General features: G+C 64.7%; 51 protein-coding genes and 1 riboswitch (1 of these 52 running past the window's edge). Of the genes, 33 read left to right on the forward strand and 18 right to left on the reverse strand.

Translation table 11 applies throughout. From position 1 onward, the window contains the following. The first annotated feature begins 139 nt into the window (after positions 1-139). A complete protein-coding gene (locus CLU86_RS17825; RefSeq protein ID WP_099657269.1) occupies positions 140-661 on the forward strand; it encodes a C40 family peptidase in 522 nt (173 codons plus the stop codon). A gap of 131 nt (positions 662-792) precedes the next feature. On the opposite strand, the gene CLU86_RS17830 is transcribed toward CLU86_RS17825, so the two are convergent. Together CLU86_RS17830 and CLU86_RS17835 are read right to left on the reverse strand one after the other, a co-directional pair. After that, positions 793-1,914: a porin gene (locus tag CLU86_RS17830; RefSeq protein ID WP_099742556.1), complete on the reverse strand. Its 1,122-nt coding sequence runs from the start codon at positions 1,912-1,914 to the stop codon at positions 793-795. Between the two features lie 122 nt (positions 1,915-2,036). Next, on the reverse strand, positions 2,037-3,704 hold the full coding sequence (locus tag CLU86_RS17835) for a subtype B tannase (protein WP_099742557.1): 1,668 nt from the start codon (positions 3,702-3,704) through the stop codon (positions 2,037-2,039). 190 nt (positions 3,705-3,894) lie between these two features. On the opposite strand from CLU86_RS17835, the gene CLU86_RS17840 reads away from it, so the two are divergent. Both CLU86_RS17840 and CLU86_RS17845 read left to right on the forward strand, forming a co-directional pair. After that, positions 3,895-5,001: a 3-deoxy-7-phosphoheptulonate synthase gene (locus tag CLU86_RS17840; protein WP_099742558.1), complete on the forward strand. Its 1,107-nt coding sequence runs from the start codon at positions 3,895-3,897 to the stop codon at positions 4,999-5,001. Positions 5,002-5,170: 169 nt separating this feature from the next. Beyond that, entirely contained in the window at positions 5,171-9,682 is a 4,512-nt protein-coding gene (locus CLU86_RS17845; protein WP_099742559.1) for an EAL domain-containing protein, read from the forward strand. A 187-nt stretch (positions 9,683-9,869) separates the two neighbouring features. Here the strand turns inward: CLU86_RS17845 and CLU86_RS22680 are convergent, their stop codons facing one another. Then, the gene (locus CLU86_RS22680) at positions 9,870-10,187 is read right to left on the reverse strand and encodes a hypothetical protein (RefSeq protein WP_143226731.1); all 318 of its coding nucleotides are present in this window, start codon (positions 10,185-10,187) and stop codon (positions 9,870-9,872) included. A gap of 1,008 nt (positions 10,188-11,195) precedes the next feature. Further along, positions 11,196-11,768: a Spy/CpxP family protein refolding chaperone gene (locus CLU86_RS17850; protein ID WP_099657274.1), complete on the reverse strand. Its 573-nt coding sequence runs from the start codon at positions 11,766-11,768 to the stop codon at positions 11,196-11,198. Positions 11,769-12,422: 654 nt separating this feature from the next. On the opposite strand from CLU86_RS17850, the gene CLU86_RS17855 reads away from it, so the two are divergent. Next, positions 12,423-13,499, forward strand: coding sequence for a recombination-associated protein RdgC (locus tag CLU86_RS17855; protein WP_099742560.1), 1,077 nt, complete (start codon positions 12,423-12,425; stop codon positions 13,497-13,499). Positions 13,500-13,572: 73 nt separating this feature from the next. Here the strand turns inward: CLU86_RS17855 and CLU86_RS17860 are convergent, their stop codons facing one another. The 3 genes from CLU86_RS17860 to CLU86_RS17870 all read right to left on the reverse strand — a co-directional run bounded on the left by CLU86_RS17860 (position 13,573) and on the right by CLU86_RS17870 (position 15,509). Beyond that, the gene (locus CLU86_RS17860; protein ID WP_099742561.1) at positions 13,573-14,691 is read right to left on the reverse strand and encodes a glycerophosphodiester phosphodiesterase; all 1,119 of its coding nucleotides are present in this window, start codon (positions 14,689-14,691) and stop codon (positions 13,573-13,575) included. Between the two features lie 144 nt (positions 14,692-14,835). Next, positions 14,836-15,309, reverse strand: a complete 474-nt coding sequence (gene cueR, locus CLU86_RS17865) for a Cu(I)-responsive transcriptional regulator (protein WP_099742562.1) — start codon at positions 15,307-15,309, stop codon at positions 14,836-14,838. Beyond that, on the reverse strand, positions 15,306-15,509 hold the full coding sequence (locus CLU86_RS17870) for a heavy-metal-associated domain-containing protein (protein ID WP_099742563.1): 204 nt from the start codon (positions 15,507-15,509) through the stop codon (positions 15,306-15,308). The genes cueR and CLU86_RS17870 overlap by 4 nt, the downstream gene beginning before the upstream one ends. A gap of 198 nt (positions 15,510-15,707) precedes the next feature. On the opposite strand from CLU86_RS17870, the gene CLU86_RS17875 reads away from it, so the two are divergent. The 3 genes from CLU86_RS17875 to CLU86_RS17885 all read left to right on the forward strand — a co-directional run bounded on the left by CLU86_RS17875 (position 15,708) and on the right by CLU86_RS17885 (position 20,590). Then, positions 15,708-18,041 carry a cation-translocating P-type ATPase gene (locus CLU86_RS17875; protein WP_099742564.1) on the forward strand — a complete coding sequence of 778 codons (2,334 nt, stop codon included), beginning with the start codon at positions 15,708-15,710 and terminating at the stop codon, positions 18,039-18,041. Between the two features lie 119 nt (positions 18,042-18,160). Further along, positions 18,161-19,810 (forward strand): methyl-accepting chemotaxis protein, encoded by a 1,650-nt coding sequence (locus CLU86_RS17880; RefSeq protein ID WP_099742565.1) that lies wholly within the window; start codon positions 18,161-18,163, stop codon positions 19,808-19,810. Between the two features lie 201 nt (positions 19,811-20,011). After that, complete coding sequence (locus CLU86_RS17885) at positions 20,012-20,590, forward strand: hemerythrin domain-containing protein (RefSeq protein ID WP_099742566.1); 579 nt, start codon at positions 20,012-20,014, stop codon at positions 20,588-20,590. 48 nt (positions 20,591-20,638) lie between these two features. Here the strand turns inward: CLU86_RS17885 and CLU86_RS17890 are convergent, their stop codons facing one another. From CLU86_RS17890 to CLU86_RS17910, 5 genes are all read right to left on the reverse strand, one after another. Continuing rightward, positions 20,639-21,745 carry an alkene reductase gene (locus tag CLU86_RS17890; protein WP_099742567.1) on the reverse strand — a complete coding sequence of 369 codons (1,107 nt, stop codon included), beginning with the start codon at positions 21,743-21,745 and terminating at the stop codon, positions 20,639-20,641. A gap of 265 nt (positions 21,746-22,010) precedes the next feature. Further along, positions 22,011-22,616 carry a glutathione transferase GstA gene (gene gstA / locus CLU86_RS17895; protein ID WP_099742568.1) on the reverse strand — a complete coding sequence of 202 codons (606 nt, stop codon included), beginning with the start codon at positions 22,614-22,616 and terminating at the stop codon, positions 22,011-22,013. Positions 22,617-22,709: 93 nt separating this feature from the next. Further along, on the reverse strand, positions 22,710-23,480 hold the full coding sequence (locus CLU86_RS17900; protein ID WP_099742569.1) for a class II aldolase/adducin family protein: 771 nt from the start codon (positions 23,478-23,480) through the stop codon (positions 22,710-22,712). Between the two features lie 163 nt (positions 23,481-23,643). Next, complete coding sequence (locus tag CLU86_RS17905) at positions 23,644-24,114, reverse strand: carboxymuconolactone decarboxylase family protein (RefSeq protein WP_099742570.1); 471 nt, start codon at positions 24,112-24,114, stop codon at positions 23,644-23,646. Between the two features lie 142 nt (positions 24,115-24,256). Continuing rightward, entirely contained in the window at positions 24,257-25,174 is a 918-nt protein-coding gene (locus CLU86_RS17910) for an RNA polymerase sigma-70 factor (protein WP_099742571.1), read from the reverse strand. A 461-nt stretch (positions 25,175-25,635) separates the two neighbouring features. Between CLU86_RS17910 and CLU86_RS17915 the strand changes: the two genes are divergently transcribed. Further along, positions 25,636-27,438, forward strand: coding sequence for a methyl-accepting chemotaxis protein (locus CLU86_RS17915; protein ID WP_099742572.1), 1,803 nt, complete (start codon positions 25,636-25,638; stop codon positions 27,436-27,438). A 102-nt stretch (positions 27,439-27,540) separates the two neighbouring features. Here the strand turns inward: CLU86_RS17915 and CLU86_RS17920 are convergent, their stop codons facing one another. Continuing rightward, positions 27,541-27,813, reverse strand: a complete 273-nt coding sequence (locus CLU86_RS17920; protein WP_099742573.1) for a YkgJ family cysteine cluster protein — start codon at positions 27,811-27,813, stop codon at positions 27,541-27,543. Between the two features lie 73 nt (positions 27,814-27,886). Beyond that, positions 27,887-28,492, reverse strand: coding sequence for an NADPH-dependent FMN reductase (locus CLU86_RS17925; RefSeq protein ID WP_099658914.1), 606 nt, complete (start codon positions 28,490-28,492; stop codon positions 27,887-27,889). A gap of 309 nt (positions 28,493-28,801) precedes the next feature. Here CLU86_RS17925 and mnmG point away from each other — a divergent pair, with 309 nt between their 5' ends. The 25 genes from mnmG (at position 28,802) to CLU86_RS18055 (ending at position 51,266) form a co-directional block, all read left to right on the forward strand. Continuing rightward, positions 28,802-30,778, forward strand: coding sequence for a tRNA uridine-5-carboxymethylaminomethyl(34) synthesis enzyme MnmG (mnmG, locus tag CLU86_RS17930; protein ID WP_099742574.1), 1,977 nt, complete (start codon positions 28,802-28,804; stop codon positions 30,776-30,778). Then, positions 30,775-31,455, forward strand: a complete 681-nt coding sequence (rsmG, locus tag CLU86_RS17935; RefSeq protein WP_099742575.1) for a 16S rRNA (guanine(527)-N(7))-methyltransferase RsmG — start codon at positions 30,775-30,777, stop codon at positions 31,453-31,455. The genes mnmG and rsmG overlap by 4 nt, the downstream gene beginning before the upstream one ends. Before the next feature lie 144 nt (positions 31,456-31,599). Next, on the forward strand, positions 31,600-32,214 hold the full coding sequence (locus CLU86_RS17940; RefSeq protein WP_099742576.1) for a LysE family transporter: 615 nt from the start codon (positions 31,600-31,602) through the stop codon (positions 32,212-32,214). Positions 32,215-32,229: 15 nt separating this feature from the next. Further along, the gene (locus tag CLU86_RS17945) at positions 32,230-33,036 is read left to right on the forward strand and encodes a ParA family protein (protein ID WP_099742577.1); all 807 of its coding nucleotides are present in this window, start codon (positions 32,230-32,232) and stop codon (positions 33,034-33,036) included. A gap of 28 nt (positions 33,037-33,064) precedes the next feature. Beyond that, a complete protein-coding gene (locus tag CLU86_RS17950; RefSeq protein ID WP_099743673.1) occupies positions 33,065-33,607 on the forward strand; it encodes an alpha/beta hydrolase in 543 nt (180 codons plus the stop codon). Between the two features lie 120 nt (positions 33,608-33,727). Next, positions 33,728-33,880: a hypothetical protein gene (locus CLU86_RS22945; protein ID WP_233195083.1), complete on the forward strand. Its 153-nt coding sequence runs from the start codon at positions 33,728-33,730 to the stop codon at positions 33,878-33,880. Positions 33,881-33,900: 20 nt separating this feature from the next. After that, positions 33,901-34,197 carry a cupin domain-containing protein gene (locus CLU86_RS17955; protein ID WP_099742578.1) on the forward strand — a complete coding sequence of 99 codons (297 nt, stop codon included), beginning with the start codon at positions 33,901-33,903 and terminating at the stop codon, positions 34,195-34,197. A 38-nt stretch (positions 34,198-34,235) separates the two neighbouring features. Beyond that, positions 34,236-35,153, forward strand: a complete 918-nt coding sequence (locus tag CLU86_RS17960) for a ParB/RepB/Spo0J family partition protein (RefSeq protein ID WP_099657298.1) — start codon at positions 34,236-34,238, stop codon at positions 35,151-35,153. Between the two features lie 339 nt (positions 35,154-35,492). Then, complete coding sequence (locus tag CLU86_RS17965; protein ID WP_099658916.1) at positions 35,493-36,236, forward strand: class I SAM-dependent methyltransferase; 744 nt, start codon at positions 35,493-35,495, stop codon at positions 36,234-36,236. 340 nt (positions 36,237-36,576) lie between these two features. Further along, positions 36,577-38,097: a COG3014 family protein gene (locus CLU86_RS17975; RefSeq protein WP_099657300.1), complete on the forward strand. Its 1,521-nt coding sequence runs from the start codon at positions 36,577-36,579 to the stop codon at positions 38,095-38,097. A gap of 57 nt (positions 38,098-38,154) precedes the next feature. Next, positions 38,155-38,550, forward strand: a complete 396-nt coding sequence (locus CLU86_RS17980; RefSeq protein ID WP_099657301.1) for a YcfL family protein — start codon at positions 38,155-38,157, stop codon at positions 38,548-38,550. A gap of 194 nt (positions 38,551-38,744) precedes the next feature. Further along, positions 38,745-39,359, forward strand: a complete 615-nt coding sequence (gene lpoB, locus CLU86_RS17985; protein ID WP_199175146.1) for a penicillin-binding protein activator LpoB — start codon at positions 38,745-38,747, stop codon at positions 39,357-39,359. A 203-nt stretch (positions 39,360-39,562) separates the two neighbouring features. Then, the gene (locus CLU86_RS17995; RefSeq protein ID WP_099742581.1) at positions 39,563-40,528 is read left to right on the forward strand and encodes a hypothetical protein; all 966 of its coding nucleotides are present in this window, start codon (positions 39,563-39,565) and stop codon (positions 40,526-40,528) included. 19 nt (positions 40,529-40,547) lie between these two features. Next, positions 40,548-41,564 carry an alpha/beta hydrolase gene (locus CLU86_RS18000; protein WP_233195320.1) on the forward strand — a complete coding sequence of 339 codons (1,017 nt, stop codon included), beginning with the start codon at positions 40,548-40,550 and terminating at the stop codon, positions 41,562-41,564. Positions 41,565-41,593: 29 nt separating this feature from the next. Then, positions 41,594-41,829, forward strand: a riboswitch (cobalamin riboswitch). Between the two features lie 168 nt (positions 41,830-41,997). Then, positions 41,998-42,804: a precorrin-4 C(11)-methyltransferase gene (gene cobM, locus CLU86_RS18005; RefSeq protein WP_099657304.1), complete on the forward strand. Its 807-nt coding sequence runs from the start codon at positions 41,998-42,000 to the stop codon at positions 42,802-42,804. Next, positions 42,804-43,769 carry a sirohydrochlorin chelatase gene (locus CLU86_RS18010; RefSeq protein WP_099742582.1) on the forward strand — a complete coding sequence of 322 codons (966 nt, stop codon included), beginning with the start codon at positions 42,804-42,806 and terminating at the stop codon, positions 43,767-43,769. Before cobM ends, CLU86_RS18010 begins: the two co-directional genes overlap by 1 nt. Beyond that, the gene (locus CLU86_RS18015; protein ID WP_099657306.1) at positions 43,766-44,461 is read left to right on the forward strand and encodes a precorrin-8X methylmutase; all 696 of its coding nucleotides are present in this window, start codon (positions 43,766-43,768) and stop codon (positions 44,459-44,461) included. Before CLU86_RS18010 ends, CLU86_RS18015 begins: the two co-directional genes overlap by 4 nt. A gap of 7 nt (positions 44,462-44,468) precedes the next feature. Then, entirely contained in the window at positions 44,469-45,605 is a 1,137-nt protein-coding gene (locus CLU86_RS18020) for a cobalt-precorrin-5B (C(1))-methyltransferase (protein WP_099742583.1), read from the forward strand. After that, on the forward strand, positions 45,602-46,924 hold the full coding sequence (gene cbiE / locus CLU86_RS18025; protein WP_099742584.1) for a precorrin-6y C5,15-methyltransferase (decarboxylating) subunit CbiE: 1,323 nt from the start codon (positions 45,602-45,604) through the stop codon (positions 46,922-46,924). The genes CLU86_RS18020 and cbiE overlap by 4 nt, the downstream gene beginning before the upstream one ends. After that, positions 46,921-47,775: a precorrin-2 C(20)-methyltransferase gene (gene cobI / locus CLU86_RS18030; protein ID WP_099742585.1), complete on the forward strand. Its 855-nt coding sequence runs from the start codon at positions 46,921-46,923 to the stop codon at positions 47,773-47,775. Before cbiE ends, cobI begins: the two co-directional genes overlap by 4 nt. After that, on the forward strand, positions 47,772-48,581 hold the full coding sequence (locus CLU86_RS18035; RefSeq protein ID WP_099742586.1) for a cobalamin biosynthesis central domain-containing protein: 810 nt from the start codon (positions 47,772-47,774) through the stop codon (positions 48,579-48,581). Before cobI ends, CLU86_RS18035 begins: the two co-directional genes overlap by 4 nt. 3 nt (positions 48,582-48,584) lie before the next feature. After that, positions 48,585-49,118: a cobalamin biosynthesis protein gene (locus tag CLU86_RS18040; RefSeq protein WP_369803835.1), complete on the forward strand. Its 534-nt coding sequence runs from the start codon at positions 48,585-48,587 to the stop codon at positions 49,116-49,118. Between the two features lie 81 nt (positions 49,119-49,199). Continuing rightward, entirely contained in the window at positions 49,200-49,856 is a 657-nt protein-coding gene (locus tag CLU86_RS18045; protein ID WP_099742588.1) for an energy-coupling factor ABC transporter permease, read from the forward strand. A 19-nt stretch (positions 49,857-49,875) separates the two neighbouring features. Beyond that, positions 49,876-50,883 carry a precorrin-3B C(17)-methyltransferase gene (gene cobJ, locus CLU86_RS18050; protein WP_099742589.1) on the forward strand — a complete coding sequence of 336 codons (1,008 nt, stop codon included), beginning with the start codon at positions 49,876-49,878 and terminating at the stop codon, positions 50,881-50,883. Beyond that, positions 50,880-51,266: a ferredoxin gene (locus tag CLU86_RS18055; RefSeq protein ID WP_099742590.1), complete on the forward strand. Its 387-nt coding sequence runs from the start codon at positions 50,880-50,882 to the stop codon at positions 51,264-51,266. The genes cobJ and CLU86_RS18055 overlap by 4 nt, the downstream gene beginning before the upstream one ends. A gap of 151 nt (positions 51,267-51,417) precedes the next feature. On the opposite strand, the gene CLU86_RS22685 is transcribed toward CLU86_RS18055, so the two are convergent. The 4 genes from CLU86_RS22685 to fliO form a co-directional block, all read right to left on the reverse strand. Next, complete coding sequence (locus tag CLU86_RS22685; protein WP_143226732.1) at positions 51,418-51,927, reverse strand: hypothetical protein; 510 nt, start codon at positions 51,925-51,927, stop codon at positions 51,418-51,420. A 226-nt stretch (positions 51,928-52,153) separates the two neighbouring features. Next, a complete protein-coding gene (locus CLU86_RS18065; protein WP_233195085.1) occupies positions 52,154-52,513 on the reverse strand; it encodes a hypothetical protein in 360 nt (119 codons plus the stop codon). 1 nt (position 52,514) lies between these two features. Further along, a complete protein-coding gene (locus CLU86_RS18070) occupies positions 52,515-55,964 on the reverse strand; it encodes a deaminase domain-containing protein (protein WP_099742592.1) in 3,450 nt (1,149 codons plus the stop codon). A gap of 202 nt (positions 55,965-56,166) precedes the next feature. Beyond that, a protein-coding gene (gene fliO, locus CLU86_RS18075) for a flagellar biosynthetic protein FliO (protein WP_158236345.1) crosses the window boundary here: on the reverse strand, positions 56,167-56,385 show its 3' portion. It continues 72 nt past the right edge of the window; the window shows 219 of its 291 coding nt (coding positions 73-291); its start codon lies beyond the right edge, outside the window; its stop codon occupies positions 56,167-56,169.

The raw sequence follows: 56,385 nt of genomic DNA on the forward strand, positions 1-56,385 counted from the left end.
TGCCCCGCATCGTTTACTATGAATAACATAGCTTTTAGCGCTTGCTGGATGCGCCTTACAGGCACTTTTTACGATAAATAACCTTGCCCCAGCCAACGCCTGGGCCCCATGCGGGCAAGCATCCGTTAACCTTCGGGCCATGCGATCTTTCCATCGATCTTTCTGTGCTGTGTGGCTGGCCTCAGCCGCCGTTTTGCTGGTGGGCTGCGGCACCGTGCGCCCACCGTCCTCCGGCTCGGCAGATGCAGCCCCCTGGCCCACGCAGCGGTCTGTGGGCACCACGCTGTCAGACGAGCAAGCCCACGGCATTGCCATCCACGCCCTGGGGCTGGTGGGCACGCCTTACCGCTACGGCGGCAACACCCCCGAATCGGGCTTTGACTGCAGCGGGCTCATTGGCTACGTGTACCGCAACCAGGTGGGCACCGCCCCACCACGCACGGTGGCTCAGCTCAGCGGCTGGGGCCAGGTGATTGACGGCAGCGAGCTGCGCACCGGTGACTTGGTGGTGTTTGGCCGGGGCCGCAGCCCCTCGCACGCCGGGATCTATGTGGGGGAGGGGCGCTTTGTGCATGCGCCCTCTACCGGCGGCGAAGTGCGCATGGACCACCTGGAATCCAAATACTGGGCGCGGCAAAACGCATCGTTTCGCCGCCCTTGAACCGCCCGCAACGGCTACCCAAACCACAGACACGCCCCGCAACCGCTTTGCCCAGGTTGCGTCCCCACCAGGCGCAACCTGCCCCGGCGCAGGGCGTGTCCGTCAACCCAGGGGTTCAATCCCCCCAAGACTCAAAAGCTGTGGCGCACCCCCACGCCAATGCCGGTTTGTGAGCCCCCCGCCACTGGCGCACCACCGGTGGCCGCATTGCTGACCGACAAGGCCAACGTGCCGTCGTTGGAGATATGGCCCGCTGTGGCGTACACCGCCGTGCGTTTGGACAGGTGGTAAGTGCCGCGCAGCGCCCACAGCGTGGCCTGGTTGGCGCTGTTTTTGTAGTCGAGCTTGAACACCTCGCCATCGAGTACGAACTGCGGCGTGATGCTGTAGGCGGCCCCGGCATACCAAAGGTTGCTGCGCGGCGTGGCCGTACTGGCATCGTTGCTACGTGCGATCAGGCCGGCACCTAGCTTGAGGTCACCCCACTTGCCCCAGCCAGCCAAGGTAGAGCGGCGGTCTTTCAGGCTGCTGCTGGTCAGCCCGGCAAAGGCCCCCGGGCCTCCACGGATTTCGTCAACCGCAGCGGCGGCCCCCCAGGTGGCGGTGTCGTACTTGAGCAGCAATGACCACTGGCGACAGGCGGAGCTGTCGGTGGCACTTTCGCCCGCGCAATTGGAGCCTGATGGGCTGGGGCCCGCATTGACAGTGTCGCGGCCCAGGCTGTAAGTGGCACCCACCGTCAAGCCACTGAAGGTGCCTCGGTAGGCGAAGGCGTTATCCACCCGCGCGTTGGGCAGGTAGCTGTCCAACGAGCCCGATCCAAACATGGCCGGGCCGAGGATGTCGGCATCGAGCTGCGACCAAAACAGCATGGAGTATTGCCGCCCCAGCGATACCGTGCCCCACGGTGCGCTCAGCCCCACGAAGGCCTGGCGCCCAAACGCGCGGCCGCCCTGGTTCAAGGCTCCGGTGTCTACCGCAATGCCTTCTTCCAGCGTGAACACGGCACGCAAGCCGCCCCCCAGGTCTTCACTGCCCCGAAACCCCAGGCGTGAAGGCGCGGAGCCGCCCGTGAGCCCCGGCACCCGGGTGAGCGTGGCGGCGTTGCTGCCTGCGTTGGTCAGGTGCTCCACAGCGGCATCGACCGAGCCATACATCGTGACGCTGGAAGCCTGCTGCGCCTGCACCGTGGTGGCGAGCAGGGCACAGGCACTGGTACCAAAAGCCGCAGCGATGAGGGTGATTTTTTTCATGGTGCTTGTTTCCGGAAAAGCAGTGTTCAAAAGGGAGAGTAGGTGGAAGAAGGTGAGAAGGGGACGCAGAGGTGCCAGTCCCTGGAAGGCCCAGGGACAGGCGGGGCCACGGCGCCCGTGAATCAGGGGTTCGCGTCCAGCTTGGCCTTGATCCAGGCAAAGGCCTCTTGCACGTCGTAGTTACCGCTATGGCCCACGAGGTAAGGGAGCTTGAAGCTCACGTCCTTGACGGAGGGATCGTTCTTGATGGCGTAGTACAGCAAGGTCTGCATGGCAAACGCGGTGTCGCGGTCCACCATGCCGTGGCGTACATACCAATAGGGGGCGCTGTCGGCGGCGGTGTTCAGGTAAGCCAGGGGGTTAATGAGCCTGAGCTGTGCGGCCAGGGTGTTGGTGCTGCTGGCAAGGTATTGCGCCCAAGCTAGGCCCGTGTCGTCCACGCCCGAGCCGTCGCCCTTGACGGCGTTGTTCACCCAACTCCATTCGGTGAAGTTGGTGTACTGCTGGGCCGGGGTACCGAACAGGTTGGTCTCGCCACTGATATTCGGATTACCTGTGACCCCAACGGCGTCAAATGCCACCACCGTCTTGAGAGCCTGATTGCTGGCCACGTAGCGAACAAACTTGGCGTAGTCCAGACCCGTGACGGTGGCGCTGGTGCCTGTGCCACTCCAGGTGAGCCAGTCATTGGCCAAAGTGGCGCGGCTGGTCACAAAGTTGCCGCCCAGTTGCGGCACTGCCGTGCCCTTGGCCAACTGGCGCTCAATCTCCTGCTGGACTAAGGCCTGGGTGGCATCGCGCAGGTTGGCGGTGGTCAGCGCAGTACCGTTGTCCAGCTTCAAGCCTAAGCTGTTCACATAAGCGGCAAAGGTGCCAGCAATGGCTTTGGAGGCCGCAGGCTGCGCCCCGGCGCTGTAGGCAGCACCACCCAGGGCCCCGGTGTTGCTGTCGCTGCGCACAGCGTTGTACTCCCACTCGTAGCCCGCGTCTGCATTACCCAGGTTGTTGATGGGGCAGTAAGCCACCGCAGCAAACACATCGTCTTTGAGGCTGCTGGTGGCGGCCACGCCGCTGCCGCTGACCCCTGCGGCCCCCACCTCGGCCAAGTAAGGCAAATAGTCTGCGCTGTTGCCACTGGCCGAGACGGCAGAGGTCAGGCCACCGCCGCCGCTGGTACCCGTGACGATGATGCGCTCGGCAGAACCCGGCATGCTGGCATCGTTCAATCGCAGGTAGCGAATGGCCGCCTTGGCATCCACCACCGGTGCGGGCGCCTTGCCCGCCCAGCTGCCGTCTTCAGCGCGTGCGCCGCCCCGGCTGCGGGTGCCTACATTGACCACCACATACCCCGCCTTCAGCGCAGCACCGATGTTGTCGGTATCGCTGGTGCTGACAAACTTTGCACCATCGCTGATGGTGGTGGACACGGGGCTGGCCCACCAGCCACCGTTGTTCACCAAGAAGTACAGCGCTGCTTTCTGGTCAGTGACCTTGTCTTCGGGCACCGAGACGATCATGGTCTGGTAAGCGTAGGGGTCTGCCAAGGTCACTGTGCTGTTGCCCCCCAACGCAGCCTGTGCGGTGGCCATCTTGATGGGGTTGGCAACATACACGATGCGGTACTGGCGCAACTTGGTACTCACACCGTCCAGCGTCACGCTCACGGTGGTGTAGGTCGCAGGGTCGAACTTCAGCTTGGCATCGTTGGCCGAAGCCACATCGCTGCCACCACACGCGCCCAACAACAGCGCGGTTGCCAGCGCCATGCCAACACGGAAAGGTTTTTTCATGGGTTGTCTCCAGGGGAATGTCACGGGCTTGGCGTGACCAGTTTTTGATCTAGCGCAGTCTAAAAATCGCCCCCAGCAGCTACAAGATGGCGCGCGGCGCGGCGTGATAACCAATCCATATCGTGGTTAACCATGAAACGCTGGCACCGCCGCTTTCTCGGGCCCGCCGCGCCGCGCGACAATCGGGGGCATGACCCACGCACACCGCTCTGCCAACCCCATCTCCACGCACGACACCACCCGCATTGATGACACGCGCATCAAGGCCGTGCGCCCCCTCATCACGCCCGCCCTGCTGCAAGAGTGGCTGCCCACGCCCGATGCGGCCCTGACGCTGGTTGAATCCAGCCGCGCCGCCATCTCGCGCGTGCTGCACGGGCAGGACGACCGGCTGGTGGTAGTGGTGGGCCCCTGCTCCATCCACGACCACGCCCAGGCCATGGAATACGCCCAGGCCCTGAAAGTCCAGGCCGATGCACTCAAGGACGACCTGCTGGTCGTGATGCGCGTGTACTTTGAAAAGCCCCGCACCACCGTCGGCTGGAAGGGCTACATCAACGACCCGCACCTGGACGGCAGCTTTGCCATCAACGAAGGCCTGGAGCTGGCGCGCAAACTGCTGCTGGACGTGCTGGCCACCGGGCTGCCGGTGGGCACCGAATTTTTGGACCTGCTCTCGCCGCAGTTCATCAGCGACCTGGTGAGCTGGGGCGCCATTGGTGCGCGCACCACCGAGAGCCAGAGCCACCGCCAGCTGGCCAGCGGGCTGTCGTGCCCCGTGGGGTTCAAGAACGGCACCGATGGTGGCGTCAAAGTGGCCAGCGACGCCATCCAGGCCGCACAGGCGGCGCACGCCTTCATGGGCATGACCAAGATGGGCCAGGCCGCGATTTTTGAAACGCGTGGCAACCAGGACTGCCACGTGATTCTGCGCGGCGGCAAGCAGCCCAACTACAGCGCGGCCGATGTGGATGCCACCTGTGTCGTGCTCAAGGCCGCAGGTCTGCGCGAGCAGGTGATGATCGACGTGAGCCACGCCAACAGCAGCAAGCAGCACCAGCGCCAGATCACGGTGGCGGCCGAGGTGGCCCAGCAGATTGCCGCGGGCGACGCCCGCATCACCGGGCTGATGATCGAAAGCCACCTGCAAGAAGGCCGCCAGGACATCGTGCCCGGGCAAGCGCTGCAAAAGGGCGTGTCGGTGACCGACGCCTGCATCAGCATGACGCAGACGGTGCCGGTGCTGCAGGGCCTGGCGGCAGCGGTGCGTGCGCGCCGGGCGCTGCGCAAGGCATAAACCCCAGCCCAATTGGCATGGCGGGGGCGCGCTGTCACCACAGCGTCACGGTGTAGCATTGGCCGCAGCCCACCTTACACACCACCTCCACCCGTTCCATGCCGGTGACTTTGCCTGACAGCCCCCTGCCCATGCACTGCCACCTCCCGCCAAGGGGGGCCGTGTGAGCATGGCTGGGCCGGTGCTGTCGCCAGCAGAGTTCACCCGGCTGCAGGCCCTGCAGGCCTGTGCCATTTTGGACACCCCGCAAGAGGCGTCCTTCGACCAACTGGCCACCCTGGCCACGCGCTTGTGCGATGCGCCCATGGCAGTGGTCAACTTTCTGGATGCCGAGCGGCAGTGGTTCAAGGCCTCGGTGGGAGTCCCCATGCGCGAGACACCGCGCTCCATCGCTTTTTGCGACCACGCACTGCGCACCCCCGAGGTGCCCACCGTGGTGGAAGACGCGACCCAGCACCCGCTGTTTGCCACCAATCCGCTGGTGGTGGGCGAGCCCCATATCCGGTTTTACGCGTGCATTCCGCTGGTGACGGCCGAAGGCCAGGCCATTGGCACGCTGGCGGTGATGGACACCCGCAGCCGAAGCCTGAGCGCCGAGGCCCTGCAAGCGCTGCAGATGCTGGCGCGCCAGGCCATGGACCAGCTGGAGTTGCGCCGGCAAAAGCACCTGCTGGGCCAGATGCTGCAAGAGCGCGACCAGATGCACGCCACCCTGCGCCTGCAAAGCCAGGCCCTGGAAGCCGCAGGCCGCGTGGCGCGCCTGGGCGGCTGGATTGTGGAGCTGCCCAGCCAACAGCTGACCCTATCGCCCGAGATGGCGGCGGCCTTTGGCTTTGCGCAGTCTGCCCCCACGCTGGCGCAGGTGCTGGCAGCCTACACACCACCCCACCGCGAACGCATGCAGGCCGCATGGCAAGCGTGCATGCAGGCGGGCACGCCCATCAACGCTGTGGCCGAGATGGTGAGCCCCCAAGGCCAGCTGATGTGGGTGCGCACAGCGGGGCAGGCCGTGCGCAATGCCCAGGGAGAGATCCAGCGCATCCAGGGCGCTTTTCAGGATGTGTCTGCACAGCACCAGGCCGAGATGCAGACCCAGCGCAACGCCCGCCACCATGCTGATCTGCTGCAGGTGCAGCAGCAGATTTCGTCGCTGGACATGGCGCTGCCCGAGGCCCTGAAGCTGGTGGCCCACACGGTGCAACAGCAAACCGGTGCGCGTGGCGCGCTGATTGAACTGCTGGAAGACGAACAGCTGGTGGCCAAAGCCTCGGTGGGCGACATGGTGCGGCCCGAGGGCAACCAGCTGTCGGTGCATGACAGCATCTTGTGGCCTGCGCTGCACCAGGGCCGCACCGTGTGGTGCAACGACACCCTGGCCGCGGGCTGGGACATGGACTCCATGCCCCACCGCTTTGGCGTGCGTTCGGTGATGGCGGCGCCTTTGCGGGCGGGCAACAGCATCGTGGGCTCCTTGAAGGTCACCTCCGACCAGCCCGAGGCCTTTTCGCGCGGCGATGTGGACCGGCTGGAGATACTGACCGAATCCCTGGGCACCACCGTGCAGCTGCGGCATGTGGCCAGCCAGCTGCAGGCCTCGGCCCAGCAGTACCGGCTCATGTTCAATGAGCACCCGCACCCCATGTGGGTGTACGAGCGCGCCAGCATGCGCCTGCTGGCCGTGAACGAAGCGATGCTCTCGCAGTACGGCTACACCGAGGCCGAGATGCTGCAAATGCACCTGCTGGACCTGTGGCCCCCCACCGAGCGTGAAGCCGTGCGCGCAGCGGTGCAGTCGATCAGCCCCGAGCGGCGGCATGTGCCCTCGGTCTGCCGCCAGGTGCGCAAGGACGGCAGCCTGTTCGATGCCGAGATCACGGCAGGCAGCATCAGCTTCAATGGCCTGGCGGCGCGGCAGGTGCTGGCCGTGGACATCACCGAGCGGCTGCAGGCCGAGCGCGAGATTGCCCGCATGGCACGCGCCCAAAAGCTGCTGAGCGCTTGCAACGAAACCTTGGTGCGCGCCACCTCTGAATCAGCCCTGCTGCAGGCCATTTGCCAGATTGCGGTGGACATTGGCGGCTACCGCATGGGCTGGGTGGGCCTGGCACAGGACGACGCGCACAAGACCATTGCCCAGGTGGCCCACGCGGGCCACAGCCAGGGCTACCTGGACAAGCTGCACCTGAGCTGGGACGCCAACAGCCCCAACGGGCAGGGCCCTGCGGGGCGGGCCGTGCGCACCGGCGAGCCGGTGATCGTGCACGACATCCGCAACAGCGACGACTTTGGCGACTGGACCCAGCGCATGCTGGACAACGGCTTTCACGGCATCATTTGCCTGCCGTTGCGCGAGCGGGGCCGCGCCTTTGGCCTGCTGTACCTTTACGCGCCCGACATCCTGCACATCAGCGCCCAAGAGGTCGCGCTGCTGCAAGAGCTGGCCAACGACCTGGCCTTCGGCATCAACAGCCTGCGCGCGCACCAGGCGCAGCAGCGCATGCTGGACTCGGTCATCAAGGTGGCGGCAGCCGTGTCGGCCACCACAGGCACTGAATTTTTTGTGCAACTGGCGCGCAGCATGGCCGAGGCCCTGGGTGCGCAGGTGGGTTGCCTGATCCGGCTGGTGCCCCAAGGCGATGGAGAACTGCCCAGGGCGGTCGATATGGCCACCGTGGTTGATGGCAAGCAGGTGCTGCCATCGTTCAATCTGCCACTGGACGGCACCCCCAGCATGCACCTGCTCACGCAGCGCCAGTACGTGGTGGCCGACCAGGTGCTGCAGCAGTACCCGCGCTCGCCCCTGGGCAGCAAAATCAACGCCCGTGCCTATGCAGGCCAGCAGCTGTGCAGTGCAGACGGAGAGGTGATCGGCGCCATTTTTGTGCTGTTCAGGCAGCCCCTGGCCGACCCCCATTTCGTCACCTCCACCCTGCAGATTTTTGCGGCACGTGCCTCGGCCGAGATCGAGCGCCAGACGGCCGACGCCCGCATCCGCCACCAGGCCTCGCTGCTCGACAAGGCGCAAGACGCCATCCTGGTGCGCGACCTGGACCACCGCATCATCTACTGGAACAAAAGCGCCGAGCGCATGTATGGCTGGAGCCAGCTGCAGGTGCTGGGTCAGTCGGTGCAAACACTGCTGTACGACGACCCCACGCCGTTTTACCGCGCCACCGAGGCCACGATAGAGCATGGCGAATGGACAGGCGAGTTGGTGCAGCAGCACCGCGATGGCCGCACCATCGACGTGGAAGGCCGCTGGACGCTGGTGCGCGGCGAAGACGGGCGACCGCAGTCCATCCTGGCCATCAACACCGACATCACCCAGCGCAAGGCCACCGAGCGCGAGATCCAGCGCCTGGCCTTCTACGACCCGCTCACCAACCTGCCCAACCGCATGCTGCTGATGGACCGCATGCACCAGGCCCTGGTGGCGGCCCGGCGCCACCAGCAGGGCGGGGCGCTGCTGTTCATCGACCTGGACAATTTCAAGCAGCTCAACGACACCCTGGGCCACGACCAGGGCGACCTGCTGCTGCAGCAAGTGGCCAAGCGGCTGAGCCTGTGCGTGCGCAGCGTAGACACCGTGGCACGGCTGGGGGGCGACGAGTTTGTGGTGATGCTGGAAGAGCTGAACCCCGCGGGCGACGACCTGGTGCTACAGGCACGCGGCGTGGGCGAAAAAATCCTGGCCATGCTGTCCATGCCCTACCCATTGCAGGGCTACCAGTACCGCAGCACGCCCAGCATTGGCATCGCCCCGTTCACCGGCGTGGCCTCCACCACCGTGGGCGAGTTGCTCAAGCAGGCCGACCTGGCCATGTACCAGGCCAAGACCGCCGGGCGCAACACCTTGCGTTTTTTTGACCCGCAGATGCAGGCCGTGGTGACGGCGCGTGCGGCCCTGGAGGCCGACCTGCGCGTGGCCCTGGCGCAAGACGAATTTTTGCTGCACTACCAGCCCCAGGTCCGCCAGACCGGCGAAATCGCCGGGGTGGAGGCGCTGCTGCGCTGGAAGCATGCGCAGCGCGGCATGGTGCCACCGTCGGACTTCATCGCACTGGCCGAAGAAACCGGCCTCATCCTGCCCCTGGGCCGCTGGGTGCTGCACCACGCGTGCAAGCTGCTGGCCAGCTGGCAGGACGACCCGCTGCGCCGCGACCTGACCATGGCCGTGAACGTCAGCTCCAGCCAGTTCCGCAACGCCAGTTTTGTGGACGACGTGGCGCGGGTGCTGGCCATCACCGGGGCGCCTTCGGGCCAGCTCAAGCTGGAGCTGACCGAAAGCCTGCTGGTGGAAGACATGGAAACCACCATCGCCACCATGGCCGCACTGCGCGCCTACGGCGTGGGTTTTTCGCTGGACGACTTTGGCACCGGCTACTCGTCGCTCAGCTACCTCAAGCGCATGCCGCTGGACCAGCTCAAGATCGACCAGAGCTTTGTGCGCGACCTGCTGACCGACCCCAACGACGCCGCCATCGTGGACACCATCATCGGGCTGTCGCGCAGCCTGGGGCTGGAAGTGATCGCTGAAGGCGTGGAAACCGCCGAGCAGCGCGCCCTGCTGGCACGGGCGGGGTGCGAGCTGTACCAGGGCTATTTGTTCAGCAAGGCGCTGCCTGAGCCTGAGCTGGACGCCTTCTTGAGCGCCAGCCCACAAAGCCATCCACAGGGCTAAAAACCTGTTTGCCACGTCCCAGGGGCCGCGCAGCGGTCTGTGTGCTGCAGATTCGGCTCTGCCTCGCACCGAATCTGCCAGCGCCCCCGCAGCAGGCGCTAAAGGCCAGGCAACGCGCCAAGGCTACCCCCCTCATACCCCGCACCTCCACAGGCGCTGCAAACGCTCCTGAGGGCCTTTAGATCGGCTAACAAAGCTCCAATTGGCCTCGTTGTCCCGTTTTGTCGTACGGCTTGGTCGTTTTCGCCGCGCCTGGAATGTCTGCCCCTTTCACAAGGGTGATGCATTCACCCCAGGTTTTGCTTTCGCCCTCGTTTTCGCTGAAACCGAAGGGGACTTGCCCGACCCCGGAGTTGTTCTTCTGTCTTCTTCTTAATTTCTTTATAAATACATAGTCGTAGTAGTAGAGCCCGGTGTTTAGTGTGGACAACTGCTTTTTTCCGTTGGCTGGCAAGCACTTGCGGCGCAGCAAACCCTGTGCGCCACCCGGTGTTTGTGCTGTCACGCCAACGGGGACAAACTGAGCGCATCGCCATTTGCTGTGGATAAGCGGGCACTTGTGCCAAAGCTATCCCCAGTCTTATGCAACGCCCTCTGTTTGGAAGGCGTTTTGTACAAAAAATGCCTCTAGCGCCCGCTCTATAAGCGCTAGCAGCTCATTTTTCAATAGCAAACCCCACACAAGCTGGCGTGGAGGGGGATGTATCCCAGGCGCAGATGCTTGGCCGTCAGCCCACGCAATCCCTGCTCACAACCTGCTCACAACCTGCTCACAACCTGCTCAAGGCCTTTGAAAGGCAGCACCAGGGGCCTTGGCGGTCGCCCGGCTGGGGGATGGGCTGCCCGGGCCTTGCAGCGCCCCTTTCACAGGCTTTGAGGCCCGGCATGGCGCCTGTGCCACCGTTTTGGCAGGCCAGGGGGCCTGAAGAGCGGTTTGCTCCATCCACCCCAGCTCCTTTGGCCTGATTTGCAGCCTGCAGGGGGTTTGCGAAGGCCGTAACTGGCGGCGGAACATGGCCTTCGTTTTTCCAAAGCCCACTTCGGTGGCAAGCACCTTGCCATCCCCACCCGGTTTTGGCATCCGCGGCACCGGTTTTTGGCCCCAAGGATGTTCTTGGGTTGTTCTTTTAAAGTCTTATAGATAAATAGCAGTAGTAATAGAGCAAGCCCTTTTTTGTGGACAACTGCTTTTTCACCAATGCTGACAGCCACTTGCAGCGCAGACAACCCTGTGCCCCGGCCTGTATGGTTGGCATGCCTGACAGACAACAACTTTGGCGAAGCGGCTTTTTCTGTGGACAACCCCCCAGTTGCTCCTGAAAAAGCCACAGCGTTGTCCACAGGCGCTCAGGCCTGCCTGGCGAACCCAAGGGATGTCCTGCATCACTCCCTGCGGTCGGTGATAGCGCGGGTTATGCAGGGCATCCCTAGAGACCGGGCATGAAAAAACCCGCCCTCCGCAAGGAGGGCGGGTTTTCAAGCTGGGTTCCGATCGCCCGACAGGGCGGCCAGATCAGCGGGCGGGGCGGTCGTCTGGGCCGCCGCGTTTGCCGTGGTCGGGCCCGCCGTGGGGGCCGCCATGGCGCATGCCAGGGCCGGCGTGGCGGGCTTCGGTGTCAAAGGTCTTTTGCTGCTCTGGCGTCAGTGCGGTGTAGAACTTTTTGACCGCCTCGTCGCGGCGCTCGGCCTGGGCGGTGTGTTGGGCACGCAGCTCGCGCATGCGGTCGATGCGCTCGGGGGTGGTGAGCTTGTCCAGTTCCTTGGGGTCAGGGCGGGCAGGACGCTCACCTGGCTGCATGGCACTGGTGAAGGTCGTCCAGGCGCTTTCCTGGGCGGCGGTCAGTTTCAGCTTTTCCTTGAGTGCGGCCTGGCGCTTGGCCATGTGTTCTTCGTGGCGCTTTTGCATGTCGGGGCCACCGGGGCGGCGGGCGGGTGCGTCTGCTGCTTTGGTGGCGGCAGCGGGTGGGGGCGGGGGGGTTTGCGCCAGGGCAGGCAGGGCCAGGGCGGCCAGGAAGGCGGCTGTGGCTGCGCTGGTGGCGGTGTGGGCGATGAAGCGGCGGGTGGCGTTACGGGTTGAGAAGGCCATGGTGTCAGTCCTTTCACATCGGTGAATTGGTCCACCGCAACGACCGTTGCAGCGGGTAAGAACCTGTTCAACGTCTTTTCGGGGATCGCATTGGAGTGCAATCGGGATGAGTGGATGCAACGGATGTGCGCCGCATGGGCTTGTGCCCATGCAAGCAGCCGGGGCATTCAATCGCCCGATTTCACTCCAACCCTTCGGGCAAGTGCCTTGCCGGGCGGTCTGCGGCGTTGCGGCGCTTGTGGATAGCCGAGCTATCCACTGCGCACCGCGCCTTGCATCCCATCCCCTAGCCGGGCGCCCGGCAAGGTACTTGTGCGACCCCGAAAAGACGTTGAACAGGTTCTGCGGTCAGTGTGCGCCGCCCATGTATCGCGCCGGTGAGGGCGATTGAAGGCTTTGTAAAGTTGTGACAACCAATGGTTCGCTGCTGGTGGCCGTGGGTTATGCACAGCTTGTTCTCACCAAAATTCCAATCAAATATGCCGCTAGCGCAATATCTATAAGCGCTAGCAGCTATCAAATAAATAGCAAACGCTGCCACTGCACTGCAGCCCGCGTTGCGCTGTGTTGCAACCCGTGGGCTTGGCTTGCTCTGGCATGGGGCTGGCAGCGCGGACAATCACCCCCGTCAGACCAACGAAGCGAAGGATTTCCGTGTTCAAGAACTTGATCGTGTACCGCATTGCACCCGGCTGGCAGGCGGATTTGACGCAGGTGGAAGAGGCGTTGGCCAAGTCGCCCTTTATGGAGTGCGGCGCCACCCAGGAGCAGTCGCTGGGCTGGGTGCCCCCGCGCGGCGATCAGCACGGCGCGATGGCCGAGTCGGTGGGCGGGCAGTGGATCTTGCGCTTCATGGTCGAGTCCAAGGTGCTGCCCGGCTCGGTGCTCAACCGCAAGGTCAAAGAAAAAGCCGCCCGCATCGAGCAAGAAACCGGCCGCAAGCCCGGCAAGAAGGAAAGCAAGGAACTCAAGGACGAGGCCAAGCTGGATTTGCTGCCCATGGCCTTCACCAAGCAGGGCAGCATGTGGGTGTGGATCGACACCGAGTCGCGCCTGCTGGTGCTGGACACGGGCAGCCAGGGCCGCGCCGATGAGGTGGTGAGCCTGCTGGTCGAGTCGCTGCCGGGCCTGTCGGTGTCGCTGCTCAACACGCAAACCAGCCCGCAGGCCGCCATGGCGCACTGGTTGCTGGAGCAAGAGCCGCCCGTGGGCTTCAGCATCGACCGCGAGTGCGAACTCAAAAGCGCCGACGAATCCAAAGCCGTGGTGCGCTACGCGCGCCACCCGCTCGACATTGAAGAGGTGCAGCAGCACATCCAGCAAGGCAAGTTGCCCACCAAGCTGGCGCTGACCTGGGACGACCGCGTCTCCTTCATGCTGACCGAGGGGCTGCAGGTGCGCAAGCTGTCGTTCCTGGACACGGTGTTTGAAGGCACCAAGGCCGACGACGGCGGCTTTGACACCGACGTGGCCATTGCCACGGGCGAGCTGGTCAAGCTCATTCCCGACCTGATCGAAGCCCTGGGCGGCGAGGCCGAAAGCGGCGTGGCCAGCGCGGCCGAAGCCATTGCGGCGGGTGGGGCTGGCAGTGCCGGGGTTACCGCCCCCGTCGCAGCGCCTGCAGCCCTGCGCCCTCAGCCTTCGGCCCCGGCCCGCAAGTCGGGCGGCGGTGTGGTCACCGGCCCGGCCACGGCGCCGGTGGATACCGATCCGGAATCTGCGCCGTTCTGAGCGCTGAGCGCTGCCAAAGGTCCTAAAAAAATGCCGAGGCTGACCTCGGCATTTTTTCTTGGCAGGCCTGCGCTTACTTCAGGCTGTCCACCGCCAGCCGGCCCACGCCCGAGTCGTCGGTGAAGAAACCATCCACCCCGGCCTTGAGGAACACCTGGATCTCGCCCACGCTGTCGCCGCGCACCGTGTTGTCGGTGGTGGGCGCCTTTTTGTAGGCGGCGGGCAAGAAGGCGTTTTCGGGCCGCAGTGTCCAGATGTGCACCGCCAGGTTCAGCGCGTGCGCATCCTTCACCAGCGCGGTGGGCGTGCCCAGGGCGCCGTCTTTCACGGGGATGACCAGGTCCTTGTGCGCACCCACTACGTTGGCGTAAGTGGCAATTTCTTTGAGGCCTGCCGCCGTGGCCATGTCGGCATAGGTCTGGGTGTTGCCTGCCGCCGCAAAGTCGTAGGGGCGGCCGCTGTTGGACAAGAGTTGCACCAGGCGCACCGTGCTTTGTTTGCGCAGCGCCTTGAGGTTGGCCACTTCAAACGACTGCACGTACACCGGGGCGTCCTTGCTGTTCCAGCCGTTCTTCGCCAGCACCGCCAACAGTGCGGGCTCCAGCGGCTTGCCGATGGACTGGAAGAAGCTCGGGTGCTTGGTCTCGGGGATGACGCCAATGGTGCGGCCCTTGGCTGCAGACTGTGCCTTGGCCAGGTCGATCACTTCCTGCAGCGTGGGCACCTCGAACTGCCCGTTGTAAGCCACGTTGGCCGGGCGGATGGCCGGGATGCGCTCGCGCGCACGCAGCGTCCTGAGCTCGGCCAGGGTGAAGTCCTCCACAAACCAGCCGGTGATGGCGTTGCCATCGATGGTCTTGGTGGCTTTGCGGGCGGCAAACTCGGGCCGGTCCACCACATCGGTGGTGGCCTCACGCACGCTGCCATCGGTGTTGAGGATGGCAATGGCGTTCTCGTGCCGCGCCACCAGCACCCCGTCTTGGGTGATGACCAGATCGGGCTCGATCAGGTTGGCGCCGTCGTCAATCGCCTTTTGGTACGCCGCCAGCGTGTGCTCAGGCCGCAGCGCCGAGGCACCCCGGTGCGCAATCACCGTAGGCACGGGCGGCCAGGCCGGGGTGTCGCTACCGCCAAAAGCTGTGCTCACGACCAGCGTGGCCGCCAGGGCCAGCAGGGTTTTGCGAACTTGCATGCGCTTCTCCTCATTTTTATGAAACGGACCATGCTGCAGCGGTTGTGTGAATGGTGCGTGACGGCGCCGCAGTTTGTGGCTTGTATGGGCATCTAGCGCTTATTTAGCAAGCGCTAGCAGCTATGAATTCAATAGCGAATTACTTTATAGCTGCGGCACGCTACCCAGTGCACTGAGCCCACCCCCGGCCAAGTCGTCCAGGATGGGGCAGTCGGGCCGGTCGTCGCCGTGGCAGCAGCCCACCAGGGTTTGCAGGGTGCGCTGCATGGCTTGCATGGCGGCGATGCGGTCGGTGAGCTGGGCGATGTGGGTTTGGGCAATGCGTTTGACCTGGGCGCTGCTGCGGCTGCGGTCTTGCCACAGTGCGAGCAGGGCGGTGATTTCTTCGATGGAAAAGCCCAGATCGCGTGCGCGGCGGATGAAGTGCAGGGTGTGCACATCGGCCTCTGTGTATTGGCGGTAGCCGCTTTCGGTGCGGGCCACGCCTTGCAGCAGGCCCAGCGATTCGTAGTGGCGCACCATGCGGGCCGACACGCCCGCCAGCCGTGCGGCTTCGCTGATGGGCACTGGCCACACAGCGGGCGCTGCAAGTGGCCTGCGGGCGGTGGGGGTGGTCATGCCGCGACTTGGTAGCCTTCTTCGGCAATGGCGGCGGCCAGGGGTTCGCGTGCGGCGGTGGTTTGCACCTGTACCTGGCCGCTCGCGCGGTCGATCTGCACGGTGGCAGCAGGGTCGACTTGCTGGATGGCCTGGGTCACGGCGCGTTCGCAGTGGCCGCAGGTCATGCCTTGGACTTGGAAGGTTTGGGTGGTGGGCATGGTGTGCTCCTGGGTAAACGTGAAATGGGGATGAAAGGGGTGAAACGGTGTGGAACCGATCTGGGCGCCATCATGAACCTTCACATGGTGGCAGGGTCAAGCGGTTGTTTTGCCTGGGTCGAAAAAAGGGTTGAAAAAGAGGGTTGATATGGCGCAAGCCTTGACCTTCACATGGCGTCAAGGATTACTGTCTGACCTATGACGACCTCCACCTCCACCCCCACCCCACCCTCTGTTTCCTCCCCTGCGGCCGAAGCCGCCCTGTCGCTGGACCTGGGCATTGGCGGCATGACCTGCGCGAGCTGCGTGGGCCGTGTGGAGCGGGCACTGCGCAAGGTGCCCGGTGTGCAAGATGCCACGGTGAACCTGGCTACCGAGTCGGCTCGGGTTTCCTTTGTGGCCGCTGAGGCATCGGCCATGGACGCCCAACTGCGCCGCGCCGTGCGCAATGCGGGCTACGAGCCGCGCGCTGCCGATGCGGGAGATAGGCCCGAGGATGCATCGCCCTGGGCCGGGTTCATGCCGGTGGCGGTGGGGCTGGCGCTGTCGGCACCGCTGGTGCTGCCCATGTGGGGCGACCTGTTTGGCCAGCACTGGATGCTGCCCGCCTGGGTGCAGTTTGCGCTGGCCACGCCGGTGCAGTTCATCCTGGGCGCACGCTTTTACAAGGCGGGCTGGGCAGCGGCCAAGGCGCTGAGCGGCAACATGGACTTGCTGGTGGCGGTGGGCACCAGCGCGGGCTGGGGCCTGTCGATGTGGCTGTGGCTGACGGCGCCGACCGATCACCCCGGGCATGTTCCGCATCTGTACTTTGAGGCCTCGGCCGTGGTGGTTACGCTGGTGCTGCTGGGCAAATGGCTGGAGGCCCGCGCCAAGCGGCAGACCACCGCCGCCATCCGCGCGCTGCATGCCCTGCGGCCGGATGTGGTGCATTTGCTGTCTAAAACCGGCGAGGTGGATGTGCCTGTGGCCGAGGTGCTGGTGGGCGACCGGCTGGTGGTGCGCCCTGGCGAGCGCATTGCGGCCGATGGCGTGGTGGCCGAAGGGCAGACGCAGGTGGACGAATCGATGCTGACCGGCGAGCCCTTGCCCGTGGCACGCGAAGTGGGCGGGCGGCTGACGGGCGGCTCCATCAACGGCGAAGGCCGGGTGGTGATGCAGGTGCAGGCCGTGGGGGCCGAGACGGTGCTGGCCAAAATCATCCGCCTGGTGGAAGACGCCCAGGCCGCTAAAGCGCCGCTGCAGCGGCTGGTGGACAAGGTATCGGCCGTGTTTGTGCCCGTGGTGCTGGGGCTGGCGCTGATCACCTTGCTGGGCTGGCTGGTGGCAGGCGCAGGGGCCGAGGCGGCCTTGATCCACGCCGTGGCGGTGCTGGTGATTGCCTGCCCCTGTGCGCTGGGGCTGGCCACGCCTGCGGCCATCATGGCGGGCACGGGTGTGGCCGCGCAGCACGGCATTTTGATCAAGGACGTGCAGGCCCTGGAGGTGGCGCACCAGGTGGACACCGTGGCCTTTGACAAGACCGGCACGCTGACGGTGGGCCAGCCCCGCCTGGTGGCGCTGGAATTGGCCCCGGGCGCTGATGAAACCACCGTGCTAGCCGCCGTGGCCGGGGTGCAAGGCGGCAGTGAACACCCCCTGGCCGGTGCTGTGGTGGCCGCTGCCCAGCAGCGTGGCGTGGCAGCGGCTGCGGCCGACAGCGTGCAGGCGGTGCGGGCGGTGCCCGGGCGCGGCACCGAGGGCGCGGTGGCCGGGAAGGCCTGGCGCATTGGCAGCCTGCGCTGGATGCAGGAACTGGGTGCGGCACTGCCTGCGCAGGGGCAGGGGGATTGCGAAGGCTTGTTGCAACGTGCCCAGGCCTTGCAGGCCGAGGGCTACACCGTGTCGGCCGTGGCCACAGACGCGCCTGAAGGTCCGCAGGTGCTGGCCCTGCTGGCCTTTGGCGACGAGCCCAAGCCCGGCGCACGCGAGGCGCTGGCGGCGCTGAAGGCGCGGGGCATTCGCACGGTGATGATTTCGGGCGATAACCGGGGCGCGGCCGAGGCCATGGCCCGCCGCCTGGGGCTGGACCCTGCAGCCGGTGAAGTGATGGCCGAGGTGCTGCCGGGCGACAAGGCGCAGCAGATACGGCTGTTGCAGCAGGGCAACGTCATAGATGTAAAAACCGCCGGGGCCAGCGCCCCACGGCGCCACATTGTGGCGATGGTAGGAGACGGCGTTAACGATGCCCCCGCACTGGCCGCTGCGGACGTGGGCATGGCCATGGGCAATGGCACCGATGTGGCCATGCATGCGGCGGGCATCACGCTGATGCGGGGGGACCCGATGCTGGTGGCTGCAGCGCTCGATATCTCGCGGCGCACGGTGCGCAAGATCCGCCAAAACCTGTTTTGGGCCTTTGCGTACAACGTGGCGGGCATTCCGCTGGCGGCGTTGGGCTACCTCAGCCCTGTGGTGGCGGGGGCGGCCATGGCCCTCAGTTCGGTGAGCGTGATGGCAAATGCCCTGCTACTCAAACGCTGGCGCATGTGATAAACCACATGGCCGGGGTCTGCGATGTCTGGCAAACTGCAACAAATAGTTTCAGAAAAGTAAACTAAAAATTGGCAGCGTCGGCTCTGTTGGCGTATCTCTCTTGAGGAAGACAAATCATGAATCTCTTTTCGCTCATGCGGCTGTTCACCATCCGTTTTCGCATGCTGGGTGCCATTGGCGTGGTGTTGGGCTTGCTGGGGTTGCTGGGCGGTGCGGGCATGTTGGGCATGTTCCGCATCTATTCCATGAGCGAGGATTTCATGCACCACTCCTTCCAGGAGGTGTCCTACATGGCCCAGTTGCGTGGCGAGATGGGGGCCATTCGCCAGTACGAAAAGGACATGATCATTGCCTACGAAAAGCCCGAAGCCGTGAAGGCGGCACACACCAAGTGGCTGGAGAGCCAGGAGAAGGCCAAAAAAGTGGCTAACCAGTTCCTGGAAGGCGAAGAGGATGTGGACAACCCGGTGGTGCGCGACATCATCAAAAAGCTGGACAGTTACAAGGAGGCCTTTGCCCATGTGGCGCGGCAGCTGGAGGCCGGGGGCTACGACACCGCTACCATCGCCAACCGCATGAGCGGCAAGGCCGTGGCCGAGTTCTCTGAGGCCGACAAGCTGATGGGCCAGCTCGATGAGGTGCTGCGCGGTGAGGTGCAAAAGTCGGTGGCTGAGCAAAAGAGCGTCTCCGAGCAAACGAAGTGGCTGTTTGCCTTGGCTGTGCTGATCACGGTGGTGGTGGTGGTGCCGCTCACTTTGTTGAACATGCACTCCATCTGCAAGCCGTTGGACGAAGCCCAGCGTGTGGCCAAGGCCATTGCGGGGGGGGATTTGTCGCAGTCCATTCGTGCCGAAGGGCGCGATGAAGTGGCCGACCTGCTGCGCGCCCTGGCCGACATGCAACAGGGCCTGGGCACGCTGGTGGCGCAGGTGCGCGATGCCAGCGGCAACATCGCCACGGCCAGCCAGGAGATTGCCACGGGCAACCAGGACCTGTCGCACCGCACCGAGCAAACGGCCAGCAACGCCCAGGCGGCGGTGAGTTCGCTGTCGCAAATCACGGCCACGGTGCAGCAGACGGCGTCTTCTTCGCAGATGGCCAACCAGTTGGCGGCCTCTGCATCTAGCACAGCCACGCGGGGTGGCTCGGTGGTGGAGCAGGCGGTGTCCAGCATGCACGAGATCTCGGCCTCCAGCCGCAAGATCGGCGACATCATCGGCCTGATCGATTCGATTGCCTTCCAGACCAACATCCTGGCGCTGAACGCGGCCGTGGAAGCCGCCCGTGCGGGCGAGCAAGGCCGTGGTTTTGCCGTGGTGGCCAGCGAAGTGCGCAGCCTGGCCCAGCGCTCGGCCGCTGCGGCCAGCGACATCAAGGTGCTGATTCAGAGCAGCGTGACCGCCGTGAACGGCGGCGTGCGCCATGTGGAAGACGCGGGCACGGCCATGAAGGACATCGTGAGCAGCGTGCAGCGCGTGGGCGACATCATTGGCGAGATCACGGCAGCGGCTTCCGAGCAGTCTGCGGGCATCGGCCAGGTGAACCAGTCGGTGGGCGAGATCGACCGCATGACGCAGCAAAACGCTGCGCTGGTGGAGGAGTCTGCCGCCGCCGCCGAGTCCCTGCGTGAGCAGGCTGCGCGCTTGTCGCAGGTGGTGCAGCAGTTCCGCCTGTCGGCATCCATGGACCACCATCAGCTCGCCGCCGTGGCAGCCCCGCAGGGCTTGTCTGCGCCCCGCTCGGGCCCCCGCGCTTTGCTGGGCTGATGGGTGACTGGCGGGCACCCGGTGCGTGGGCCCGCCACCTTGCTGCAAACCCCCACCCGTTGGGGGTTTTGCTTTTTGGGGCCCCGTTTTGTGCGCTGCAGGGCCCCATGCCTGGGCATTTGTTGACCTGCGTCACGCAGGGGCTGGCGGGGCCGTGGCACTCTCGCCCGATTCGTCTACCCGCCCCCCGGTGTTTGCCCTATGCCTCCCGTCAGTTTGCAGATCATCCGTGAAGAACATGCGTCGCTCGCTGCGGTGCTGCATTCGCTGAGGCTGCTGATGGACCAAGGCCCGGGGGACAACCCCGCCACGTTCTTTGACGTGGCGCGGGCCATGCTGTTCTACATCGACGAGTTTCCCGAACGCCAGCACCACCCCAAAGAGACGCAGTGCCTCTTCCCCCGGGTGGCCCTGTGTGCGCCCCATGTGGCCGAGGTGATTGCGCGGCTGGACCAGGAGCACGATGGCGGCGAGGCGGCGGTGCGGGAGCTGCAGCACCTGCTGCTGGGCTGGGAGCTGATGGGCGAGGGGCGGCGCGAGGCGTTTGTGCAGGCCCTGGGGCGCTATATCGACTTCTACCTGGAGCACATGCGCCTGGAAGAGACGCTGGTGTTGCCTGCGGCACAGGCGCATTTGAGCGATGAGGACTGGGCCGCTGTGGATGCCGCGTTTGCCACCAACACCAACCCCCTGACCCACGGCCGTCCGCGCGACCCGGCGTATGACCGTCTGTTCACCCGCATCGCAATGCGGGCCCCCAGCCCGATTGGACTGGGCTAGCAAGCCCCGGGGCGGCTTTGCCGCCGATGTGGGGCGCTGTGCTGTGGTTCAGCCCGCCGTGAGTGTCGGGTAGTCCGTATACCCCTCGGCCCCGCCACCGTACAGCGTGGCACGGTTGAGTTCGTTGAGCGGCGCGTTTTGCTTGAGGCGTTGCACGAGGTCGGGGTTGGCGATGAAGGGGCGGCCAAAGGCCACGATGTCGGCGCCTTGGGCCAGTGCCGATTCGGCCAGTGCCCGGTCGTAGGCGTTGTTCACCATCCAGGCGCCCTTGCCGCCAGCGGTGCGGTAAGCGGTGCGCATTTCGTCGTAGCTAAAGGGGCGGTCTGCCAGCTCGCGGGGGCCGCCGGTTGAGCCTTCGATCACGTGGATGAAGGCCAGGCCCAGCTTGGCCAGCTCGCACGCCACGTAGTCAAACAGCAGTTGCGGGTTTTCGTCCACGATGTCGTTGGCGGGGGTGACGGGCGAGAGGCGGATGCCGGTGCGCCCGCCGCCGATTTCGTCCACGATGGCGCGTGTCACCTCCAGCAGCAGGCGGGCGCGGTTTTTGATGCTGCCGCCGTAGTCGTCGGTGCGCTGGTTGGCGCCGGTCTTGAGGAACTGGTCGATGAGGTAGCCGTTGGCCGCGTGGATTTCCACGCCATCAAAGCCGGCGGCAATGGCGTTGCGCGCGGCGTGGCGGTAGTCCTGCACGATGCCGGGCAGCTCTTGCGCATCCAGCGCGCGGGGCTCGGATGTTTCGGTGAACGTAGGCACGCCGTCTTTGATGAGCACCGTCTTGGCATGGGCACGGATGGCCGAAGGGGCCACGGGCTGGGCGTTGCCGGGCTGTAGCGAGGTGTGAGAGATGCGGCCCACATGCCACAGCTGCACCACGATCTTGCCGCCCGCCTGGTGCACGGCGCGGGTCACCTTCTTCCAGCCGTCCAGTTGCTCGGTGCCGTACAGGCCCGGCACGTCGGCATAGCCCTGGCCCTGGGGGCTGATGGCGGTGGCCTCAGAGATGATCAGGCCCGCGCTGGCGCGCTGCGCGTAGTAGGTGGCGACCAGATCGGTGGGAATGGCCTCGGGCGAGCGGTTGCGGGTGAGGGGGGCCATGGCAATGCGGTTGGCCAGGGCGATGTCACCGGCTTGGGTGGGTTCGAACAGGGAAGTCATGGACGCGCTTTCCGCAATCTAGATTGCACTCAGTGGATAACGGCCTCAAGCGTACTGCTGCTGGCCCCAACGTGCAGGCCGGATGCATCAACAAGGGCTCTCTTTTTGTGATAACCGCAGGGTTTTGAGGGCGGGCACGCAGTGGCGTTTCACGTGGAACCTTGCAGCGCGGGGGCGCTGCTGCGCTGTTGGGCAGGCCCATGAAAAAAGCGCAGCCTCTTCGCAAAGGTCTGCGCTGTTTGGGGCCCGTTCAGGGGGCTGCCGCTTACTTAAGCAGGCCTTCCGCCTTCAAGGCGGCTTGCACGCCTGGGCGCGCTTCCATGCGCTGTTTGAAGGCTTGCAGGTTTGCCAGGCCCGATGTGTCCACGCCTACAAACTGGCCCCAGTGCGAGACGGTGTACAGGTAGCCATCGGCCACGCTGAAGCTGCCCAGCAGGTAGTCCTTGCCTGCCAGTTGCTTGTCGACCCAGGCAAAGCGGCTTTGCAGGCGTTCGCGCACGATGGGCTTGTACTCCTCCGGCGTGTTGGGGGCAAACAGCGGGCTGTGGCCCTTGTGCAGCTCGGTGCCAATGAAGGTCAGCCACTCTTGCAGGCGGTAGCGCTCCATGGTGCCGTTGGCAGGGGCCAGGTTTTGGCTGGGCACCAGGTCGGCGATGTATTGCACGATGGCGGGGCCTTCGCGCAGGCGTTCGCCGTTGTCCAGCTCCAGCACGGGCACGTAGCCCAGTTCGTTGATGGTGTAGAAGTCGGTGCCGTCTTGCAGTTTGTGCGTCTTGGTGCTGGCCAGCACGGCGTCAAACGCCAGGCCCGCTTCGTGCAAAGCGATGTGGGGCGACAGCGAGCAGGCGCCGGGGGAGTAGTACAGCTTCATGGGCTTGTGTCCTCTGGTCAAAAAATCACGAGGTGCACATCGTATGCGTTGGCGCAGCGTTGTGCGCAGGGGCGGGCTTTGGGTGCGTGGGCTTCAGTGGTCAAACCCTGGCGCTTCGCGCTGGGCCTTGCGCAGCAGTGCGGGCCAGGCAAAGGCACCGCCCAGGCCGCCCGTCTGCACGCGCATGGCCTGGGCTACGCCACTGACGATGCGCGGGTCCACGGCAATCAGTTCGCCACCGGCCTGCGCGTCGATCTGGATGCGGCAGGTGTTCTCGAAGGTGTACATCGACAAGAACGCATCGGCAATGGTTTTGCCCACCGTGAGCAGCCCGTGGTTGCGCAGCATGAGGAAGTTGGCCTCGCCCAGGTCGGCCTGCAGGCGCGGCTTTTCTTCGTCGCGAAAGGCCACGCCCTCGTAGGCGTGGTAGGCCAGCGAGCCCAACACAAAGGTGCTTTGCTGGCTGATGGGCAGCACGCCGCCCTTTTGCGCGCTCACGGCCACGCCCGCGCGGGTGTGGGTGTGCAGCACGCAGCCTGCCTCGGGCCGGGCCTCGTGCACGGCGCTGTGGATCACAAAGCCAGCGGGGTTCACCGGGAAGGGCGAGTCGTGCAGCTTGTTGCACTGCATGTCCACCTTGATGAGGCTGGATGCGGTGATCTCGTCGAACATGAGGCCATAGGGGTTGATGAGGAACTGGTGCTCAGGCCCTGACACCGACTCGGGCAGCTTGGCGCTGATGTGGGTGAAGACCAGGTCGCTCCAGCCGTACAGCGCCACCAGCCGGTAGCAGGCGGCCAGATCGCAGCGCAGTTGCCATTCTTCGGGGCTGACGCTGCCCTGCAAGGAGGGGATGGAATGCATGGGGTGTCTCCGTAACGTGGGTGGGGACACTGTAGGCCGCTTGCGCCAGCGTGGCTGTCAGACAGGCTACACAAGCAAGGGGAGTGGTGGCCCTTCTGTATATTCAAAAATGATAGCTGCTAGCGCTTATTGGATAAGCGCTAGCAGCCTTTTTGGATTCAAATTACACCACGGGAGTTTGCGGGATTGGCGCGCGCATGCCAGCGTTGATCAGGTTCCAGGCGTTGATGATGGCAATGGCAAAGCCCAGGTCGGAGATTTCGGCAGCGCTGAACACGGCCTGCAGTTTGGCAAACTCTTCATCGCTGGCGTCGCTGTGCGGCGTGGCGGTGAGGATCTCGGCCCAGCGCAGGGCGGCGCGCTCGCGGTCGCTGAAGAACGGCGCCTCGCGCCAGCCCGCCACGGCGTTCAGGTGGCGGGGCTCCATGCCGTCTTTGACGAGCACATGCCAGTGCATGTCCATGCAATAGGCGCAGCCGTTGATTTGCGACACGCGCAGGAACACCAGCTCGGTCAGGCGCAGGCCCAGCGGGCCTTTCTTGACGGTGTCTGACAGGTTCACTAGGCCCATGAAGGCCTTGGACGACAGCTGGTGGTAGGGCAGGCGGGCGGTGTGGGAGGTGCTGGAGGTCATGTCAGGTCCTTGGATGGAAAGCGTTGGGGTGGAAGTGCAAAGGGGCATGAATGTGGCCAGGTGGCCTGTTCATGCCCATAAGACGCAGCCCGTGCCGTGTTTGTGACAGGGCAGGGCCCCAACGCCCCAATTCCCTGGAGCTTCAGCCCAGCGTGGAGGCAATGCCCGTGAGCTTGTCGGGGTTGCGCACGGCGTAGATGGCCACGATGCGCTCGCCATCCGTCACAAACGCCTGGGCGGATTCGAGGCGGCCCTCCACGTAGCGCAGCAGCCCCGGCTCGCCGTTGATGAGCGCCATGCGGTACGCCACCTGCGGGCCCAGGCGGCGAAACAGCGCCCAGTACAGGTTGGCGATGCGAAACGGCCCCACCAGCGGCTTGGGGAACGAGGGCACCTTGCCGCCGCCGTCGCCAATGAGCTGTGCGTCCTCGCCGATCAGTGCCTCGATGGCGTTGCGGTCGCCACTGTGGGCGGCCTGCATGAAGCGCTGCAGCAGCTGCTGGTGCACCGTGCGCGGCACCTCAAAGCGGGTGCGCGCCTGCTGCACCCGCTCGCTGGCGCGGTGCACCAGCTGGCGGCAGGCGGCCTCGGTTTTGCCCAGCTGCGCGGCAATGTCGGCGTAGTCGTAGTCAAACACCTGGCGCAGCAAAAAGGCCGCGCGCTCCTCAGGCCCCAGGCGCTCCAGCACGTACAAGAACGCCACCGACAGCTCCCCTGCCAGCTCGGCCGCCGACTCTGGCGTGTGGTGATGTTGCCCGCCTGCCTGCAGCTCCACCAGCGGCTCTGGCAGCCACCAGCCCACATAGGCCTCGCGCTCGGCCTTCAGGGCACGCAGCCGGTCAATCGACAGGCGGGTCACCACCGTCACCAGCCACGCCTCGGCCGACTGCAGGGCGGCGGTGTCCTGGCGGCTCCAACGCAGCCAGGCGTCCTGCAGCACATCCTCGGCATCGGCCCGCACCCCCAGCATGCGGTAGGCCAGCCCAAACAGGCGGGGGCGCAGGGTGGTGAAGGGGTCTGTGGTGGGTGCTGCGAAAGCGGGCTCGGTGGGGTGGGTCATGGCGTGGGTGGTGAATGGGGGGCACAAGGAGCTTCGCGCTGCGCTTGTCTGAGCCTGTCAGACGCACGGCCCCTCGGGTTTGTGACAGCGGTGCCGCATCTGCTTCTAATTTGATAGCTGCTAGCGCTTGCTGTGCGGGCGCTGATCGGCTTTTTGGTCAAAACCCTCGGGCCATGGTGCCATGGAAACCCTGGGCGTTGCCCGGTGCCACAGGCGCCTTCCGTTCAAAGGCCAAAAGGTATTTGTGGGTATGTGATTTTGTTAATCTTTTAACAATTGGTGATAGTATTTTTTTGACACGCGTCAATGCTTTTGGGGGCTGAAGCCACAAGAAGCCTGCACAGGGCCGGGTTTTACAGGACCGATCGCGGAGATTCCGCACAGAGTTGGCTGGAGTGGGGCGGCGTGGTTTGCAACGCGGCGCCCTCTGCGGCTGTGGGTTCCAAACTGGGGAGAAGTCTATGAAAAACTGGAAGATATCGACGCGCCTTGCGGGGGCCTTTGCAGCCATGGTGCTGCTTGTTTTGGTGTTGGGTGTGATCAGCCTGGTGCGCTCTGGCCACCAGCGGGAGGCCCTGAACGACGTGGTGGGTGTACGCATCCCTGTGACCAAAGCCCTGGCCGCCCTGGATTCCGGGGTGAACGAGCAAGCGATCCAGTACCGCAACCTGGCCCTTTGGGACACCGATGAGGTGCGCCAGCGTGCCTCCACCCAGATCGCCTCGGCCCGCGAAACCGTGACCGCCCAGTACAAACTGCTGGAGACCTTGATTCGGTCGCCAGAAGGCAAGGACCGCTTGGCCAAGATGCAGCAGGAGCGGGCCAATTTTCTCCGGGTGAGTGATCAGTACCTGGCAATGATCAAAGAAGGGCGCAAAGACGAGGCCCTGAAGTACCTGGAGACGGAGCTGCGGCCTGTCCAGAGAGCCTACCGGGCACTGATTGAGAGCCAGCTGGAATACCAAAGCAAAACGACCGAAGCAGCCGGTGTAAGGGCCGAAGGCGAGGCCTCGGCCCTGCAGCGGGATGTTCTGTTGGCCTGCGCCGTGATTGTGGGCTTGGCCATCTTCCTGGCAATTGCCATCATCCGCTCGATCACCGCCCCCCTGTCCCGCGCCGTAGAAGTGGCCGACCAAGTGGCCGCAGGCGACCTCAGCGCCCACATCGAAGTCACCTCCACCGACGAAACCGGCCAGTTGCTCGGAGCCCTGCAACGCATGCAGCAAAGCCTGGTGCGCACCGTCTCCGTCGTGCGCCAGAACTCAGAAAGCGTGGCCTCGGCCAGCGCCGAGATTGCCTCCGGCAACAACGACCTGAGCGCCCGCACCGAACAACAAGCCAGCGCCCTGGAAGAAACCGCAGCCTCCATGGAAGAGCTCGGCTCCACCGTGCGCCAAAACGCAGACAACGCCCGCACCGCCAACCAACTGGCCATGAGCGCATCGACCGTTGCCACGCAAGGCGGAGAAGTGGTTGCCGAAGTGGTGGAGACCATGAAAGGCATCAACGCCAGCAGCAACAAGATTGCAGACATCATCAGCGTGATCGACGGCATCGCCTTCCAGACCAACATCCTGGCGCTGAACGCCGCCGTGGAAGCCGCCCGGGCAGGCGAGCAAGGCCGGGGCTTTGCGGTGGTAGCCACCGAAGTACGCAACCTGGCAGGACGCAGCGCAGAAGCGGCCAAAGAAATCAAGAGCCTGATCATGGCCAGCGTAGAGCGGGTAGAACAAGGCACCCTGCTGGTAGACAAAGCCGGCAGCACCATGACCGAAGTCGTGACGGCCATCCGGCGCGTGACCGACATCATGGGAGAGATCAGCGCGGCCAGCAGCGAACAAAGCGCAGGGGTAGGCCAAGTGGGCGAAGCCGTGACGCAAATGGACCAGGCGACCCAGCAAAACGCGGCGCTGGTGGAAGAAATGGCGGCAGCGGCCAGCAGCCTCAACAGCCAGGCGGGCGAGCTGGTCAACGCCGTGGCAGTGTTCAAACTGGCCCACGATGCCAGCGGCACAAGCTACAGCGCCCCCAGCAGCAGCTACAGCGCCCGAACCAGCAGCCCCGGTGCCAGCAGCCTGGGCAAAAGCCCCAGCGCCCGGCCTGCACTGAGCAAGCCCAAGGCGACAACGGCCAAGGCACCAGCCCAAAGCAAGCCAGCGGCGAGCCTGGCGGCCCCCCAAGCAGCAGCGCCAGCACCCAAGGCAACGCCAGCGCCCAAGGCAGCGAAGGCCGGGGGCAATGACGATGAGTGGGAGAGCTTCTAAGTTGAGCTGAGCGGAATTCCTGTTGCCACCATGCCAGCCGTTACCAAAGCACGCCCATGGGCGTGCTTTTTTATGCCTGTGCCCGCCCCAAGCCGCTGCAGGTCAACGCTGCGTTGGGTGGGCTGGCTGGGTCAGTTGTTCCAGTTGCGTCAGATACGCCATGGCCTGCGCGTTGCTGGCACCGCACATCTCAGCGGAGGGCATCAACCCGCCGCACACCGCTGGCCGATCGGGTTGGCCAAAGATGCGGCACCGTGCGTGCTCGTCCAGCTGCACACAGCGCACCCCCGCAGGCTTACCGTGCGGCATGCCAGGGATGGGAGAGCTGATGGAGGGGGCGGTGCAGCAGGCGCCGCAGCCAGGGCGGCAGTCCATGGGTTTGCTATGGTTTATATAGCTGCTAGCGCTTGTTAAATAAGCGCTAGGGCTTGTTTTGACTTAAATACGTTCAGGCGGGACCTGCAGCGTCGCCGTGCAGGCGGCCTGCGGCCCACAGCACCTGGTCCACCACGGCGCGCACGCGGTCGCGGTGGGCGGGCTGGAGCAGGGCGCCGCTGTCATCGAACGCGCTGCCTGCCGAGCCCAGCGCAAACGCCTTGGGGGCCAGCCAGCATTCGAGGTTGGTGAGCAAGGGGCCCAGGTGGCTTTGCGAACGCAGGCCGCCCAGCGCACCAGGGGACGCGCTGAGCATGCCCACCACCTTGCCCCGGAAGGAGCGGGTGCCGTCTTGCCACACCGGGTCGCCCTTGATGGGGCTGGAGGCCCAGTCGAGGGTGTTCTTGAGCAGGGCGGTGTAGCTGCCGTTGTATTCGGGCGAGCAGATGATCCAGGCGGGGTGGTCGAGTAGCACCTGCTTGAGTCGCACCACATCGGCCGGGGTGCCTTGGGCTTCCAGGTCGGCGTTGTAGAGCGGGATGTCAAAGTCAGACAGCTCCAGCAGCGTGACGCTGGCCCCCGCATCGCGCGCGATGGCAGCGGTGGCATGGGCCAGTTTGCGGTTGAAGGACTGCTGGCGGGTGCTGCCCGCGAAGATGAGGAGTTGGGCGTTTGGCATGGGTGCCATTGAATCACACCGGGTGGACAGGATTCCTGCGTGGGGTGTTTCACGTGAAACAAGGGGGTTGCAGTCTCTTTTTTGAACTGAGCGAAAGGGGCTTGCCAGGATGCGCCACCACCCGCCCCAAGGGCATGCGCAGACACAATGCGCGCAAAGTGGGAAAATCAGGGGTTACCCGCAATCGCCTTGGCCTGCGCCGACAGCACTTGATGCCCGGCCCGCAGTGCGATTCCCGAAAAGATTTTGAACAGATTCTGATTGCGGGTGTTTTCTTTATCGGGCCCGGCTGGGCCCCGGAGCGCTCCCATGTTGTACCCCCAGGAATTTGATGTGATCGTCGTCGGCGGTGGCCATGCTGGCACCGAGGCCGCGCTGGCCGCTGCCCGCATGGGCAGCAAAACCTTGCTGCTGTCCCACAACATCGAGACCCTGGGGCAGATGAGCTGCAACCCCAGCATTGGCGGCATCGGCAAGGGCCATTTGGTCAAAGAGGTGGATGCGCTGGGTGGTGCCATGGCGCTGGCGACGGACGAGGGCGGCATCCAGTTCCGCATTCTCAACAGCTCCAAAGGCCCTGCGGTGCGCGCCACACGGGCGCAGGCCGACCGCATTCTGTACAAGGCGGCTATCCGCCGCATGTTGGAGAACCAGCCCAACCTGTGGCTGTTCCAGCAGGCGGTGGACGACCTGATGGTGGAGGGTGATCGCGTAGTGGGTGCAGTCACGCAGGTGGGCATCCGCTTTCGCAGCCGTACGGTGGTGCTGACGGCTGGTACCTTTCTCGACGGCAAGATCCATGTGGGCCTGAACAACTACGCCGCCGGCCGGGCAGGGGACCCGCCCGCCGTCTCGCTGAGTGCGCGCTTGAAGGAGCTAAAGCTGCCGCAAGGGCGCCTGAAGACCGGCACGCCCCCGCGCATTGACGGCCGCAGCATCGACTTCAGCCAGTGCGAGGAGCAGCCCGGCGATGGCATGCCCGGTGGCGTGAACGAGGGCACCGTGCCTGTGTTCAGCTTTATGGGCAATGCGCAGATGCACCCGCAGCAAATGCCGTGCTGGATCACCCACACCAACGAGCGCACGCACGAGATTATCCGCAGCGGCTTTGACCGCAGCCCCATGTTCACCGGCAAGATCGAGGGCGTGGGCCCGCGCTACTGCCCGAGCGTGGAAGACAAGATCAACCGCTTTGCCGACAAAGACAGCCACCAGATCTTTCTGGAGCCTGAGGGCCTGACCACGCACGAGTATTACCCCAACGGCATCAGCACCAGCCTGCCATTCGACATCCAGTACGACCTGGTGCGCAGCATGAAGGGCTTGGAGAACGCACACATCCTGCGCCCGGGCTACGCCATTGAGTACGACTACTTCGACCCGCGCTCGCTCAAGAGCAGCTTTGAGACGCGCCAGATCCAGGGTCTGTTCTTTGCCGGGCAGATCAACGGCACCACGGGCTACGAAGAGGCGGCAGCGCAGGGCTTGTTTGCCGGTATCAACGCCGCGCTGCAATGCCGTGGCGAGGCCGCTTGGCTGCCAGGCCGGGATGAGGCCTACCTGGGTGTATTGGTGGACGACCTCATCACCAAGGGCGTGACCGAGCCCTACCGCATGTTCACCAGCCGGGCCGAGTTCCGCCTGCAACTGCGCGAGGACAACGCCGACATGCGCCTGACCGAAGCCGGGCGCCGCATGGGGCTGGTGGACGATGCGCGCTGGGATGCGTTTAGCCGCAAGCGCGATGCTGTTTCACGTGAAACAGAGCGCCTGAAAGCCACCTGGGTGAACCCACGTAACCTGCCTGCTGCCGAATCTGAGCGCGTGTTGGGCAAGAGCATCGAGCACGAGTACAACCTGTTTGATCTGCTGCGCCGCCCCGATGTGGCCTACGGCACGCTGATGGGAATGGACGGTGGCAAGTACGCCAGCGCCGATGTTTCACGTGAAACGCTGGGGGCGTTGAGTGAATCAGTGATTGAGCAGGTGGAGATTGCGGCCAAGTATTCAGGCTACATCGACCGACAGAAGGGCGAGGTGGAACGTGCTGCCCATTTCGAAAAACTGCGCCTGCCCGCTGAGCTGGACTACATGCAGGTGACGGCCTTGAGTATTGAGGCACGCCAGGCGCTGACGCGCCATCGCCCTGAAACCCTGGGTCAGGCCTCGCGCATCACGGGCATCACCCCGGCGGCCATTTCCTTGTTGATGGTGCACCTCAAGAAGGGTGGCTTCAAAGACTTTGCCCTGGCACCCGCCAAGGCCGAGGGTGAGGTGACGGCATGAGCACGCCGACCCTTCACCCCGTGCAGACTCTACAAGTCCGTTTGCAGGAGGGTGCCCATGCGTTGGGCTTGGACCTGACGGATGCACAGACGGCGCAGTTGATGGAGTTTCTGGCCCTGCTGCAAAAGTGGAACAAGGTCTATAACCTGACGGCAGTGCGCGACCCGCAGGAGATGCTGACGCACCACCTGCTCGACAGCTTGGCTGCTGTGGCACCGCTGCGCCGCCATGCCGCCGCCTTGGGGCAGGGCGGGGCGGGCGTGAGGCTGCTGGATGTGGGCTCGGGCGGTGGCCTGCCCGGTGTGGTGTTTGCCATCTGCTGCCCTGCCGTGGATGTGAGTTGCGTGGACACGGTGGGCAAAAAGGCCGCGTTCATTCAGCAAGCGGCAGTGGCGCTCAAGTTGCCCAACCTGCATGGCGTGCATGCCCGGGTGGAGACACTGACCACGCCGTTCGACATCGTCAGCTGCCGGGCGTTTGCCTCGCTGCCTGATTTTGTGACCTGGTCGCGCTCGGCCCTGGCCGCGCCCCATGGCGTGTGGCTGGCCATGAAGGGCAAGCACCCCGAGGATGAAATCGCAGCATTGCCCGCTGACGTCGCGGTGTTTCACGTGGAACAACTCACGGTGCCCGGGCTGGATGCAGAGCGCTGCATTGTCTGGATGAAGCCCGCGTAAGCTGGTCGGGGCGCGCTCTTCGGGGCTGGTGCTTGGCCCGCGCTGCGTTGGAGGCGCTGCTTCCGAAAAAGCGTCGCTTAAACTCGGCCTTGTTCTTGCGCAGTTTTCGCTGCATTCCCCATCGTCACGGCACCGGGAGAAATCATGTTTGGCATTGCTGACTACGGCGCATTTGTCGCCGCCATTGTGTTGTTCCTGGCCATTCCAGGCCCCGGCAATCTGGCGCTCATCACCTCGACCAGCAAGGGCGGCATTCGCGGCGGTCTGGCGGCCACGATGGGGGTGATTGCGGGCGACCAGGTGCTGATGTGGGCGGCCGTGGCGGGCGTGGCCGCACTGCTGGCCACCTACCCCACGGCGTTTGCGGCCGTGCAATGGCTGGGGGCGGCCTACCTGGGATGGCTGGGGTTCAAGATGCTCACGGCCAAGCCCGGTGCCAAGCCGGTGCTGAACATCGAGCCGCGCCACTACTTTAAGCAGGCTGGGTTGATCACGCTGCTCAACCCCAAGGCCATCGTGTTCTACATGGCGTTCTTCCCGCTGTTTGTGGACCCAGCCCGCCACCAGGGCCTGCTCACTTTTGGTGTGATGGCGGCCACCGTGGCGGTGCTCACGTTTCTGTATGGCTTGGTGGCGGTGCTGCTCACCCACCACCTGGCAGAGCGCATGCGCGCCAACCCCCGCATTGGCCGCATGCTGGAAAAGCTGGCGGGCGTCTTTCTCATCGGCTTCGGCATCAAGCTGGCCATCTCCAAGTAACACGAACACCTCCACATGGCCAAAATTTTCTGTATCGCCAACCAAAAGGGCGGCGTGGGCAAAACCACCACCACCGTCAATCTGGCCGCGGGCCTGGCCAAAATTGGCCAGCGTGTGCTGATGGTGGACCTGGACCCGCAGGGCAATGCCACCATGGGTTCGGGCGTGGACAAGCGCCAGCTGGAGCTGTCGGTGTACGACGTGCTGCTGGAGTCCGCCTCCGTCAAAGAGGCGGCAGTGCTGTCGGACAAATGCGGTTACTGGGTGCTGGGCGCCAACCGCGAGCTGGCCGGTGCCGAGGTCGAACTGGTGGCCCTGGAGCACCGCGAAAAGCGCCTGAAGGCCGCGCTGGCCGAGGCCGATGCAGACTATGACTTCGTGCTCATCGACTGCCCTCCGTCCTTGAGCATGCTCACCCTCAACGGCCTGTGCAGCGCGCACGGTGTCATCGTGCCCATGCAGTGTGAATACTTCGCGCTGGAAGGCCTGACCGATCTGGTCAACACCATCAAGCAGGTGCATGCCAACCTCAATGCCGACTTGCAGGTCATCGGCCTGCTGCGCGTGATGTTCGACCCGCGCATCACGCTGCAGCAGCAGGTGAGCGAGCAACTCAAGGACCACTTTGGCGACAAGGTGTTCAACACCGTCATCCCCCGCAACGTGCGCCTGGCCGAGGCCCCCAGCTACGGGGTGCCGGGCGTGGTGTTTGACCCCTCGGCCAAGGGCAGCCACGCGTTTGTGGACTTTGCCAAGGAGATGGTCGATCGCGTCAAGCGCATGGGGATTGGAGATAAAAAGACCTCCAAGGCGCAACCATAAAGCGCTACATGCTATAAAAATGATAGCAATAAAACCCTCCAACGTGCTGCTGTTGCCCGGCTGGCAAAACTCGGGCCCTGACCACTGGCAAAGCCGTTGGGAGCGCCTGCACGGCTACCAGCGCGTGGAGCAGCACGACTGGATGCGCCCACTGCGCGGCGATTGGTCGGCCCGGCTGGAAGAAACCGTGGCCGATGCCGATGGCCCCGTGCTGCTGGTGGCGCACAGCCTGGGCTGCGTGCTCACCGCCTGGTGGGCCAGCCACACCCGCCACGCCGCCAAGGTGCGCGGTGCGCTGCTGGTCGCCCCGGGCGATGTGGAGCGCCCCGACATCGCCGCCATGATCCACGGCTGGGCGCCCATTGCGCGGCAGCCACTGCCATTCCCGGCCCTGCTGGTGGGCAGCCAGAGCGACCCGTACTGCAGCTACGAGCGCGTGCAGGGCCTGGGCGAGGCCTGGGGCGCGCGGTTTGTGGACTACGGCGAGCGCGGCCATATCAATGCGGAATCCGGGCTGGGCGACTGGGAAGAGGGGCACGGCTGGTTGACCCAGTTGGCCCATGCGGAATGAGCCGCTGGGCCCTGTGGCGCAATCGCCCGCCCGTGGCGGACGCCGTGCAGGCCCCGGCTGCCACGTCCCGGCGCCGCCCTGCCCAGCTCTATGTGCCGCTGGAAGCGCTGCAAGTGGTAGTTGGCCTGGTTGCTGCCCAGCAGCGCCGTGGTGGTGGCCGCTTTGGGCCAGTTCATGCTGGCCCTGGTGCTGCTGGCGGTGGCCTGGGGTGTTTGGCTGCGCTTGTGGCGCAGCCGCAAAAAGCGCCAGGCCATGGCGCGAGCTTCGCGTTGACAACCCCGCATTTCTAACCCATGTCCAAAACCCATCTGATCTCAACCGCCAACCAGCTGCCCCGCGCCTGGGCTTCCACCATCGTGGGCCAGGCCGCGGGCAGCAACGTCAAGGTGCTGCGCATGGACGGCGCTGCCTACCCCGATGAGTCGCATGACTTTGACGAGGCGCTGCTGGTGCTCGACGGCTGCATGCGCCTGGACCTGCAGGGGCAGATCACCGAGGTGAACGCGGGTGAGGTGTTCATCGTCCCGGCAGGCGTGCCCCACGCCGTGGCGCCTGGCAGCCATGGCACGCTGGTCATCATCGACCGCTGATTCTTTCCATTCCTTTTCTCTTTCGCGAGACGCATTTCATGGTCACCAAAAAACCCAAGGGCCTCGGCCGCGGCCTGGAAGCATTGCTCGGCCCCAAGGTCGAGGAAAAAGTCGAACAAGCCCAGGCCGTGCAGGCGGGTTTGCCCAGCACGCTGCCATTGACCGAGCTGGTGCCGGGCGTCTACCAGCCGCGCACGCGCATGGACGAAGGCGCGCTGTACGAGCTGGCCGAGTCCATCAAGGCCCAGGGCATCATGCAGCCGATTCTTGTGCGCCGCCTGACGGATGGCGAGCATGCTGGCAAGTACGAAATCATCGCGGGCGAGCGGCGCTTCAGGGCCTCCCGCCTGGCTGGCCTGGCCGAGGTGCCGGTGCTGGTGCGCGATGTGCCCAACGAGGCCGCTGCGGCCATGGCGCTCATCGAAAACATCCAGCGCGAAGACCTGAACCCGCTGGAAGAAGCGCAGGGCTTGCAGCGCCTTGTCCGCGAGTTCGGCCTCACGCATGAGCAGGCTGCGCAGGCGGTGGGCCGCTCGCGCAGTGCTGCCAGCAACTTGCTGCGCCTGTTGAACCTGGCCGATCCGGTGCAGACCATGCTGATGGCCGGCGACATCGACATGGGCCACGCCCGCGCGCTGCTGTCGCTCGACCGCGCCGCGCAGATCACGGCGGGCAACCAGATTGCGGCCAAGAAGCTGTCGGTGCGCGAGGCCGAGAGCCTGGTCAAAAAGATCGGCGCCGAGTTCAACCTGGTGCCGCAAAAGCCCAAGAAGGAAAAGTCCCGCGACATGAAGCGCGTGGAGGAAGAGCTGTCGGACCTGCTGATGGCCGCCGTGGAAGTGCGCGTCAAAAAGCGTGTGAAGCGGGCAGGGCGAATGGAAGACATGGGCGAGCTGGCCATCCAGTTCGGCTCCATCGAAGAACTCAATGGCCTCATCGAGCGACTGCGCGGCTGAATGGCTGGGTAGTTCGCAGCGCGGCCCCACGACTGGTGCCGATTGCGCCATGGGGCGCCCCAGAGATCCCCGGCGGCAATGGTCTTTGGCTGGGGCGCGTTGACAGCCCGGCGGGCGCGAATGTGAACTTTGGCACAACCCTGGCCTTGGCGAAGGCCTGAGGGCCCTGGAAAACACGCCCAACCGGCCTACACTGCCCGCTGCAGACCGGCGCCTGGAGTGCGCCGTGCTTCCTCCAGCCCTCGCCATGAACCACCCTTGTCTTGATTGCATTGCCTGGCCCGCAGCCACGCTGTGGCACTGCGGTGCTGCGCTGCCTGTGGCGGATGGGTGCGCATGATGGTGTCCCTGCGCCTGCCCTGGCCCTTGCCTGCCTTGCTGGCCTGGGCGGCTGCCTGGCTGCTGTTCATCACGCTCCAGCCCGTGGTGCCCTCGCTGTGGGCCATGCTGCTGCCCTGCCTGCTGGGCACAGCGGCCAGCTTGCTGGGTGAAAGCTGGTGGCGGCGCGGGTTGATAGCGGTGGGCTTTCCCTTGTCCCTGGCATTGACGGGCATGGCCACCTTGCCCGCCTGGGCCTGGCTGGTGCCTTTGGCGCTGCTGCTGCTGGTGTACCCGCTCAACGCCTGGCGTGATGCCCCCTTGTTCCCTACCCCCCGCCATGCCCTGCAGGCCCTGGCTGTACAGGCCCCTTTGCCCGCAAGCGCGAAGGTGCTGGACGCAGGCTGCGGCCTGGGCGATGGCCTGCTGGCCCTGCGCCACGCCTACCCCGATGCGGCGCTGCACGGTATTGAGTGGAGTTGGCTGCTGCGGGTGGCCTGCGCGCTGCGCTGTCCCTGGGCTAGGGTACGCCGGGCCGACATGTGGAAGGCCGACTGGAGCGGCTACCAGATGGTGTACCTGTTTCAGCGGCCTGAGAGCATGGCCCGCGCTGCGGCCAAGGCCCAAGCCGAGATGGCCCCCGGCGCCTGGCTGGTGAGCCTGGAGTTTGCTGTGCCTGGCGTGCTGCCCCGCGCCCAGCTGCGGGCCCCAGGTGGACGGGTGGTGTGGATTTACCGCATGCCATTGCAGGACCAGCGCCGGTGATCGCCATGGCCGAGCCGCTTGTCCACTCCCACCTGCTGGCGCCACTGCAGGCCCGCTTGGTTACAGAAAAGATACAACGTTTTGCTACATTCCCGGCTGGCTACATCTGCCAACACAATTTCCAGAAAACTCACAGCTTGAGGGAGCTGCCTGACACGTTTGCGCGCCGGGAGGGGGCGCACCGTGACATCCGATCCATCCCGTTGATTGCCCGGTTTCCATGCGCATTTCGCCTGCCGTTGCGGCGGCACAGACTTGGCGCGCGTTGGCCTACCGGGCTGGATGTGATGGGTCCTGCAGGGCTTTCTGAGATCCCGTTTACCGTTCTCCTAGGAAAAAAATGAAAACTCTTGCGCACTTTCGCCCCCGTTTGCTGTGGGTGCTGACGCTGAGCGCGGCCCTGACGGGCTGCGCCAGCATGCAAAGCCATGACAAGCTGGCCACCGATGTGCAGTCGGCCGGTCGCACGGGCGGCATTCCAGCCGCGTTGCAGCAACTGGAGGCATCTGCCAAGAGCGAGGACGACAAGACCGCACTGCTCTACAACCTGGAACGCGGCGAATTGCTGCGCATGGACCGCCGCTACCAGGACAGCACCAACGCTTTCTTGCTGGCAGACATCAAGGTCAAGGAATGGGAAGAAACCGCCAAGACCAACCCTTCCAAGCTGATGGGCACCGTGGGTGCCGCCCTGATCAGCGAGCGGCTCAAGAACTATGAGGGCCAAGATTACGAAAAGGTGTGGCTCACCACCCGCCTGGCCCTGAACCGCGTGGCCGTGGGCGACTTTGAAAACGCCCGGGTCGATATCAAGCGCACGCACGAGCGCGAGGCCATCATTGCCGAGTTCCGCTCCAAGGAAACCCTGGCGGCGGAAGAAGAAGCCAAGTCCAAAGGCGCCGCTGCAGGCGGCAAGGAACTCAACGGTTACCCCGTTGAAACCCTCAACGACCCCGAAGTGCTGGCGTTGAAGAACGGCTACCAGAACGCCCTGAGCCACTACCTGGCGGGTTTTATGTACGAAGTGCTGGGCGAGTCTGGCCTGGCCGCCCCTGGCTACCGCAAAGCCATTGAACTCAAGCCTGAAACGGGGGTGCTGGAAGAGGGCCTGCGCGGCCTGGACAACCGCACCAGCTTCACCTGGAAGCGCCGCCAGCGCATGACCGACGTGCTGTTCGTAGTCGAAGCCGGTGACGCGCCTGCGCGCAAGCCCAAGGCCTTCACCATCCCCGTGCCCACGGGCCGTGGCATGGTCACCGCCAGCATCTCTTACCCCATCATCGAGCCCTCCACTGACCCGCTGCTCACTACGCTGTCGGCCGCAGGTACCAACCTGAAGCTGGAAAAGGTGGTGGACGTGAACGTGATGGCCCGTCGCGCCCTCAAGGACGAAATGCCCGGCATGGTGCTGCGTGGTGTGACCCGCGCTGTGGCCAAAGGCGTGGTGCAAAACGAGCTGCAAAAGCGCGGTGGCCTGGTGGGTGGCCTGATTGGTGCGGTGGCCTCTGCCGCCACCGAAGTAGCCGATGACCGCCTGTGGCGCATGTTGCCGGGCCGGGTCTATATTGCCCGTGGCTACCTGCCTCCAGGTGAGCATGTGGTCAGCGTCAATGGCCGCGCCTTGCCCGATCCGATCAAGATCGACGGCCAGTACGCCCTGGTGCCCTTGCGTTTGTACGAAAACACGGTGCTGATGGGCGATGTGGCCAGCCTGGGCAAGCTCGCTCCTGCAGGCTCTGTGCCTGTGGAAGCCGCCGCCCCTGCGGCCAAGCCCGCCGCGCGCACCGCCACGCGCACCACGACCAGCAAGCCTGTGGCCAAGTCCCCCACGGCTGCCCCGACACCTGCCGCTAAAAACTGAGCGAATCCCGCCCAGTCCATCGGCCCATTTCACGATTTGCCTGAAGGAGTCTTTTGAATGACCAACCGCATCATCCTGAGCGCCATCTGCGCCGCCTGCGTGGGTTTGGCTGGCGCTGCCAGCGCCCAACAACACGACCCTGCCACGCCGCTCGCTGTGGCTTCCAAAGTGGCCTTGCGCGGTGAAGCCAACGGCATCGCTGTGCGCGAGATGCGCCTGGTGCGCAAGAACGACATCCTGGCGGTGCAGGCCGACCTGTCCAGCTCGGTGCGCAGCGACCGCACGCTGTTCTACCGCTTCAAGTGGCTGGACAACGTGGGCAACCAGGTGGGCGATGGTGAGTCGTGGAAGCAGCTCACCGTGCTGGGCTTGGGCCAGCAAACCATCAAAAGCGTAGCCCCCACCGCTGCTGCGGTGGACATGCGCCTTGAAATGAACGTGGAGCCGCGCTGAAGCTATGAAGCACCCCCTGAGTCGCTGCGCGCCTTCCCCCTCTCTCACGCTTCGCGTGGGTGGGGGACGCAGCCAGCGCGGCGGGGCGGCGCGGCCAGCAAAGGCCCTTGCGCGGCTGCCTACGGCGGGGGAGCGCCAGTTTCAAGAGCCTCCGGTAGTGTGAACCGCCCTGTCTTATGAAAGAAATCAACACCATGACCAAGAACACCTTCCAGCGCACTGCGCTCATCGTGGCCTTTGCGGCCAGCACGCTGGCCCTGTCGGCCTGCCAGAACCTGTCCTCCCCCACCGTGCGTTTTGACCGCCAGGTCAACTACGGCGACGCCAAGGGCGTGGAACTGGTGACCAACGAATTCGGCTCGTCCGACCTGCAGATGATTGCTGAGAAGATGACCGGCAGCCTGCTGGAAACCGGCATCTTCCAGGGCCGCCCTACGGTGACCATTTCCACTGTCAAGAACAAGACCAGCGAGTACATCGACACCACCAATGTGATGAACTCGATCCAGACCGCGTTGGTCAAGTCGGGCAAGGTGCGCTTCACGCGCTCCATCAATGAAATGCAGCAGGGCGTGGACGAACTGCAGCGCCAGAACCAGAGCGGCCTGTACAAGCAGAACACCACGGCCAAGGTCGGCCAGATGACGGCGGCCAAATACCAGCTCGAAGGCGAGCTGACCAGCATCGTCAAGCAGAACAACAACACCAAGGACGTGTTCTACAAGTTCACACTGAAGATGTTTGACGTGCAGGAAGGCACGATCGAATGGCAGGACGAAAAAGAGATTCGCAAAACGAGCAAGAAGTGACATCCCCCTGAGGCGCTGCGCGCCTTCCCCCTTCTCTCGGCTTCGCCGGGAAGGGGGACGACGCCCTCGCTGCGGGGCGGCCCTTGCTTGGCGTCCCGCGCCTGGGTAGTGCCAGTCTCGCACGGCGGTGTGGCTTTCGTGGGTTGGGGTGAGATGACCCACGCCGAGTAAAAACCATTCAATCAGCTCACAAGGAGCACACCATGCAACGCAGAACCACTTTGCACACGGCACTGGCCGTGATCGCCGCCACCACGCTGGCCTGGGGCGGCAGCGCCCAGGCGCAGAATGCGGCCCCCAAGATTGCCGTGACCGACCTGGCCTATGCCCAGCGCGTGTCCGAGTATTTTGTGGCGGGCGCCTACCAGCGCAGCGCCCAGATGAGTGCGCGCAGCAGCCAGGGCGGCAGCCACAGCCATGGGGCATATGGTGGCGGTGGCTCGTACTCTGGCAGCCAGTCGGTGCAGGCGTCCGAGCAGTCCAGTGGCACCTATGTGGCGGGCAGCTACAGCTACATTGAGCAGCGCGAGCTGGGCGGCTACACCAACGACATCAAGGGCGCTTTGCTGCAAGGCACCTACTTCCGCCTGGTGCAGGGCAAGGGCTTTGACGCCGGTGCGCCCCAGGCCTCCAAGGCCGAGCAGGTGCTCAACCAAGTGCAGGGCGGCAAGATGGCCACGCCCAAGGCACAGCCCCAGGTGACCGATGTGATCGCCCGCATCAAGAAGGGCGAATTCAACGGCGCCGACTACGTGCTGTTCGGCGTGGTCTCCAGCATCGATTTCACCGATGCCCTGTCGCCCCTGCAAGGCAGCAGCAGCGCCACACGCCAGTACGGCCTGCAGTTGTTGGCCGACTTCTCTCTGATCAACACCCGCACCTATGAAATCAAGGCAGCGTTTTCGGCCCAGGGCCAGGGCAACGACACCAAGATTTTGTCCACGCGTGGCGACATTGCCCCGCCCAACCGTGCCAAGGTGATCCGCGAAACCTCGCAAAGCCTGGCCCAAGACGTGTACGTGCAACTGGCCACCCAACTGGGCTACACCGATGCGCACCTGTCCCGTGGCGTGCGGCCTCCACAGCCGATGGCCTACCCTGCAGACGGCGGCCAACCCCAGCCCATGCCTGTGCCGCAGCAGCCTGATCAGGTCATCATCCTGAAGTGATGCCGGGCACAGCGTGGCGATGAACGCCATGGCGCCCTCGCTGCGCCAGCGCACCGTGAAGGCCAGTCTTGCGCTGGCCTTTTTTGCGTGCGCTGTCGCGGGTGTGGCCGGCTGCGCAGCACCGCAGACGCCTGCGCCTGCAGAGACCGTTGAAGGGCAGGGCGCTGTGCGATTTGCACCCCTGCGGCTCAGCGGGATCAGTGTGGGTGAGGGCCCAACGCAAGCACTGTGGGCGCTGCAGCGCGGCCCCCTGGCGCCGCCCTTGCGCTACCGCGTGGTGGTGATTCCGGGCTCTGGCTGCGCGGGCATGGGCCCCTTGGCAGACCGCTACTTCAGGGGCCTGCTGCATGCCCAGGTGACGGTGCTGCACAAGCCCGGCGTGCATCCTCAGGACACCACCGCACCTGCCGATTGCCCGCCCCACTTTGTGCAGACGGACAGCCTCTCCCACTGGGCGGTCAACGCCCGGGCTGCGCTGGAGCAGATCGTCGCCATGCCGCCACCTGCCCGTGTGGATGGTCCGCCGCAGCCCCTGCTGCTCGTCGGGATCTCCGAGGGGGTGGAACTCCTGCCCACCTTGGCGGTGGCTGCCGGGCCTGGACTGGCGGGCATGGTGATGGTTTCTGGCAGTGGCCTGGACCCGCGCGAAGCCGGGCGGCTTCAGGCACTGCGCACGGGCCACAGTGCCGATTGGGACGCCTTGGACCGCATGCAGGCCAGCACAGCCCCAGACTCCATCGTGCACCAAGGCCGCAGCCTGCGCTACTGGCGAGACCTGTGGCACTGGCCTGTGCAGCAGCCCCTCGTTGACGGACCCTGGCCGCTGCTGCAGGTGTGGGGTGAGAGGGACGAGCTTGTGCCTGCGGCTGCGTACCGGCAATTTGCCCGGGTTGCCCAGGGTCGTACAGCGCCATACTGCGTGCGCAGCTTGGCGGGGGGCAACCACGGCCTGCAGACGTCAGACTCAGATGGCGTGCAAGGGGTGTGGCATGGGCTGGAGCAATGGGCCCGCACGCCAGGCCAGGGGTTGTGCTGACGGCTGCAGGTGCCCTGACGGTGCCGTGCCCTATACTCGCCCCCGTTGGTGCTCGTGCCGTCATTGCGACGGCACAGTTAAACGGGAATCAGGAGAGCGCGGCCCACCACGAGTCGCCCTTAACCTGAGCTGCCCCCGCAACGGTAAGCGAGAGAAAGCACCGCTTTCAGCCTGCGTCACATGTCCACTGGGTCTTCATGGCCTGGGAAGGATTCACAGGAACACCTCGCCAGCCCGGAGACCGGCCGACAAGCGGGTGAGCCACGTGCCCACCCATGTCACAGAACCTGCGGGGAAGCAGGGGGTCTGGGTGCATCCGGGTTTTGTCCATGGTTTCTGATTTGATGTTGGCCTGCGTGCCAGCGGCGCGGCGTTTGGCGTGCCATCCCTCTCCCTTGCGGACAGGGTGGGCCTCCTTGTGCCTGCGCCAGCCATGACGGTCGGCACCGTCTGGTTTGTGGGCGCGGGCCCAGGTGACCCAGAGCTCATCACCGTCAAGGGCCGCTCGCTCATCGAGCGCGCTGGCGCCATCCTGTTTGCAGGCTCGCTGGTCAACGAGGCCGTGACCCGCTGGGCACCGCCGGGCTGCAGCATTGCCGACAGCAAGGACATGACGCTGGAGCAGATGGCCGCTTGGCTCATTGCCCAGGCGCAGCAGCACGCGGTAGTCATCCGCTTGCAGACCGGCGACCCGGCGCTGTACGGCGCGTTGATCGAAGTGGTGCAGCCATTGGATGCCGCAGGCGTGCCCGTGCGCGTGGTGCCGGGTGTGTCATCGGCCATGGCGTCGGCAGCGGCGGCTGTAGAGAGCTTCACGCTGCCCGAGGTCACGCAAAGCGTGATCTTCACCCGCGTGGAAGGCCGCACGCCCATGCCTGAAGGCGAGTCGCTGGCCGAACTGGCGCGCCACCACTGCACGCTGTGCATCTTCTTGTCCATCACCCTGCTGCACAAGGTGCAAGAGCAGCTGCGCGCCGCTGGCTGGGCCGAGGACGCCCCCATGCTGGTGGTGCACAAGGCCAGCTGGCCGGGTGAAGAACTCATCATCCGCGGCACGCTGGCCGACATTCGCCAGCGCTGCCGCGACGCCAAGGTGGTCAGCCAGGCCATGGTGATTGCCAGCCCCAATCTGGGCGCACGCCACTGGCCCACGCTGGCCAAGTCCAAGCTGTACGACGCCAGCTTCACCCACCGCTTTCGCAAGGCCAGCGTGCCTGCCACGCCCACGGAGACCTCTTGATGCACACCCTAGCCACGCCCCACGGTACACACCTCGGCGCACGCCACAACGACACCATTCTGCTCATCGGCCACGGCTCACGCGAGAGCGAGGGCAACGACGAAATCCACCGTTTTGTGGCTCAGTGGCGCGAGCGCCAGCCGGGCTGGAACATTGAGGTGTGTTTCATCGAGTTTGCCGCCCCCAGCCTGCACGATGGCTTGCAGCAAGCCGGGCGCAACGCCCGCCGCGTGCTGGTGCTGCCGCTCATCCTGAACGCGGCGGGCCACGTGAAGATGGAGATTCCTGAGGCCATCGAGCACGCGCGCGAGCATTGCCCGGGCACCGAGTTTTTGTACGGCCCACACCTTACGGCTTGTGATCCCATTTTGGCGGTGCTGCGCCGCAATTTGCGCCAGTGCATGGGCCAGCTCGATATGCCCGACCCTACCACCACGGGCGTGGTGCTTCTGGGGCGCGGCTCGTCCGACCGGCAGGCCAATGGCGATGTGGCCAAGATGGCCCGCTGGCTGATGGAAGAGACCGACCACGAGCTGGTGGACCTGGCCTTCACCGGCATCACTTGGCCGCGCCTGGAGCGCGCGGTGCAGCGCCAGGTGCTGCTGGGCATGAAGCAGGTGGTGGTGCTGCCGTATTACCTGTTCACCGGCACGCTCATGCAGCGCATTGCCCGCCAGGTGGAGCACCTGCGCCAGCAGTATCCCCAGGTGCGGTTTGCGCAGGCCTCGTACTTCGGGTTTGAGAAAGAAATCTTCGCCCTGCTGGAGCAGCGTGTGGCCGACCTGCGTGCGGGTGTGCCCGACAGCAAGCTGCCCTGCGACGGTTGCAAGTACCGCGAGATTGCCCACGACTTGGGCCACGGTCATAGCCATGAGCACACCCATGCCCCGGCTGCAGAGGCCGTAGTGCATCTGCACGAAAACGACCACCACCATCATCACCATCACGAAGTGCAGCCCGCATGAGCACCGTCAACACTGTCACCGAGCAGCTCACCCGCGCAGGGCAGGCCATTGAGCACGACAGCTTCTCCATCATCGATGCGGAGGTGCAGGGCCACGATTACACGGCCGAGCAGTGGCCCATCGTGCGCCGCATGATCCATGCCAATGCTGACTTCGAGTTCAACGGCCTGACCGACTTTCACCTGAATGCCGTGGAGGCGGGGATCACCGCCATGCTGCGTGGGGGAACGCCCGTGGTGGCCGATGTGGAGATGATCTGCTCGGGCCTGTCACAGCCGCGGCTGGCGCACTTTGGCATGTACACGCACCAGTTCATATCGGATGCGGACGTGATCGCGCAAGCCCAGCAGCAAGACACCACCCGCGCAGTGCAGGCCATGCGCAAGGCGCACCAGCGGGGCTTGCTCGACGGGGCCATCGTGGGCATCGGCAACGCCCCCACGGCGCTGATCGAGTTGGCCCGGCTGATCGCCGAAGAGGGCGTGCGCCCGGCATTGGTGGTGGGTATGCCCGTGGGCTTTGTGTCGGCGGCCGAGTCCAAAGACCTGATTGCCAGCCAGCACGAAGTGCCATGGATCGTGATCCGTGGGCGCAAGGGGGGCTCCACCTTGGTGGTGGCCGCCTTGCATGCGCTACTGGCGTTGGCCGAGGCGCGGCAAAAGCACCTGATGGGCATTGCAGCCCAGGGCTGACACCGCCATGATGGAAAAAACCGTTCGCCGTGGCACCCGCACCGGGTTCACCACTGGGGCCTGCTCTGCCGCCGCCGCCGCTGCCGCCGTGCAAGGCTTGGTGCATGGCACGGTGCCCGATGCGGTGGACTGCCTGCTGCCCAACGGCGACACGGTGCGTTTTGCGGTGAACGATGGGCGTTGCGATGCGAGCACCCTCAGTTCCACCGCCCATGCCATGGTCATCAAGGATGCGGGCGACGACCCCGACTGCACCGACAAGGCCCACCTCACCGCTGATGTGCGTGTGCTGCCCGGCGAGGCGGGTGTGGTGCGTCTGTGCGGGGGCTTTGGTGTGGGCACCGTCACCATGGCCGGGCTGGGGCTGGAAGTGGGCGGCCCCGCCATCAACCCCGTGCCCCGCCGCAACATCGAAGACAACGTGCGCGCCGCAGGTGCAACGTTGCTGGCCCATGCGGGGCTGGAGGTCACCATCTCCGTGCCGCAAGGCGTGGACATGGCCAAGAAGACACTCAATGCGCGCCTGGGGATTCTGGGTGGCATCTCCATCCTCGGCACCACCGGCATCGTCAAGCCGTATTCCACCTCCGCCTACCGCGCCAGCGTGGTGCAGGGCGTGCAGGTGGCGGCCACGCTGGGCCACGGTGTGGTGGTGCTCACCACAGGCGGGCGCACCGAGCAGTTTGCGATGAAGGAGCGCGCTGGTCTGCCCCCTGCCTGCTTTGTCCAAATGGGCGACTTTTTGCGCTATGCGCTTGATGAAGCCGTGGCCCAAGGCCTCGCCGAAGTCGTCATTGGCGGCATGGTGGGCAAGCTCACCAAAATCGCCCAGGGCGAAACCATCACCCACGCCAACCGCGCCGAGGTGGACACCGAGCTGCTCGCGCAACTGGCTGCAGGCATTGGTGCCCCGCCCGAGGTGTGCGCCGAGATTGCTGCTGCTGAAACCGCCCGTTTTGCCGCCGAGCGCATGCAGGCCCTGGGCTTGGCCACAGCCTTTCATGAAGCGCTGGCCCGGGCCGTGGTGCACACGCTCATGGCCCCTGACCGCTACGGTGGCAAGTTCCGCCTGCAGGTGCTGGTGTGTGACTTCGATGGCCTGAAGGTGGCCGAAGCCGATTCTTCCATTTCACAACCCACATGACCGACCCCCAACCTTGCCGAGTGATCGGCGTGCTCGACGATGGCGCCGCCAGCCTCAGCCCCACAGCCCTGGCCCTGCTGCGCCGGGCCGATTGGGTCATTGGCGGTGCCCGCACGCTGGCGCTGCTGGACGACGACATCGCCCCCCATGCCCAGCGCCGCGATCTGACGGGCCAGCTCAGCGCCGTGCCCGGCTGGATAGCTGCCGCGCGCGACGCAGGCCAGACCAGCGTGGTGCTGGCCACGGGCGACCCGCTGTGCCACGGCATTGCCAGCTACCTCGCCTCGCGCCTGTGCATCGAGGCGGTGGAGGTGCTGCCCAACCTCTCGACCGTGCAACTCGCCTGCGCCCGCCTGGGCCTGGCCTGGCAGGACGCGCGCATCGTGTCCGTGCACAGCAAGGATGCTGGCGAATGGCGAGTGGGGGCGGAGCCCGGCCACGGCCTGTATGCCCTGGCGCAAAGCCTGCGCCAGCACGACCGCTTGCTGGTGCTCACCAGCCCCGACAACACGCCCGATCGCATAGCGCGCCTGATCGTGGCCGAGGGCCTGGGCGACGACTTTCAGATGGCCGTGGCTGAGCGCCTGTGCACACCCGACGAGCGTGTGGTGGCCGAGCTATCACCCCACGATGCAGCCCAGCAAGCCTATGCCGACCCCAACGTGGTGGTGCTGGTGCGCAGCCAAGTGCGCCCGCAGCCTGTGCGCATGGGCCTGGCCGACAGCGCCTACCACCAGCGCCAACCCGACAAGGGCCTCATCACCAAGCAAGAGGTACGTGCCGTGTCGCTGGCCCGCATGCAGCTGCACGCTGACAGCCGGGTGTGGGACATTGGCGCTGGCAGCGGCTCGGTGGGACTCGAAGCCGCCCGCCTGTGCCCCCAAGGCCATGTATGGGCCATCGAGAAGAACGAGGCCGACCACGCCATTGCAGGCCAGAACGCCCGTGCCTTTGGCGTGAGCAACCACACCCTGCTGCACGGCAAAGCCCCTGAGGGGCTGGACGCCTGGCCCGACCCGGATGCCGTGTTCATTGGCGGATCGGGCGGTGAGCTGCAGGAGCTGATTGGCCTGTGCCTGCGCCGCCTGCGTGCGGGGGGCTGGCTGGTGATGAACTTCGTCACGCTCGAAAACCTGGCCAGCGCCACGCACGCCTTGCAGGCTCAGGGTGCGGTGTGGGATGTGCTGCAACTGCAAGCCGCCCGCAGCAAGCCCATCCTGCACATGCACCGCATGGCGGCAGAGAACCCGGTGTGGATCGTTTGCGCGCAGCGTGGCGAGGGCGTCGCGGTGCCCGTCGAGCAAGGGGAGGGCGCATGAGCGAGACCACGCTTCAGACTACTCCTGCACTGGGCCGCCTCATTGGCGTCTCCCTTGGCCCTGGCGACCCTGGCCTCATCACCCGCGCAGCGTGGGCACAGCTGCAGCGCACCGATGCCGTGTGGACCTACCCCGCCCGCAGCACCAAAACACCCAGCTACGCATTCGACATCGTGCAGCGCGCCGGGCTCACGCGGCCCGCCCAGCACCAAATGTTGTTGTTCCCCATGACGCATGACGGCGACAAGCTCGCCCGCGCCTGGATGCGCGCCGCAGAGACAGTGTTGCCCTGGCTGCTGGCCGGGCAGGACGTGCTGTTTTTGGTGGAAGGCGATGCCAGCACCTACGCCACCTTTGGGCACCTGGCCCGCACCGTGCAGGCGCTGGATGCGCGCATCGATGTGCCCGTGATTGCCGGTGTGAACGCCTTCGCGGCCGCCTGCGCCGCGCGCGGCATGCCTCTGGCAGAGCAGGACGACACCATCGCCATCGTGCCAGCCGCCTACGGCGTGAGCGCGGTGGACCGTTTGCTCACCGACTTCGACACCCTGGTGCTCATGAAGGTCAAGCCACTGATGGACGACCTGATCGACTGGCTCACCCAGCGCGACTTGCTGCCCCACACCCAGTTCATCGAGCGCGTGGGCGCGCCCGACGAGCGCAGCGTGAACGGCGTGGACCTGCCCGCTCTGCGTGGCACCAAGGTCAGCTACCTCTCGCTCATGGTGGTGAAGAACCCGCACCGCATCCGGGGCGAGCGCATCAAGGGTTGCCTCAAAAAGACATCGCCCGTGCCGTTACCCGCATTGGATGGCAACGGCCTCTCTGCCGAATTGGAAACCGCTGAATGACCGCCTCCTCTGAATCACCCGCCGTGGTGCTCTCTGCTCCCGTGAACCCTGAGCAAGAGACACGCGTCTGCATCGTCGCCATCACCCGCCACGGCGCGGCCCAGGCGGCCCAGCTGGCGCGTGATTTGCCAGATGCCCATGTGTGCACCGCCGCCAAGTTTGCCCAGGCGTTCGAAGGCCTGGCCAACCCCGTGCGCGCTTACGACGGTGCTCTGCGCGATGAGATGGCTCCGCTGTTTGCGGCCTACGATCAGCTCGTGTTCTTTGTCTCTCTGGGTGCGGTGGTGCGGTTGATTGCACCTGTGCTGAAGTCCAAGGACGAAGATCCCGGCATCACGGTGGTAGACGATGCTGGCCAGTTCGTCATCCCGGTCCTCTCGGGCCATGTGGGCGGCGCCAACGCCATGAGCGAGCGCATTGCCGACCTGCTGGGCGCTACGCCCGTGCTGACCACTGCATCGGACGTGGGCAAGACCATCCCTGTGGACATCCTGGGCCGCCACCTGGGCTGGCGCGTGCAGGCCCCCAAGATCAACATCACCCGCGTCTCGGCCCATGTGGTCAACGGCGAGCCCATTGCTTTGGTGCAAGAGGCTGGCAGCACCCGCTGGTGGACACGCCCCACGCCGCTGCCCGCCAATGTGGAATGCCTCAACGCCTTTGCGCAAGTGCGGCCCGACCACCACAAGGCCGTGCTGTGGGTGACCGATGCGGAGGTGCCAGACAGCCTGTGGGCCGACTGGGCCGAACGCCTGGTGGTGTACCGCCCGCCAGCCGGGCAGACCGCTGACGTCACCACCGCCTGAGCCATGCCCGCGATGGCCTGCACCACGCCCATCCAAGCTGCGCAGCCCCTGGCCATTGGCCTGGGCTGTGACCGGGGCACGCCCCTGGCCACCGTGCAGCAGTGCCTGCAGCAAGCCCTGGCGCTGGCGGGTGGCACGTTGGCCGATGTGGTGGTGCTTGCCAGCATCGAGGCCAAGACCGACGAGGCTGCCTTCCTGCAACTGGCGCAGCAACATGGTTGGCCGCTGCGGTGGTTCACGGCCACCCAACTGGCGGCCGTGCCGGTGCCCAACCCGTCGGCCACCGTGCAGCGCTACATGGGCACACCCTCGGTGAGCGAAGCCGCCGCTCTGCTGGCCGCGCAGGCTGATCTGCGCGCCCTGGTGGTCGAAAAGCACAAGCTGCGTGGGCCCGATGGCAAGAACGCCACCGTGTCCATCGCCCGCATGGTGTGCCAAACGTCCTTTGCATCGCCGGGCCCGACCACTGCAGGCCCACCCCCCGTTCAGGCTGAGCTTGTCGAAGCCTCGCGCGGCGCTTCGGCAGGCCCCGCGTGAACGGCTTCTGTTGGGTTGATGCCGTCTCCAACACCCTCCACCCCATTTTCACCCCGTACGTTTCTTGAAAGGAAACCTCCCATGCACATCGAAATCGGCATCATCTCCCCCGAAAAACTGGCCTACGCAGGCGTAGCGGCCACGGCCCTTTTGGGCGCCCACGCCATGGGCCTGCTCAAAAGCCCCACCGCTTGGCTGCGCACGGCGCTGGCCTCGTTTTTCTTCAGCGTGTTGATGCAGGCCTGGCATCTGCCTGTGGGCCCGTCAGAGCTGCACCTGGTGGGCGCCATGCCCATCTACCTGCTGTTTGGCTTCATTCCCACGCTGTTCGGCTTTGGCCTGGGTCTGCTGGTGCAAGCCGTGGTGTTCGAGCCGCAAGACATGGCCCACCTGGCCGTCAACTTCCTGAGCCTGGCCGTGCCATTGCTCACCGTGCACCACACCTTGGGCAAGAAGATGCAAGGCATCAACGTGGCCAACGTGCTCAAGCTCGACGCCGTGTACTACGCTGGCGTGACGCTGATGGTGGGCTTTTGGCTGTCCATCAGCAACGACGCAGCCCCCGTGGCCGACTGGGCGCTGTTTGCTGCCTCGTACGCCAGCCTGGTCGCCATTGAGCCGCTGCTGACCATCGGCCTGGTGGCCTTGGCAGGCCGCATGCAAGGCAACCGTTGGCTGACGGCCTGCATCGACGAAGGTCTGCTGCGCCGTGCAGCACCCGCCGCGTCGGCTGCTTGATCTGCAAAGGGCTGATCCCATGACCGCAGGAAAAATCATGCTCGTGGGCATCGGCCCCGGCAGCACCGAGCACATGACGGCACGCGCGCGCGCTGCCATTGCCGAGGCCGACACCATCATCGGCTACGTCACCTACATCAAGCTGGTGGCTGATCTCATCGAAGGCAAGGAGATCATTCGCAAGTCCATGACCGAGGAGCTGGACCGCGCCATCGAAGCGTTGGCCCGCGCCCGCGAAGGCAAGAAAGTGGCGCTCATCTCTTCGGGCGACGCAGGCGTGTACGGCATGGCCGGCCCCACGTTCGAGGTGCTGTTCCAGGCCGGGTGGACGCCGCCCGCCGTCGATGAAAACGGCACGCCCGAGCCCGGTGGCATCGTGGTCGAAGTGGTGCCCGGCGCCTCGGCCCTCAACAGCTGCGCGGCCCGCGTGGGTGCGCCGCTCACGCACGACTTTTGTGCCATCTCGCTGTCGGACTTGCTCACACCCTGGCCCACCATTGCGCGTCGGCTGGATGCCGTGGCGTACTCCGACTTTGTGGTGGCCCTCTACAACCCCAAGAGCGGCCGCCGCACGCGCCAGATCGTAGAGGCGCAGCGCCTGTTCCTGCGCCACCGCAGCCCGGACACGCCCGTAGCCATCGTCAAGAGCGCCTACCGCCGCCGTGAGCGCATTGAGTTCACCACGCTGGCGCACATGAGCGATGCCGACATCGGCATGCTCAGCACCGTGCTCATCGGCAACAGCAACACCGTGGTGCAAAACGGCCTCATGGTCACGCCGCGCGGCTATGCCAACAAATACGACGTGCAAGCAGGCGGCACCACGCGCGAGGGAGAGCGCCCGGGCCGGTCGCTCTCCACCGGACTCAACGGCTGGCTCGAAAATTTGTTTGCCGACCACGCTGCGGGCGACACCATCGAGGCCCTGGCCCAGCGCCACCGCCTGCCGGTGGAGTACATCCGCGACACCCTCGAAAACCCGCTGGAAGCCGCAGCGCAGGATGCCCCCGAGGAGGCCGAAGCATGAGCACCGACAGCACGAACGCGGCTGTAGCCGCAGATACAACGACCTCAGAGGTCGTGCGCCCCAAGATCGGTGACTACCGCCGCCACCTGCTCATCTGCACCGGTCCGCGTTGCACCCAAAACGGTGAGGCGCAAGACCTGTTTGACAGCCTGGGCGCCAAATTCAAGGCAGCAGGTTTGAACGACGGCGACTTGCGCGTCAAACGCAGTCGCGTCAGCTGCTTTGCCGCCTGCAAAGGCGGCCCGGTGATGTGCGTGCAACCCGATGGCACCTGGTACTACAACGTCACCCCCACCAACATGGACCGCATCATCACCGAGCACCTGGTGGGCGGGCAGCCAGTGCAGGAGCTGGTGTTTCACCAGGGGCCGACGGGCGGTTAGGGCGGCGGCGCCAAGTAAGCATCACTGCGATGCCGTCATGGCGTGCGCAGCCGATCGGTTTGGTGCTTTTGCAATTGCTGCGCCCTATGCTCCGCGCGCCGTTGACATCAGGCCGTCACCCATAGCGTGTTCGCGGCTTGGCGTATGGCGCTCATGAGGTCAGCGGCATGGTCTGAGCTTTGGCCACCTCAAGCTCTTTGGCAAATTGATCAACAGCGCGCTGAAGCTCCATATTTCCGATGATCAGCTGCTGCACGCCCTTGGGGTAGTCGTCATAGATGGAAAGATGGGCCACCTGGGGGTGAAGCGCCCAGTGGAGGTAAGTGCTTTCCGCGTCTTTGGAGAACAGCTTCAAGAAGTCATCGAAACCTTCGATGTTCAAAAAGAAGTGCTTGTGAATTTCCTCCTGCTCTTGCATCCATCGCAGCATTTGCATGGGAGAAGACAAGGCATCCATTGCCAAAGCCGGCGATGCCTTTGCACTGGCGACGCCCTGCAGACAAGCCAAAACGGTGTCCAAGCACACGGGGGTATCCGCATCGCGCAAGGGGTAACCACCTAGCCATAGCGCGTAGCGGCCGTAAGTGGCCTCACCCGGGCGTGAGATATCACTGAAATCAATAGCAAAGGCAGTAGGGAAACCAGTCAGTTGGATATCCATCGCAATGTGCCTATACCGCCGTTGTAGCCACAGGCGGGCGGGAGTAGCTATTGGTGCGAGCGATTCTCACATCCCGAATGCGCATCAAATCGGGTTGGAGTTGCGCCTTCAGGTGGAGGCAAAAGGCAAGACCTGACCCCCGCAGATTCGAGGGCGGGGCGGGTTTGATGCCCGGCACGGACTGATATCGATGCTCTGCGCGCAGCGCCTAGCTTTGGGTTCTGCGTCAGATCAGCTTGAGGATTTTGAGATCGTGCTGGAATGTCTCCGCCTCCTCCGTAGGGACATCAACCAACAGACTATCTAATCCATGCTCGGCAATACGATCAACAATAAATTGCCTTTGCGGAGCGTCCCATTCCGGGTGCCATCCGCCAGATAAAACCAAGAGCACAACTCGCCACATCAAATCTTCAATTGAGCGTTCAAACCCGTCTTCGAAGTCGTAATCAATGTATCCAATCACTTCAAGATGCGACATGCCCATGGTGATGCCGCGATCTCTACAAAAATCAAAATAGCTGTTCAATGCCCATTCCTTGAGCGTCTGATACGTCACCCGTTCTTCACTTTGGTATGCAGCCATTTCACGGCCCCTTTTTGGTGGGTGGAATTATCTTTCCGTTGTTATCAAAGACGTTAACCGTAATGTTTGGGTACTTGGCTCTGAACAGCTCAATCACGTTTAAGCAACTTGCACAGGGAGCGCGCTCCGTCAGCAAATTAATCGTTCCTGTCGCTGCAGTGTTGTCACCCAATTGCGCGGCAACGTTGTTCAGAATTTTCGCCTCAGAGTCCACACTGCGGAGTAATTGAACCGGCGATGTGCCTCCCGTCGGTACAACTGTACTCGGGAATGTTTCTGGAACTAGTCCAACGAACCCATTGGAAGCCTGTGCGACAGTTGGTGCGTCCAGTTTGCTAGACGCGGCCATCGTTGGCTGAATGCCAGGGATGTCAATCTGTGCAACACCCATATTTCCACCAGACTTCGGCCCTGATGGCAACGTGGCGCGCAAGTCAGCAATTTGCGTTGCCAGCGTGGCTTGCGTCTCCGCAAGATTTACCATTCCCCCATTTGCTCCGAGAGCAGGGTCATGCGGCGCAGCGCGTGTGAGTGAATCGCTGTGCGCTGCAGTATTTGCCCGAGTCGGCGAAACACCGATCACCCCCTCCAAATCCCCCACAGCCCCCACTTGAGACACCAGGCCCCCACGCGCAGCGTCCCCCGACCCCACCGGCATCGCATCGGCCAGTGCATTGAATCCCACCCGGATGTCGCTGCCCAGGTTACCCAGTGCCGCTCTACCAGCCGGGATGGCCGCCACGCCGCCCAAGAATCCGGTCACTTCAAGTGCCGCTTGCGCAGCCGTGACGCCTGCGGTGGTCCATCCGTCTCCGAATGTTCTTTCGCTGGCATCGCGCACTTGCTGCAGGGTTTGCCCCACAGGCGCGAGGATCTGCCCCATGCTCTGGCGAATGGCGACAGCCCCTGGGTTATTGCTCTCAGGACTCCACTGCTGCTGCAGGTCTTGCTGGATGGCGGTGTAGGCTTCGGTGCCACCCAGGGCCAGCGCGGGCAGCGCTGCAAGGCCACTGGCCGGGCGCACCACCATGCTGGTGATGGTGCCATTGACTGCCAACTGGACTGCGCCATCCACCAAATGCCCTACCGTGCGTGCTGCGTTGCCCAAGCCCTCTGCATAGGGTGTGGGCGGCTTATCGCTGACCCAGACCTGCTCAGGCATGCCTGTGGGGTTACCCAGGGCATCCACTCCGCCACCAGCCACGTCCACCATGCGTCCGCTCCAGGTGGGCTCCAAACCGGCGTAGCTGGCTGAGCGCCCGCCGTACTGGGTGTATATCTGTGCGGCTTGCTCAGGGCTCATGCCTTGGCGTGCGGCGGCTGCTTGCTGCGCAGCCTGCGCTTCGCGCTGAGCCCGCCCCCCACTCTCGGCCGCAATGGCCCTCCCACCCAACTGCGCTGCGCTCGTATCCGACAAGTCAAACCGCAGCACCTGCCCCGGCTGCACCACGGGCACGCCCTGCGCGTTCAGCCGCACTTGGCCACTGGCCAGCAGTTGGCCGTAGGCCGCCCTTTGTTCCTGGGCACTGAGCCCGGCGGCAGCCAGTGCGGCCAGGGGGCCTTGGCCTTTGCCCACCACCGCCTCGTTGATGGCGGGCACCTCGGGGGCCATGCTGCCGGTCAGGCTCATGCCACCGTCGATTTCATCACTCCAGTCCGATAGCGCATCGCCCGAGACCCGCAGGCCTTGGCTGCTGCGCCCGGGCTGTAGGCCTTGGGCTTGGGTGGGGTCCACGTCGCTCGCGCCCAGGCTTTGCACCCATTCGTTGTTGGGCTTGTCACCTGGGGTGGGTTGGCTTGCTTTTTGGTATTGCTCTTCCAGTACGCCGCTGAGAAAGTCATTCGCAAACCCTGAAGCAGGGTCGTTGCTACCCGCCACACGCAATGCACTGGCGGCGGCGCGGCTCATGAGCTTCAGTGCGCTGGATTGCTCGGGGCTGAGGTCTTTGAGTTCACGGATCTGACTGTCAAGGTGGGCTCCAACCTCGCCTGCAACACTGGCCAGTGCGCTGTTGATGAAGCCCTCTTTGAACTTACCGCCGGTGGCTTCTTGCAGCACCCCTTGCAGGCCTGCCTTGCCAAAGTTGGCCAGGCTGCGTGTGCCCAGGTCGGCGCTTTGGAGCATCTCCCTCATGCCCGAAAACTCCATGACGCCGCTGGCAACGCCCCCTGTCAGGGCGGAGCGCAGCATGCTGCCAAAGTTGAGCTCGCCCGTTGAGGCCAACTGGGTAATGGAACTGCTCACTGCCCCCATCACCGCCCCTTGGACAAAGGTGCCTGCCCCGGCCTGCGCCAGGAAGTTTCCGACGGGAGGCAGCCCGATAAAGCACAGGGCTGCGCCAAACAGGGTTGGCATGGCTTTGTCTAGAAAGCTTTGCTTGTCCTGGATGTTGTCGCCATGGGTACTCCATCCGTTGACGGGGTCAAACCACAGGTACTCTTTGTTGATCAGGTCGGCGTTGATGTCCGGACTGAGTTGGGTGTAGCTCCTTTGCAGGCTATATGCCAGAACGCTGTTTTGATCGTTGGTCTCGCTACCACCATGCTGTTGCAACAGTTCTTGGCTGGGTTTGCTCTCTTGAGTCAACCGGAACGATCCGAGCGTATAGAAGCTCGGATCCGTGTGGGAGTCCGAGATGTCTCTTGCAGGGTGAAACTCCAGCGGGTCTTTGCCGTGCATGTCGGCGAACGCCTTTTGCGCGAGGCTTTCGCCTTGGACGTAGTGCTGCGAAAACACAGCAGGATCAAACGTCCAGTGTTCAGGCACCACGTTTTCGCCCTGCCCACTGACGGGAACCAAAGTGCTTCCAGGCACATCGGGGCCAGGGTTTTGGCTGGCATCGTCCAGCGCACGCAAGAACTCGTTTCGCACGCCATCTTGCGCTTCCTGCAGCTGCGTCAATCGCGCACCCAGGTCTGTGCCAAAGCGTGCCTGGATGCCTTGGCCCACGTCCGTGGCGGTGTTCAGTGGCGCTAATGGCGGGCCAAACTGGGCAATCATTTCCTGGTTGGCGGGCTCGGCCAGCAAGAGCTCCAGCGCCGCAATCTCCATGGCGCTGGCTTTGGGGGCGGCCACGGCCGTGGCTGCGTCGGGGCTGGCGGCTTGGGCGGGTGTCAGCAGCAGGGGTTTGGTGTGGACTGTTACGTATTCCGGGGCAGCGTCAATCTGCAGGGGTTTGTTCACGCCATACGCCACATCACCACTGCCGTCGTCGGTGATCAGCAAAGGCTTGGTGGATACGGTTTCGTAGACCGGGGCTTCGTCCACCAAGAGAGGTTTGTTGTAGCCAGTGTCATAGCCCGCGCTGCCGTCGAGCAGCAATGGTTTGGTGTGGACCGTGTCAAAGGTGTCTACGCTGCCTGGGTCGTAGGCATCCACAGACGCTGGGGTGATGGGCTCGATGGTGGGGGTATCCCACACTGCGGCGGCGCCGGACGATGTGACTTGCATGGCGGCGCAGTGTGCCGATGCTCTGCGCTGTGCGTAACTGGGATGCTTCCTAGCTGGGAATCACCCTAGCTGGGAAGAACACCTATGGGGCGCTGAATGCAAGGCAGGCAATTGCTATCAAATGAATAGCTTCCAGCGCCTGATGAGAAAGCGCTAGAGGCCTAAATGACCACAAGCGAGCACGGTTGGCAATGGCATAGCGTTAGCTGTCCGTTGGACTGGCGCTAGTCGACTGGTGTGGGCGCTTGTCCAGCAGTTGAACCTGCGAAGGGGTGACGCCGAGCAGGTACTCCAGGTCACCGCTGCGCACGACAAGCACCCGTTCGCGTCCACCCAGTGACAGGTGCTGAACGATTTGCAGCGGGGATGTTGCTTGACCCGAGCGCAAGGTACTGGCCCGGTGCAGCAGTTTCAAGAACAG

Origin of the sequence: Acidovorax sp. 62 (assembly GCF_002754495.1) — a bacterium.
In the GTDB taxonomy this organism is placed as follows: Bacteria; Pseudomonadota; Gammaproteobacteria; order Burkholderiales; family Burkholderiaceae_C; genus Acidovorax.

What these genes read in the sequence shown, in the direction of transcription:
- CLU86_RS22685 (WP_143226732.1), bottom strand. Translation starts at nt 51,927, where the DNA reads ATGGATATCCAACTGACTGGTTTCCCTACTGCCTTTGCTATTGATTTC.
- CLU86_RS17910 (WP_099742571.1), bottom strand. Translation starts at nt 25,174, where the DNA reads ATGACCCACCCCACCGAGCCCGCTTTCGCAGCACCCACCACAGACCCC.
- CLU86_RS17870 (WP_099742563.1), bottom strand. Translation starts at nt 15,509, where the DNA reads ATGCCCACCACCCAAACCTTCCAAGTCCAAGGCATGACCTGCGGCCAC.
- CLU86_RS17860 (WP_099742561.1), bottom strand. Translation starts at nt 14,691, where the DNA reads ATGCAAGTTCGCAAAACCCTGCTGGCCCTGGCGGCCACGCTGGTCGTG.
- CLU86_RS17995 (WP_099742581.1), top strand. Translation starts at nt 39,563, where the DNA reads ATGCAACGCAGAACCACTTTGCACACGGCACTGGCCGTGATCGCCGCC.
- CLU86_RS17835 (WP_099742557.1), bottom strand. Translation starts at nt 3,704, where the DNA reads ATGAAAAAACCTTTCCGTGTTGGCATGGCGCTGGCAACCGCGCTGTTG.
- CLU86_RS17880 (WP_099742565.1), top strand. Translation starts at nt 18,161, where the DNA reads ATGAATCTCTTTTCGCTCATGCGGCTGTTCACCATCCGTTTTCGCATG.
- CLU86_RS17925 (WP_099658914.1), bottom strand. Translation starts at nt 28,492, where the DNA reads ATGCCAAACGCCCAACTCCTCATCTTCGCGGGCAGCACCCGCCAGCAG.
- mnmG (WP_099742574.1), top strand. Translation starts at nt 28,802, where the DNA reads ATGTTGTACCCCCAGGAATTTGATGTGATCGTCGTCGGCGGTGGCCAT.
- cobI (WP_099742585.1), top strand. Translation starts at nt 46,921, where the DNA reads ATGAGCGAGACCACGCTTCAGACTACTCCTGCACTGGGCCGCCTCATT.
- CLU86_RS17850 (WP_099657274.1), bottom strand. Translation starts at nt 11,768, where the DNA reads ATGGCCTTCTCAACCCGTAACGCCACCCGCCGCTTCATCGCCCACACC.
- CLU86_RS18045 (WP_099742588.1), top strand. Translation starts at nt 49,200, where the DNA reads ATGCACATCGAAATCGGCATCATCTCCCCCGAAAAACTGGCCTACGCA.
- cobM (WP_099657304.1), top strand. Translation starts at nt 41,998, where the DNA reads ATGACGGTCGGCACCGTCTGGTTTGTGGGCGCGGGCCCAGGTGACCCA.
- CLU86_RS17945 (WP_099742577.1), top strand. Translation starts at nt 32,230, where the DNA reads ATGGCCAAAATTTTCTGTATCGCCAACCAAAAGGGCGGCGTGGGCAAA.
- CLU86_RS17845 (WP_099742559.1), top strand. Translation starts at nt 5,171, where the DNA reads ATGGCTGGGCCGGTGCTGTCGCCAGCAGAGTTCACCCGGCTGCAGGCC.
- lpoB (WP_199175146.1), top strand. Translation starts at nt 38,745, where the DNA reads ATGACCAAGAACACCTTCCAGCGCACTGCGCTCATCGTGGCCTTTGCG.
- CLU86_RS18000 (WP_233195320.1), top strand. Translation starts at nt 40,548, where the DNA reads ATGAACGCCATGGCGCCCTCGCTGCGCCAGCGCACCGTGAAGGCCAGT.
- CLU86_RS18035 (WP_099742586.1), top strand. Translation starts at nt 47,772, where the DNA reads ATGACCGCCTCCTCTGAATCACCCGCCGTGGTGCTCTCTGCTCCCGTG.
- rsmG (WP_099742575.1), top strand. Translation starts at nt 30,775, where the DNA reads ATGAGCACGCCGACCCTTCACCCCGTGCAGACTCTACAAGTCCGTTTG.
- CLU86_RS17980 (WP_099657301.1), top strand. Translation starts at nt 38,155, where the DNA reads ATGACCAACCGCATCATCCTGAGCGCCATCTGCGCCGCCTGCGTGGGT.
- gstA (WP_099742568.1), bottom strand. Translation starts at nt 22,616, where the DNA reads ATGAAGCTGTACTACTCCCCCGGCGCCTGCTCGCTGTCGCCCCACATC.
- CLU86_RS17940 (WP_099742576.1), top strand. Translation starts at nt 31,600, where the DNA reads ATGTTTGGCATTGCTGACTACGGCGCATTTGTCGCCGCCATTGTGTTG.
- CLU86_RS18055 (WP_099742590.1), top strand. Translation starts at nt 50,880, where the DNA reads ATGAGCACCGACAGCACGAACGCGGCTGTAGCCGCAGATACAACGACC.
- CLU86_RS17915 (WP_099742572.1), top strand. Translation starts at nt 25,636, where the DNA reads ATGAAAAACTGGAAGATATCGACGCGCCTTGCGGGGGCCTTTGCAGCC.
- CLU86_RS18010 (WP_099742582.1), top strand. Translation starts at nt 42,804, where the DNA reads ATGCACACCCTAGCCACGCCCCACGGTACACACCTCGGCGCACGCCAC.
- cbiE (WP_099742584.1), top strand. Translation starts at nt 45,602, where the DNA reads ATGACCGACCCCCAACCTTGCCGAGTGATCGGCGTGCTCGACGATGGC.
- CLU86_RS18070 (WP_099742592.1), bottom strand. Translation starts at nt 55,964, where the DNA reads ATGCAAGTCACATCGTCCGGCGCCGCCGCAGTGTGGGATACCCCCACC.
- CLU86_RS18015 (WP_099657306.1), top strand. Translation starts at nt 43,766, where the DNA reads ATGAGCACCGTCAACACTGTCACCGAGCAGCTCACCCGCGCAGGGCAG.
- CLU86_RS17900 (WP_099742569.1), bottom strand. Translation starts at nt 23,480, where the DNA reads ATGCATTCCATCCCCTCCTTGCAGGGCAGCGTCAGCCCCGAAGAATGG.
- CLU86_RS17920 (WP_099742573.1), bottom strand. Translation starts at nt 27,813, where the DNA reads ATGGACTGCCGCCCTGGCTGCGGCGCCTGCTGCACCGCCCCCTCCATC.
- CLU86_RS17825 (WP_099657269.1), top strand. Translation starts at nt 140, where the DNA reads ATGCGATCTTTCCATCGATCTTTCTGTGCTGTGTGGCTGGCCTCAGCC.
- CLU86_RS17975 (WP_099657300.1), top strand. Translation starts at nt 36,577, where the DNA reads ATGAAAACTCTTGCGCACTTTCGCCCCCGTTTGCTGTGGGTGCTGACG.
- CLU86_RS17960 (WP_099657298.1), top strand. Translation starts at nt 34,236, where the DNA reads ATGGTCACCAAAAAACCCAAGGGCCTCGGCCGCGGCCTGGAAGCATTG.
- CLU86_RS17885 (WP_099742566.1), top strand. Translation starts at nt 20,012, where the DNA reads ATGCCTCCCGTCAGTTTGCAGATCATCCGTGAAGAACATGCGTCGCTC.
- CLU86_RS18020 (WP_099742583.1), top strand. Translation starts at nt 44,469, where the DNA reads ATGATGGAAAAAACCGTTCGCCGTGGCACCCGCACCGGGTTCACCACT.
- CLU86_RS17830 (WP_099742556.1), bottom strand. Translation starts at nt 1,914, where the DNA reads ATGAAAAAAATCACCCTCATCGCTGCGGCTTTTGGTACCAGTGCCTGT.
- cueR (WP_099742562.1), bottom strand. Translation starts at nt 15,309, where the DNA reads ATGACCACCCCCACCGCCCGCAGGCCACTTGCAGCGCCCGCTGTGTGG.
- CLU86_RS17955 (WP_099742578.1), top strand. Translation starts at nt 33,901, where the DNA reads ATGTCCAAAACCCATCTGATCTCAACCGCCAACCAGCTGCCCCGCGCC.
- CLU86_RS18065 (WP_233195085.1), bottom strand. Translation starts at nt 52,513, where the DNA reads ATGGCTGCATACCAAAGTGAAGAACGGGTGACGTATCAGACGCTCAAG.
- CLU86_RS17890 (WP_099742567.1), bottom strand. Translation starts at nt 21,745, where the DNA reads ATGACTTCCCTGTTCGAACCCACCCAAGCCGGTGACATCGCCCTGGCC.
- CLU86_RS17840 (WP_099742558.1), top strand. Translation starts at nt 3,895, where the DNA reads ATGACCCACGCACACCGCTCTGCCAACCCCATCTCCACGCACGACACC.
- CLU86_RS17875 (WP_099742564.1), top strand. Translation starts at nt 15,708, where the DNA reads ATGACGACCTCCACCTCCACCCCCACCCCACCCTCTGTTTCCTCCCCT.
- CLU86_RS17965 (WP_099658916.1), top strand. Translation starts at nt 35,493, where the DNA reads ATGGTGTCCCTGCGCCTGCCCTGGCCCTTGCCTGCCTTGCTGGCCTGG.
- CLU86_RS17905 (WP_099742570.1), bottom strand. Translation starts at nt 24,114, where the DNA reads ATGACCTCCAGCACCTCCCACACCGCCCGCCTGCCCTACCACCAGCTG.
- CLU86_RS18040 (WP_369803835.1), top strand. Translation starts at nt 48,585, where the DNA reads ATGCCCGCGATGGCCTGCACCACGCCCATCCAAGCTGCGCAGCCCCTG.
- cobJ (WP_099742589.1), top strand. Translation starts at nt 49,876, where the DNA reads ATGACCGCAGGAAAAATCATGCTCGTGGGCATCGGCCCCGGCAGCACC.